The 57,671-nt window shown below is 45.7% G+C and carries 54 protein-coding genes (2 of these 54 running past the window's edge); all 54 read right to left on the bottom strand.

The genetic code is table 11. The features are described from left to right. Positions 1–1,171, bottom strand: the 5' portion of a protein-coding gene (gene rny, locus MKY75_RS09865) for a ribonuclease Y (RefSeq protein WP_013309958.1). Its footprint begins 374 nt before the window's first position; only the first 1,171 of its 1,545 coding nucleotides appear in the window; its start codon is at positions 1,169–1,171; its stop codon lies off the left edge, out of view. Positions 1,172–1,545: 374 nt separating this feature from the next. Next, positions 1,546–2,295 (bottom strand): regulatory protein RecX, encoded by a 750-nt coding sequence (locus MKY75_RS09860; protein WP_069011415.1) that lies wholly within the window; start codon positions 2,293–2,295, stop codon positions 1,546–1,548. 195 nt (positions 2,296–2,490) lie between these two features. Beyond that, positions 2,491–3,552, bottom strand: coding sequence for a recombinase RecA (gene recA / locus MKY75_RS09855; protein ID WP_023988239.1), 1,062 nt, complete (start codon positions 3,550–3,552; stop codon positions 2,491–2,493). A gap of 241 nt (positions 3,553–3,793) precedes the next feature. Next, positions 3,794–5,062: a competence/damage-inducible protein A gene (locus tag MKY75_RS09850; RefSeq protein WP_340885112.1), complete on the bottom strand. Its 1,269-nt coding sequence runs from the start codon at positions 5,060–5,062 to the stop codon at positions 3,794–3,796. Between the two features lie 95 nt (positions 5,063–5,157). Beyond that, positions 5,158–5,745 carry a CDP-diacylglycerol--glycerol-3-phosphate 3-phosphatidyltransferase gene (gene pgsA / locus MKY75_RS09845; protein ID WP_013309954.1) on the bottom strand — a complete coding sequence of 196 codons (588 nt, stop codon included), beginning with the start codon at positions 5,743–5,745 and terminating at the stop codon, positions 5,158–5,160. Between the two features lie 209 nt (positions 5,746–5,954). Then, positions 5,955–6,446 (bottom strand): YajQ family cyclic di-GMP-binding protein, encoded by a 492-nt coding sequence (locus tag MKY75_RS09840; protein ID WP_013309953.1) that lies wholly within the window; start codon positions 6,444–6,446, stop codon positions 5,955–5,957. A gap of 144 nt (positions 6,447–6,590) precedes the next feature. Further along, positions 6,591–6,755 (bottom strand): hypothetical protein, encoded by a 165-nt coding sequence (locus tag MKY75_RS09835; protein ID WP_023988236.1) that lies wholly within the window; start codon positions 6,753–6,755, stop codon positions 6,591–6,593. 84 nt (positions 6,756–6,839) lie between these two features. Further along, on the bottom strand, positions 6,840–7,928 hold the full coding sequence (locus MKY75_RS09830) for a RodZ domain-containing protein (protein ID WP_208332484.1): 1,089 nt from the start codon (positions 7,926–7,928) through the stop codon (positions 6,840–6,842). Positions 7,929–7,958: 30 nt separating this feature from the next. Next, positions 7,959–8,732, bottom strand: coding sequence for a DUF3388 domain-containing protein (locus MKY75_RS09825; RefSeq protein ID WP_013370747.1), 774 nt, complete (start codon positions 8,730–8,732; stop codon positions 7,959–7,961). Positions 8,733–8,959: 227 nt separating this feature from the next. Further along, positions 8,960–9,214 (bottom strand): DUF3243 domain-containing protein, encoded by a 255-nt coding sequence (locus tag MKY75_RS09820; RefSeq protein ID WP_013309950.1) that lies wholly within the window; start codon positions 9,212–9,214, stop codon positions 8,960–8,962. A gap of 102 nt (positions 9,215–9,316) precedes the next feature. Then, positions 9,317–10,084, bottom strand: a complete 768-nt coding sequence (gene ymfI, locus MKY75_RS09815) for an elongation factor P 5-aminopentanone reductase (protein ID WP_340887083.1) — start codon at positions 10,082–10,084, stop codon at positions 9,317–9,319. 20 nt (positions 10,085–10,104) lie between these two features. Further along, complete coding sequence (gene yfmH, locus MKY75_RS09810) at positions 10,105–11,385, bottom strand: EF-P 5-aminopentanol modification-associated protein YfmH (RefSeq protein ID WP_340885110.1); 1,281 nt, start codon at positions 11,383–11,385, stop codon at positions 10,105–10,107. A gap of 2 nt (positions 11,386–11,387) precedes the next feature. Continuing rightward, positions 11,388–12,668, bottom strand: a complete 1,281-nt coding sequence (gene yfmF, locus MKY75_RS09805) for an EF-P 5-aminopentanol modification-associated protein YfmF (protein WP_029517037.1) — start codon at positions 12,666–12,668, stop codon at positions 11,388–11,390. A 160-nt stretch (positions 12,669–12,828) separates the two neighbouring features. Further along, positions 12,829–13,680 carry a spore cortex-lytic enzyme gene (sleB, locus tag MKY75_RS09800; protein ID WP_209948046.1) on the bottom strand — a complete coding sequence of 284 codons (852 nt, stop codon included), beginning with the start codon at positions 13,678–13,680 and terminating at the stop codon, positions 12,829–12,831. Positions 13,681–13,906: 226 nt separating this feature from the next. Beyond that, a complete protein-coding gene (locus tag MKY75_RS09795; RefSeq protein WP_209948044.1) occupies positions 13,907–16,579 on the bottom strand; it encodes an FtsK/SpoIIIE family DNA translocase in 2,673 nt (890 codons plus the stop codon). A 103-nt stretch (positions 16,580–16,682) separates the two neighbouring features. After that, positions 16,683–16,895, bottom strand: coding sequence for a YlzJ-like family protein (locus MKY75_RS09790; protein ID WP_023988229.1), 213 nt, complete (start codon positions 16,893–16,895; stop codon positions 16,683–16,685). Continuing rightward, positions 16,892–17,740 (bottom strand): ClpP family protease, encoded by an 849-nt coding sequence (locus tag MKY75_RS09785; protein ID WP_029517034.1) that lies wholly within the window; start codon positions 17,738–17,740, stop codon positions 16,892–16,894. The genes MKY75_RS09790 and MKY75_RS09785 overlap by 4 nt, the downstream gene beginning before the upstream one ends. A 229-nt stretch (positions 17,741–17,969) precedes the next feature. Next, positions 17,970–19,649: a ribonuclease J gene (locus MKY75_RS09780; RefSeq protein ID WP_013309942.1), complete on the bottom strand. Its 1,680-nt coding sequence runs from the start codon at positions 19,647–19,649 to the stop codon at positions 17,970–17,972. A 349-nt stretch (positions 19,650–19,998) separates the two neighbouring features. Further along, a complete protein-coding gene (gene dapA / locus MKY75_RS09775; RefSeq protein ID WP_029517033.1) occupies positions 19,999–20,880 on the bottom strand; it encodes a 4-hydroxy-tetrahydrodipicolinate synthase in 882 nt (293 codons plus the stop codon). A gap of 39 nt (positions 20,881–20,919) precedes the next feature. Further along, complete coding sequence (dapG, locus tag MKY75_RS09770) at positions 20,920–22,137, bottom strand: aspartate kinase (RefSeq protein ID WP_069011410.1); 1,218 nt, start codon at positions 22,135–22,137, stop codon at positions 20,920–20,922. Between the two features lie 23 nt (positions 22,138–22,160). Then, positions 22,161–23,198: an aspartate-semialdehyde dehydrogenase gene (locus MKY75_RS09765; RefSeq protein ID WP_013309939.1), complete on the bottom strand. Its 1,038-nt coding sequence runs from the start codon at positions 23,196–23,198 to the stop codon at positions 22,161–22,163. A gap of 134 nt (positions 23,199–23,332) precedes the next feature. Beyond that, entirely contained in the window at positions 23,333–23,926 is a 594-nt protein-coding gene (locus MKY75_RS09760; protein ID WP_029517031.1) for a dipicolinate synthase subunit B, read from the bottom strand. After that, the gene (dpsA, locus tag MKY75_RS09755; RefSeq protein ID WP_029517030.1) at positions 23,923–24,822 is read right to left on the bottom strand and encodes a dipicolinate synthase subunit DpsA; all 900 of its coding nucleotides are present in this window, start codon (positions 24,820–24,822) and stop codon (positions 23,923–23,925) included. Before dpsA ends, MKY75_RS09760 begins: the two co-directional genes overlap by 4 nt. A gap of 185 nt (positions 24,823–25,007) precedes the next feature. Next, the gene (gene dut, locus MKY75_RS09750; RefSeq protein WP_013309936.1) at positions 25,008–25,454 is read right to left on the bottom strand and encodes a dUTP diphosphatase; all 447 of its coding nucleotides are present in this window, start codon (positions 25,452–25,454) and stop codon (positions 25,008–25,010) included. Beyond that, a complete protein-coding gene (locus MKY75_RS09745) occupies positions 25,432–26,697 on the bottom strand; it encodes a M16 family metallopeptidase (protein WP_209948042.1) in 1,266 nt (421 codons plus the stop codon). The genes dut and MKY75_RS09745 overlap by 23 nt, the downstream gene beginning before the upstream one ends. A gap of 66 nt (positions 26,698–26,763) precedes the next feature. Further along, on the bottom strand, positions 26,764–27,768 hold the full coding sequence (locus MKY75_RS09740) for a polysaccharide deacetylase family protein (RefSeq protein WP_340885108.1): 1,005 nt from the start codon (positions 27,766–27,768) through the stop codon (positions 26,764–26,766). 229 nt (positions 27,769–27,997) lie between these two features. Continuing rightward, positions 27,998–30,100, bottom strand: coding sequence for a polyribonucleotide nucleotidyltransferase (pnp, locus tag MKY75_RS09735; RefSeq protein WP_311082739.1), 2,103 nt, complete (start codon positions 30,098–30,100; stop codon positions 27,998–28,000). A gap of 214 nt (positions 30,101–30,314) precedes the next feature. Continuing rightward, entirely contained in the window at positions 30,315–30,584 is a 270-nt protein-coding gene (rpsO, locus tag MKY75_RS09730) for a 30S ribosomal protein S15 (RefSeq protein WP_007430074.1), read from the bottom strand. A 132-nt stretch (positions 30,585–30,716) separates the two neighbouring features. Continuing rightward, entirely contained in the window at positions 30,717–31,655 is a 939-nt protein-coding gene (locus MKY75_RS09725; RefSeq protein WP_340885105.1) for a bifunctional riboflavin kinase/FAD synthetase, read from the bottom strand. 169 nt (positions 31,656–31,824) lie between these two features. Beyond that, positions 31,825–32,763, bottom strand: a complete 939-nt coding sequence (truB, locus tag MKY75_RS09720) for a tRNA pseudouridine(55) synthase TruB (RefSeq protein ID WP_340885102.1) — start codon at positions 32,761–32,763, stop codon at positions 31,825–31,827. Beyond that, on the bottom strand, positions 32,760–33,737 hold the full coding sequence (locus MKY75_RS09715; protein ID WP_069011407.1) for a DHH family phosphoesterase: 978 nt from the start codon (positions 33,735–33,737) through the stop codon (positions 32,760–32,762). The genes truB and MKY75_RS09715 overlap by 4 nt, the downstream gene beginning before the upstream one ends. A 51-nt stretch (positions 33,738–33,788) precedes the next feature. Continuing rightward, positions 33,789–34,139, bottom strand: a complete 351-nt coding sequence (gene rbfA / locus MKY75_RS09710) for a 30S ribosome-binding factor RbfA (RefSeq protein WP_010346342.1) — start codon at positions 34,137–34,139, stop codon at positions 33,789–33,791. A gap of 20 nt (positions 34,140–34,159) precedes the next feature. After that, positions 34,160–36,715: a translation initiation factor IF-2 gene (gene infB / locus MKY75_RS09705; protein ID WP_029517022.1), complete on the bottom strand. Its 2,556-nt coding sequence runs from the start codon at positions 36,713–36,715 to the stop codon at positions 34,160–34,162. Further along, entirely contained in the window at positions 36,708–37,031 is a 324-nt protein-coding gene (locus MKY75_RS09700; protein WP_029517021.1) for a L7Ae/L30e/S12e/Gadd45 family ribosomal protein, read from the bottom strand. The genes infB and MKY75_RS09700 overlap by 8 nt, the downstream gene beginning before the upstream one ends. Next, entirely contained in the window at positions 37,024–37,332 is a 309-nt protein-coding gene (gene rnpM, locus MKY75_RS09695; RefSeq protein WP_007430067.1) for an RNase P modulator RnpM, read from the bottom strand. The genes MKY75_RS09700 and rnpM overlap by 8 nt, the downstream gene beginning before the upstream one ends. A 23-nt stretch (positions 37,333–37,355) precedes the next feature. Beyond that, complete coding sequence (gene nusA, locus MKY75_RS09690; RefSeq protein ID WP_013309927.1) at positions 37,356–38,453, bottom strand: transcription termination factor NusA; 1,098 nt, start codon at positions 38,451–38,453, stop codon at positions 37,356–37,358. Between the two features lie 101 nt (positions 38,454–38,554). Continuing rightward, on the bottom strand, positions 38,555–39,016 hold the full coding sequence (gene rimP / locus MKY75_RS09685) for a ribosome maturation factor RimP (RefSeq protein WP_029517020.1): 462 nt from the start codon (positions 39,014–39,016) through the stop codon (positions 38,555–38,557). A 311-nt stretch (positions 39,017–39,327) separates the two neighbouring features. Continuing rightward, entirely contained in the window at positions 39,328–43,644 is a 4,317-nt protein-coding gene (locus MKY75_RS09680; RefSeq protein ID WP_029517019.1) for a PolC-type DNA polymerase III, read from the bottom strand. 204 nt (positions 43,645–43,848) lie between these two features. Further along, on the bottom strand, positions 43,849–45,297 hold the full coding sequence (gene proS / locus MKY75_RS09675; protein ID WP_039274666.1) for a proline--tRNA ligase: 1,449 nt from the start codon (positions 45,295–45,297) through the stop codon (positions 43,849–43,851). 52 nt (positions 45,298–45,349) lie between these two features. Next, positions 45,350–46,621 carry an RIP metalloprotease RseP gene (gene rseP, locus MKY75_RS09670; protein ID WP_069011406.1) on the bottom strand — a complete coding sequence of 424 codons (1,272 nt, stop codon included), beginning with the start codon at positions 46,619–46,621 and terminating at the stop codon, positions 45,350–45,352. 106 nt (positions 46,622–46,727) lie between these two features. After that, positions 46,728–47,867 carry a 1-deoxy-D-xylulose-5-phosphate reductoisomerase gene (locus tag MKY75_RS09665; protein WP_340885099.1) on the bottom strand — a complete coding sequence of 380 codons (1,140 nt, stop codon included), beginning with the start codon at positions 47,865–47,867 and terminating at the stop codon, positions 46,728–46,730. 145 nt (positions 47,868–48,012) lie between these two features. Continuing rightward, positions 48,013–48,804 carry a phosphatidate cytidylyltransferase gene (locus tag MKY75_RS09660; RefSeq protein WP_029517015.1) on the bottom strand — a complete coding sequence of 264 codons (792 nt, stop codon included), beginning with the start codon at positions 48,802–48,804 and terminating at the stop codon, positions 48,013–48,015. A 17-nt stretch (positions 48,805–48,821) separates the two neighbouring features. Next, positions 48,822–49,589, bottom strand: coding sequence for an isoprenyl transferase (locus MKY75_RS09655; protein WP_039274672.1), 768 nt, complete (start codon positions 49,587–49,589; stop codon positions 48,822–48,824). Positions 49,590–49,673: 84 nt separating this feature from the next. After that, a complete protein-coding gene (gene frr, locus MKY75_RS09650) occupies positions 49,674–50,228 on the bottom strand; it encodes a ribosome recycling factor (RefSeq protein ID WP_029517013.1) in 555 nt (184 codons plus the stop codon). Next, positions 50,228–50,956 carry a UMP kinase gene (pyrH, locus tag MKY75_RS09645; protein WP_013309918.1) on the bottom strand — a complete coding sequence of 243 codons (729 nt, stop codon included), beginning with the start codon at positions 50,954–50,956 and terminating at the stop codon, positions 50,228–50,230. Before pyrH ends, frr begins: the two co-directional genes overlap by 1 nt. 120 nt (positions 50,957–51,076) lie before the next feature. Next, positions 51,077–51,727 carry a translation elongation factor Ts gene (gene tsf, locus MKY75_RS09640; RefSeq protein WP_013309917.1) on the bottom strand — a complete coding sequence of 217 codons (651 nt, stop codon included), beginning with the start codon at positions 51,725–51,727 and terminating at the stop codon, positions 51,077–51,079. Between the two features lie 130 nt (positions 51,728–51,857). Further along, a complete protein-coding gene (rpsB, locus tag MKY75_RS09635; RefSeq protein ID WP_013309916.1) occupies positions 51,858–52,556 on the bottom strand; it encodes a 30S ribosomal protein S2 in 699 nt (232 codons plus the stop codon). A 253-nt stretch (positions 52,557–52,809) separates the two neighbouring features. Then, positions 52,810–53,457, bottom strand: coding sequence for an endolytic transglycosylase MltG (locus MKY75_RS09630; protein ID WP_340885093.1), 648 nt, complete (start codon positions 53,455–53,457; stop codon positions 52,810–52,812). Continuing rightward, complete coding sequence (locus MKY75_RS09625) at positions 53,454–54,086, bottom strand: hypothetical protein (protein ID WP_039274678.1); 633 nt, start codon at positions 54,084–54,086, stop codon at positions 53,454–53,456. The genes MKY75_RS09630 and MKY75_RS09625 overlap by 4 nt, the downstream gene beginning before the upstream one ends. A gap of 41 nt (positions 54,087–54,127) precedes the next feature. Further along, complete coding sequence (locus MKY75_RS09620; protein ID WP_340885090.1) at positions 54,128–54,448, bottom strand: hypothetical protein; 321 nt, start codon at positions 54,446–54,448, stop codon at positions 54,128–54,130. 82 nt (positions 54,449–54,530) lie between these two features. Further along, positions 54,531–55,940 (bottom strand): DUF342 domain-containing protein, encoded by a 1,410-nt coding sequence (locus MKY75_RS09615; RefSeq protein WP_039274680.1) that lies wholly within the window; start codon positions 55,938–55,940, stop codon positions 54,531–54,533. A 44-nt stretch (positions 55,941–55,984) separates the two neighbouring features. Further along, positions 55,985–56,773: a FliA/WhiG family RNA polymerase sigma factor gene (locus MKY75_RS09610; RefSeq protein ID WP_016820968.1), complete on the bottom strand. Its 789-nt coding sequence runs from the start codon at positions 56,771–56,773 to the stop codon at positions 55,985–55,987. Positions 56,774–56,787: 14 nt separating this feature from the next. Next, complete coding sequence (locus MKY75_RS09605) at positions 56,788–57,201, bottom strand: hypothetical protein (protein WP_029517008.1); 414 nt, start codon at positions 57,199–57,201, stop codon at positions 56,788–56,790. Between the two features lie 2 nt (positions 57,202–57,203). After that, a protein-coding gene (locus MKY75_RS09600; protein ID WP_010346358.1) for a chemotaxis protein CheD crosses the window boundary here: on the bottom strand, positions 57,204–57,671 show its 3' portion. 30 nt of this gene lie beyond the right edge of the window; the window shows 468 of its 498 coding nt (coding positions 31–498); the start codon falls outside the window, past its right edge — the gene reads right to left on this strand; the stop codon is at positions 57,204–57,206.

Below are 57,671 nucleotides of genomic sequence, written 5' to 3'. Positions count from 1 at the left end.
GGTGTTCCTTGTACTTCTTCGCCAGTTCCACGCCAATTTCAACGTGCGATCCTTCCACTTCGTGATCCAGCGCCTTCCCGATGTCATGCAGCAATCCTGCCCGTCTTGCCAGTACAACGTCTTCGCCCAGTTCCCCGGCCATTAGACCTGTCAAGTATGCAACTTCCATCGAGTGCTTTAATACGTTCTGTCCGTAACTCGTACGGAACTTAAGACGTCCCAAGATCTTGATCAAATCCGGATGTAAGCTATGCACGCCCACCTCAAAGGTGGCCTGCTCACCATATTCACGGATTCGTTCGTCCACCTCTTTACGGGATTTTTCCACCATCTCTTCAATACGAGCCGGATGTATCCGTCCGTCCGCTACGAGCTTTTCAAGCGCAGTACGCGCAATCTCTCTACGAATCGGATCAAATCCGGACAAAATAACAGCTTCCGGCGTATCATCAATAATGAGGTCAATTCCTGTAAGGGTTTCAAGTGCACGGATATTACGGCCTTCGCGCCCGATAATCCGGCCTTTCATTTCTTCGTTCGGCAATGTGACGACAGAAACCGTCGTTTCTGCTACATGATCTGCCGCACAGCGTTGGATGGCCAGTGTGATGATTTCACGAGACTTTTTGTCCGCTTCTTCTTTGGCCTGCTGTTCAATTTCTTTAATCATCTGAGCTGTTTCATGACGAACTTCCTGCTCTACGTTGGTCAGAATAATACTTCTTGCATCCTCCATCGTCAGATTGGAAATACGCTCCAACTCAGTTACCTGACTCTTGTAAATCAAATCAATTTGCTGCTGGGTTTCATCGATTCGTTTCTCTTTGTTGGCCACCTGTTCTTCTTTGCGTTCCAGCGATTCCAATTTTTTATCCAGCGATTCTTCTTTTTGCAGCAATCTTCGTTCCTGTCGTTGAATTTCATTGCGACGTTCACGAGTTTCTTTTTCAGCTTCGGCACGGATGCGGTGAATTTCATCTTTCGCTTCCAATACCGTTTCCTTCTTCAGCGCTTCTGCCTCTTTTTTCGCGTTCTCCACGATTTGCGCGGCAGCTTCTTCCGCACTGGAGATCTTAGCTTCTGCAATAGATTTGCGAATAAAATAACCAATCCCGAACCCAAAGAATAACGCGGCTACAGCAACGAGAACGAACCAGATCGCAGTCATCATACTGTTCACCTCCCCGTTGGTTCCTCCAAGGCATTCCTTGGGACTTTTTGCAATTGTCACATTTACTTTGATCGTCAAACTAAGATAACGACACAAGGTCGTTTCATTTCATATGCACATGCTTTCACATGTACAATTCCGCCTGGCATAGCGGCATCACTTGTTATTTGGCGATGAGAACTCACCGGTGGATTCCGCTTTTTTGGAAGGAAAAAGGGCGTTCCACAAGTATCGTTTCATATATATTTTATTATTTGACAAATGGCATTGTCAAGGGAATGCAAACATTAGTAGAGTACCATGCAGCTTTCCATGTAATAACTAGCTCATCCTATCCGTTCATACTAGCCCAAGGTTCAGCAGCCGTTTGGCAATTATTCCTCCCACTGCAACAATTCCTCGTCATCTGAAGCAGCGTCATGCTCGGCCGCAGTGAGGTGATTGACCACTCGGCGTGTCATATCCCCCGAATATCCGCGTCTCATGAGAAAAGGGTAGGTTTTCCTTTTTTTCTCCATTATATCACCACGTACCTGATTCCATTTCTTACGTCCGATCGTCAAAGCACTCTCCCACTCCTCATTATCGGTGATTTCACCTAACGCTTCCCCAATAGAGGCTTTAGAGATGCCTTTCTGACGGAGTTCTTGCCTAACCCACATCTTCCCCTTACGTTGGCTAGTTATACGCTGCCTTGCCCATTGGCGGGCGTACAAATCATCATCCACGAGTTGCTCCCTTTCCAGTCGGACCATTACTTCGTCAATAACAGACTGATCCAGTTCTTTTTGCACCAAACGCTGGGCAATTTCCTGACGTGTGCGAGGCTTTCGCCCCAAATATCGAAGCGCGAGTACATAGGCCTGTTGCTTTTCATCTGCCAGAACAATATCTTCCAGTTCTTTTTTGACGAATGACGTTCCTTTGAACATATTGTACTTGATCATTACATCTTCTAATACAGACAATGAATACGGGCCAAAATGAATGATATAGCGTCCACGTTTGCGTCCCTGTCCCTGCTCTACCCTAGTAATCATCAATTCCTCATGATCCGGAAAAAGAGAAATCTCTTGTTGCTTATTTGCTTCCGCAGAATATTCATCTTCATCGTCCAACTGCAATATGTTTCCCTCACTTTGAAATTCACGAAAGCAGTCTTTGGACAACTGCTACGCAAAAGTTAGATTCCGCTGACAAAGCAGCTTTAATTGATGCAAAAATGCCCTGCACAACTGTGCAGGGCATCAGAATCATGCTATTCAACCGGATTGTGCCATAACCCTGGCTCCAGTTCACAAATCAGGATTCACCAAGCTTTATTCAAGCTCCAACAATTCCTGTTCTTCCTTGGCTTGCTGTGCCAACTCTTCTTCTGTAGGCGGAGCAACCGTCGTAATCAAATTGCTTGCCACCCGAATTTTTTGCTCGATCGTACTAGCAATGTTCGGATTTTCCTTCAAAAATTGCTTCGCATTCTCACGTCCCTGACCAAGGCGCTCACCTTCGTAGGAATACCAAGCTCCACTCTTGTCGACAATGTCATGCTCCGTACCGATATCGATCAAGCTACCTTCTTTGGAAATGCCCTCACCGTACATAATGTCCACTTCAGCCTGACGGAATGGAGGGGCAACTTTATTCTTCACGACTTTAATACGTGTGCGGTTACCCACAATGTCGTTACCCATTTTCAAACTTTCAATACGACGAACATCCAAACGTACCGTAGAGTAAAACTTCAAGGCACGTCCACCTGGTGTTGTTTCAGGGTTACCGAACATAACACCTACTTTTTCACGTAGCTGGTTAATAAAAATAGCAATAGTTTTCGATTTGTTAATGGCTCCAGACAGCTTACGCAATGCCTGCGACATCAGACGTGCTTGAAGACCGACGTGGGAATCTCCCATTTCGCCTTCAATCTCTGCCTTCGGCACAAGTGCCGCTACGGAGTCAACAACTACAATGTCTACTGCTCCACTACGTACAAGGGCTTCGGCAATCTCAAGCGCCTGCTCTCCTGTATCTGGTTGCGATAGTAACAACTCATCAATATTGACACCCAGCTTGCTTGCATACGACGGATCAAGCGCATGCTCGGCGTCGATAAAGGCGGCTTGTCCGCCTGTTTTTTGCACCTCTGCGATAGCGTGAAGAGCTACTGTCGTTTTACCGGATGATTCCGGTCCGTATATTTCAATAACCCGGCCTCTTGGAAAGCCGCCCGTTCCTAACGCAATATCCAAAGCAATCGAACCACTGGGGATCGTTTCCACTTGCATGTGGGTAGACTCACCCAACTTCATAATGGAACCTTTACCAAATTGCTTTTCTATTTGACGGAGCGCCATATCCAGCGCAGCACGACGATCTGACAATAAACTCACATCCTTCATTGTTTGTACTTTAATAATACCTTGTTTTGACACGCTTGCCAAGCATTTTTTCGAACATACATTCGTTTTTTTATTCACACAGCTCTCTTCTGTAATTACACCTGTCTCTTAAAACAAAAAAAGAACCGCTGGCAAAAGGCTTTGCAACGGTTCTTCCGATAAGGTAATTATATCATGAATATCTATCTAAAACAACTCTACGACCCACACTGTACATAGATGATTAAGAGAGTTTCTCGTTCTCTACCAGCCTGCGCCACAATCTGTACAGAATCGCTTTGACTGATCGCAGTCGGATTGTTTCGCGGTTACCACTCAGTCTCAGTTCATGTACTTCCGTTTCCTTGTCGCGTTCAGCAATGCCAATATACACTAGACCGACTGGCTTACGTTCGGAATACCCAGGTCCGGCTACACCAGTAACTGAAAGTCCAAAATCGCTGTCCATGATCATTCTCGCCTGCTCTGCAAGCACAAAGGCCACTTCCTTACTCACTGCACCTGGCGCTTGATCCCCTTCCAAATAATCACAAGGCACGTTGAGTAATTTCATCTTCATTTCATTGGAATAGCACACGATGCCACCTTGAAACATAGTAGCACTGCCAGGTATAGAAGTGAGGTGTTCCATCAGCATTCCACCTGTACAGCTTTCTGCCGCACTCACAGTGAGTCCGCGATTGGCCATTAGATCTACGATAACCTTCTCCAGCGTAACATCTTCGCTTGCATACATAAATTCCGAAAGACGCTGCTGAATTTCTACTTCCGTAGCCGTCAGCTTAATCAATGCTTCACTTTCGCTGGCCGCCTTGGTGGATATACGGATCGTGACTTCCCCTTCCTTGGCATAAGGAGCAATCGTGGGGTCTGTCTGGGATTGGATCAGATCTAACAAACGGGTTTCAAGAGCTGACTCACCAATCCCTGCAAATTTTAGCATTTTTGAATAAATTGGCATTTCCTCACCGCTCAATGCCTGCTGAAGCAACCAAGGTTTGGCCTGGTTTGCAAACATCGGTTTGAGTTCCTTAGGAGGTCCAGGCAAAACTACATAAAATTTACCATCCTGTGCAATTGCGTCGCCCACAGCTAGCCCTGTCTCATTTTCAAGCGGAGTAGCACCTTCAATAGAAAGCGCCTGCCGGCGGTTATTTTCGGTCATTTCTACCCCACGGTTACGAAAAAATTGATCTAGCTTGTCCATTGCAAGACGATCTATGTGCAATTTTCGCCCCAATACAGACGCTATCGCATCTTTCGTCAAATCATCCTGGGTCGGTCCCAGACCGCCAGAAAATAAAATAATATCCGCACGCTTCTGAGCAATTCTTATGGCTTCCTGAAGCCGATCTATGTTATCGCCAACCACAGTCTGAAAATATACATCGATTCCAATTGTAGCCAACTCTTGTGACAAATATTGAGCATTTGTATTCACTATTTGTCCGAGCAATAACTCTGTTCCTACCGCAATTATTTCAGCTTTCATCAATTCTTCCTCCTGTACTGCGAATATGATGGGAATTATATAAAGAAACAGCAATAAGTTTAGTCCCTATTGCTGTTTCCATAAAATTTATACTGTTAAACCTTGGAGGAGCTCAGCAAATGGATATTTTTCACGAAATAATCAATACCCGAATAAATGGTGATCAACACCGCTGCCCATATCGCTATTAAATCAAACGGTATACCAAGAAAAACAAACGGGAAATTATTAATGAGCAGCGCTACTATAGCAACAATCTGAATGATCGTCTTTAATTTGCCCCAATTGCTTGCAGCAACCACAGACCCATCCAGCAAGGCAATCTGACGCAGCCCCGTAACCGCAAACTCACGGCTAACAATCACAACAACAATCCACGAATCAATTTTCCCCATTTCTACCAAGGAAACCAAAATGGCGGTTACCAAAAGCTTATCAGCAAGGGGGTCCAACAGCTTGCCCAAATTGGTGACCATATTATTTTTACGTGCCAAATACCCGTCAAGACCGTCCGTGCTGGCTGCTACAAGGAAAATGATAGCCGCAATCAGCTGATTATACGGCAGCTTGAAAGCTCCGATCTCAATCGGTGGCGGATAAAAATCAAAGTCCACCAGCAAAGCCAGCATCATCACCGGGATAAGGCAAATCCGCGTTATTGTAATTCTGTTGGGTAAATTCACAACACACTCTCCCCTGATTATCGTACTTGATTACAAATGGCAGTTTTCGGATTAAATTCAACCCTATGTAAATCGCTTTCGGCGAGCGCTATACACCTGAATTGTCTGCATTTTCGTTACAAGTATAATATGGCGCAAAACGCATGTCAAAATAACCTGCCGCACATCAAGCAACGTTTTTCCTGCAAAATATATGAGGGAAAACGTCTTTATTTCATGTTTGTAAATTGAAGCTCCAATGGCAAATCAGCTTTACGTAGCAATTGAATGATCGCCTGTAAATCATCCCTGTTTTTCCCGGTCACCCGGATTTGATCACCTTGAATCTGACTTTTAACTTTTAGCTTGGAGTCCCGAATAAGAATGTTAATTTTCTTGGCATTATCCTGATCAATTCCCTGCTTCAGCGAAAGACGCTGACGCACTGAACCTAGAGAAGCGGGTTCCAATTTGCCATACTCCACATTTTTGAGGGACAGACCTCGTTTAGCCATTTTAGACTGCAAAATATCAATCACCGCATTCAGCTTGTATTCGTCTTCCGATGCAATCGTAAGAGCTTCTTTCTCAAGCTTGAGGCTACTTTTGCTATCCTTGAAATCAAATCGTGTTTCAATTTCACGCTCCGTCTGATGAACCGCATTTGTTAACTCCTGCATATCCATTTTGGAGACGATATCAAATGAATTTTCTGAAGCCATCGTTTCACTTTCCTTTCCACAACAAAGTTCAATATCTAATTATAGGCTAGTCATTTACAAAAATCCAATAATCGGTTGACTAAAAAGGCGTTCTTGCCAGTTTTCCTGACAAAAACGCCTTTATTTCATTTACGGTCAAAATATCTAATTATGGCTTCGTGTTGGAGTTCGGAACATATCCAAAAGTCCAAGCACAATGTGAGCAAGACCAAAGCCCAGTATGCCATAGCCCCATGCATTCGGTGTCAGATAATAGCCCAGTAAACTGACAATTATACCGAGCCCAGTCACAATCCAGCTGACGGTCATAACGTATACACCTCACTTTGCGGAAAATGAAATGACTGCCTTTCCAGGAATTACAGTCATTAGTATTTCCTCGCACCAAGGCGTTTATTCACCATTAGTAGTTGTAGAATCTGTACCACTTTGTGCTGAATCCGTACTGCTACCTGTCGTAGAATCTGCAGGTAAACCCGTCACCCCTGCACTCGTTCCGGTCGAAGAGGCTTCTCCTTGCTGTATCAGTACACGAGTAGTCGATTTATTATCTGTTATCGGTTGACCTGCTACGGAAATATCTGTGGCAGAAGACCGCCCTGATTTGATATATAAACCTTCTGGACCAATATCGAAAGACATGGCATCTCCACTTTTAGTCATACCATAACTCAGCTTTTCTCCACGGGAATTTTCTCCCTTGTATACTTCAAGCCAGCTTTCACCCGTAGCTTTAATATCAACCTTGGCTGTGGCTCCCGTTGCACTGGAAACTTTAAAAATCGTCGTCTTGCCTTGCTTGCCGTCCTGTGCCACAGTTACACCTTGTTGTGGAGTAGTCGTATCCGGCTGTTGTCCAGTATTTGGAGTAGTAGCATCCGTATTCCCCGTACCATTTGGCTGAGTTTGCCCGGTTTGCCCCGCACCAGGAGTCTGCCCACCAGCACCATTTGGAGCCGTCGTTTGACCATTGTTCGGCTGTGTCGTAGTGGTATCAGGAGTAGACGTGTTTGGTGTTGTACTCGGTGTTGTACTTGGTGTTGTACTTGGTGTAGTAATCGGTGTTGTGTTTTCTGCTGTTTTTGGAGTTGAATGGTTGTTGCTCACCCAATAAGCATAAATAACCCCAACAATGAGAACTAGAAAAAGCCACATTAACGCTGTAGGCAACCATTTAAGATTACCAATCGTGGCGGGACGGCTGGAGCGTTTCTGTGTAACAGGCTCCATGACTGCTTCCGGTTCAGGTTCAGGCACATTGCTTTGATGCCCTTCCAGAATCTCATCAGGATTCAACCCGACCGTTTCAGCGTATGTTTTAATAAAAGCTCTGACATAAAAGCTTCCCGGCAGCACTTTGTAATCGCCCGTCTCAATGGCTTCCAGATAACGTTTGCGTATCTTCGTCATTTCCTGAACATCGTCAAGGCTCAATCCTTTTTGCAGCCGGGCCTCCTTTAATTGCTGACCCAGTTCTGACATGTCATCATCTCCTTGTGTAATTACGCTTATTTAAAGATCTTCTGTATAACTGGCTGTAAAGGTATCATAAATAATTTCCTCAGCCGGATTATTGCGAAGTTCAATAATGATATTGAAATCGTCAAAGCTGTATCCCGACTCACGTACAAATACATCAGGATGCTCAATCACTTTAGTACTTGGCATGCTCATAATTTCCTGAAGCAGGTGATAATGTCTTTCATTTGACCGAATTGTACTCACAATACCATCAATAATAAACACATTGTTTGGGTTCATTTCTTCTTCAGAGAGCTGACTGCGTACCGTCTGTCGTAGTAGCGTCGAAGATACAAAAGTCCAACGCTTCATTGCGCATACACTACTGGCAATAATGGATTCCGTTTTGCCCACACGTGGCATCCCGCGAAGACCGATTACCTGATTGCCGTCCCTCTTTAATACTTCACCCAAAAAATCGACCAGCAACCCAAGCTCATCGCGTGTAAAGCGAAATGTTTTACGATCATCCGAATCCCGATCGATGTAACGGCCATGTCTTACTGCCAATATATCAACCAGTCTCGGAGCACGTAAGGCCGTGACTGTAATGTTGCTCGCTTTTTTTAACGTGTCTCCGAGAATACGTATCTTCTCATCATCGTCTGTTTCAAGCAACATTCCCCGTCTTTCACCTTCAACACCGTTGATCGTCAGTATATTAACCCCCAGAATACCAAGCATGGAAGCAATGTCTCCCAGCAGTCCGGGTCGATTTTTATGTATCTTGTACTCCATGTACCACTGTTTCGTTTCTTCCGTCACGTTAGCACCTCATTCACATTCAAACCGTCAACAACTCCAAATCAAAGCATTATTGTATCATAAAATAACATCTTTCGACAAAACCAATTATTGAAATTTGATAGGCTGCATTGTGTTGTAAGCCTCAATCACGTTTATGATATATAAATTACAATGGAATTACAAGAACAGCTCTGTAACCATTACAGAAAAGCCCCCAAAAGGGAGCTTTTCATGTTGGTTCTTACTTATGCGTTGCTCTTGGCCAATTTAACCATTAGCCGGGCGATGGTGTGACGCTCGTCCTCATCGGCAACTCCCCACAGTTCTTTCAATGCGCGGTTGGAGTGGTTGGCTGGATCGACCTTCTCATCCAGAAAATCACCGATTTCATAAGCAAGCTCTGAAATGGTATCTTGGCTGATTCCCAGCTTCTCCGCTTGCTCTACACGCTGACCGAGGAACTTTTTCCAAACATCAAAATTCTGAACAACTGTTGACATACTTAAATCCTCCTTAGATGATTCAGATTTAAAATCAACAGTTGTAATATGCTCTTCTCAGACGCTTACTATACTGGTGGATTCCTCCAAGCGCTATTTCCCTTAAGTCACCCATCCTCCGTTAGGACTTATGACCTGGCCATTAATATAACCTGACTCAGGAAGCGCAAGAAAATAAACCAGGGATGATATCTCATCAGGTCGAGCCAATCGTCCGGCAGGAATTTCTTCTTCCAAACTGGTAATTTCGCCTTCATCTAAATGATCCAGCATCGACGTATTCACTGCACCTGGAGCTACTGCATTCACTGTCACCCCGGAAGGTGCTACTTCTTGAGCCAGCGCTTTAGTGAAAGCGTTAATGCCTCCCTTCGTGGTGGAATACAACACCTCGCACGAAGCGCCACATATCCCCCACACGGAGGAAACATTCACAATGCGGCCATAGCGTTGGGAAATCATATGTGGCATAAAAACCTGCGTACACAGAAAGGTTCCCTTAACATTGACTGCCATCACTTCGTCCCATTCCTCTTCCGAAACATCTGTCAACAGCCCATAATGAGATAATCCGGCGTTGTTCACAAGAATATCCGGCTTCATCCCGTGATTATCCAGCTTTTCCCGCATGCGTTCGATCTGCTCCTTGCTCCGCAGATCCGCTGACACGGTCATTACCTTGCCTGAATAAACCATGCAACGACGGGCAACTTCATTTGCTTTTTCATGGGACTTCATGTAGTGAATGACCACATTCATCCCTACAGCTGCAAAACGCTCAGCAATAGCCGCACCAATTCCGCCACTCGCTCCTGTAATCAGCACAGTTGTATCGCCAATCGCTTTTAATTCTCCGCCCCCAGTGGTCATCGTTTCCCTCTCCCTGGACATTACGGACTCACCACTAGTGATATTGCGAGTTGATCCCACTGGATATGATCTTTCAGACGGCGATTTACATCCTCAAGCGTAATACTTTCATAAATCGGAAGCAGTTGAAAAAAATCACTGCCCCGGAAGCGATGTCTTGTAAATTCATGCGCAATATTTTCTGGTGAATTGAGTGTACGCAGATAACCACCGATTTTCTTTTTGCGTGCCCGTTCGAAATGTTCTGCTGCGAAGCCCTGCTTCTGGATGGACTCCACCTCTTCACGTATTCTCGCCAACAGCCGATCCGGGTCTTTGGTATCTCCACCGATTGCGGAAAATGCATATTGCTGCGTACTATTGTACTCATGGCCAAAACTGTCCGAAATCAGATCCTCATCGTAGAGCTTTTGATATAGTTGTGTACTGGAACCAAATAGGAGATCAAGCATCAGCTTGGTTTCCAGATCATGACGAAGCAATTCTTCACCCGTTAAGCCTACTTCAGCCTCCTTGAATCCAAACAGTAGCTTTGGCAGAGAAACGGCCAGCTTCACCTCACGACGTGGTTCTGCAACTGTAGTGGGTTCATCGTCGAAAATCCGCTCAATCTCTCCCTGTGGCTTATAGTCCTTTTTGGCCTGATTGTTACGTACCAGCTCTATTACTTCAGCTGGATCCACTCCTCCCACTACAAAAAGAATCATATTGCTTGGGTGGTAGAAAGCTTCATAGCAACTGTACAGTGTTTCCTTAGTAATCGTACTGATGGATTGAATCGTACCTGCGATATCAATATGCACCGGATGGACCTTGTACAACGCCTCGATCAGACCAAAGTAACTCCGCCAATCGGGGTTATCTTCATACATATTGATTTCCTGGCCAATAATGCCTTTTTCCTTCTCTACATTTTCATCTGTAAAGTAAGGATGTTGAACAAAATTGACCAGCGTGGTCAAATTTTCTTGAATACGCTCAGTTGCCGAAAACAGATATACGGTTTGATCAAAGCTCGTAAATGCGTTCGCCGATGCACCATTAGAGGAAAAGGTAGCAAAAATATCTCCTTCAGGCTCTTCAAACATTTTATGCTCCAAAAAATGGGCTATGCCATCCGGCACCTTTACGGGCTGTTGACCTTCTACGCCGAAATGATTATCAACCGAGCCGTATTTAGTCGCAAATGTGGCGTACGTCTTCTGAAAACCCGGTTTGGGCAACACATAAACGTGTAAGCCGTTATCCATTACTTCATAGTACAGCGTTTCCTGCAAATGCTCATAAGGTATATGCTCCACCGTTATTCCCCCTTCTGGTCTCTCAAGAAATAAATAGTGTCCAGTCGGAATGTCCGGGCGGCATCCTGAACATCCTGCACCTTGACTGCCTCCACCTGACTCAGCAGCTCATCTACCGTCCGCTCTTTACCGGAAAGCTGTCTGTTAAAATCATAGGCGATCATCTCAAAAGCGGAATCCTGCATCTCCTTCAGCAAGTTGCGAATCATCGCCTGCGTTTGGGTCATTTCCAGCTCAGTAATCGCTCCGTTTTGCGTATCTTCCAGTTGCTTGCGGATAATAGTAACCGCTTTTTCATAATTAGGAATTTCAATACCAGATTGAATCGTACCAATCCCTTTATGCCCGTCATACCGCGATGAAGCGTAATACGCCAAACTTTCCTTTTCCCTTACATTAACGAACAGCTTTGAATGCGGATACCCGCCCAGAATGCCATTGTACATCAGAGCGGATGCATAGCGATCGTCACCATACGTAATAGGGGTCCGCAATCCCATGTTGAGCTTGCCCTGGTTCACATCAAGACGCTCTACAACAGTTTGAACATCACGCTCTACCGACTTGGGCTGTTCCGGAACATACCCTGCTTCCGCTGAACGGTTCAATTGAAAATAGCGATCAACAAACTTCTCAACTTCTTCTAGCGTCGTATCTCCCACAACGTATAAATCCATGCTGGCATGATTCAGCCATTCTCCATAAGCCTCATACAAGCTCTGTGCATCTATACTGTCCAGATCAGATCGTTGACCAAGAGGGTGCAGACGATAAGGCTCATCTTTGCACATTTCCTCCATGCAGCGCTCACCAGCATAACGTATTTTATCGTTAACTATAGATTCCAGCTTCTTGCGCACATTTTCTCGTTCCTGCTGGACGTATCCAGTTTGAAATGCATCATTTTCCAATGCAGGCTTCGTCAGCACTTCTCCAAGGAAAGCAAACGAACGATCCAGCAAACTATCCGGACTGTTTACAAAGCTGTCATTAATCGTATCCATGCGAAATTGCACGATCTGATAATCTCCACGTTTATACACATCGAATCCGAAACCTGCGCCATACAGTTGCTCTAACTGTTCTCTGAATTGTGTAGTCTGCGGATACGATTCTGTACCCCGGCGCAGAACGAAAGGTACCAGCCCCACTCGAGTTACGGTTTCCTCCCGTAGCGGAGTGCCTACATACAATGATATAGCAAACGTCTTAAAGCGCTTGGTTGGCAGTACATGAATCCTCAGTTGTCTGCGTGTGCCACGCTCGAAACCTGTTTTGTTCAAGTCCAAAACTCCTTTGTGACGTCAATTGGCGTCTAGCCTTTGATTAGCATTAGCTGCTGTAAATCGTCCCCCTGTAAAGAGGTAAAGTGTACCAATCTTTATTCTAACCATGCAAAAGCCAAGAAGCAACCGGAGACAAGCTCCCGGCTGCTTCGGCGTTTTACATGCAAAAAATATGTTCCCCGATGGTTTTCACCTGCGGACGGGTCCAAATCCATTTGGAGGTGGCTGTTTTTGGGTTAAAATAATAGAGACATCCTCCGCTTGGGTCCCAGCCGTTCAGCGCCTGTCGTACTGCCTTCTGTGCAGTTTCATTCGGCGTAAGCCAGATTTGTCCGTCTGCTACAGCTGTAAAGGCCCCCGGCTGGAAAACCACCCCAGATGGTGTATTTGGAAAACTAGGTGATTTAACCCTGTTCAAAATAACCGCCGCCACGGCAACCTGCCCTTCAAAGGGCTCGCCACGGGATTCACCGTAGACCGCATTAGCCAAAATCTTAAGATCGTTTGCAGATAGTCCCATGGTGTTGGCCGATCCCATTGTTTCATCATTTTGATCCGCTTTATCATTATTGTCCGCTGTGTGTCCCTGAGCGGAACCTTGATTGTTACGATGCATAGGAGTTTCCGTTGGCTTCCAGTTAGGGGTAGCATTCACCAGCTTTAATTTCGTCTTTGCTCCGACCACTCCATCGGGACGGATACCAAATTCCTTTTGAAAACCTTTAACAGCTTTTAGTGTACTGCTGCCAAAATGGCTGTCCACTTTCCCGCCAAAAAAGCCCAGCAACTTCAAACGTGATTGCAACTCATATACATCCTGACCGTAAGATCCAAAATCAACCGCTCCCGAGCTGAATGTCGGCTCGGATGGTTGCGCCGCTTGTACTTTCTGCTGTGTGTTGAGCGACTCTGTTTGCTGCTGTGCAGAGTCATTTTTAAAAAGTCCTGTGTACGTAATAGCCGAGGCTGCGAGGATACCCGTGCAAATCCAGACCATTGTCTTTTTCATATGCTGCGCTCTACCTTTCTTTTGTGGGATTAACAGGATGGCTACGTTTATTATGACAAGCTCCGCTTAAAGCTATTCACCCTTTTAATCTTCTTTCAGCAGGTAGTCGCCACACCTCAAAAAAACATCACAAAAAAACGCTGTTTGTACACTTGGAGTTGTCATTTTAGAACAACTACCTTGCGAACGAACAGCGTTTTAATGTAGTGCTGGGTAGAGATAATGCTTAGGAACTAACTTTATTTTGCTGATATTGCTCCATTGAGATAAGAACCTCACGGGGCTTGCTGCCCTCGTAAGGGCCGATGACTCCGCGAGCTTCCATGGAGTCAATCAGTCGAGCAGCACGTGTATAACCGATCCGCATACGGCGCTGAAGGAGCGAAACGGAAGCTTGTTTAGCCTCTAAAATGATGTTGACAGCCTGATCGTACAGCTCATCCAGCATTTCATCTGCATCAGCCGATACCTCTTCCACCTCCGGCACTAGCGTCTCATCATACTGCGCTTCACCCTGTTCACGTACGTAGTTAACAATATTTTCGACTTCTTGATCGCTCATGAACGCTCCCTGAACGCGGACTGGTTTAGAAGCACCCATTGGCATGAAAAGCATATCACCACGTCCGAGCAGCTTCTCGGCTCCACCCATATCCAATATGGTACGGGAATCTACCTGCGAGGAAACGCCGAAGGCAATACGTGAAGGAATATTAGCTTTAATTACCCCGGTAATTACATCAACCGAAGGTCTTTGCGTTGCAATGATAAGGTGGATGCCTGCTGCGCGCGCCATTTGGGCAAGTCGTGCAATCGCATCCTCCACATCTCCCGCAGCTACCATCATTAAATCTGCCAACTCGTCCACAATAACGACGATGTAAGGCAGAAATGCATCCGGGTTATCTTTCATCAAATTATTGTATCCCTCAATATTACGGGTTCCTGATTTGGAAAATAACTCATACCTTTTTTCCATTTCGACTACAATTTTCTTCAATGCAAGTGAGGCACGCTTTGGATCAGTCACGACCGGAGCCAACAAATGCGGGATTCCGTTGTACACGTTCAACTCCACCATTTTAGGATCGACCATCAAAAATTTGACCTCATCCGGCTTTGCTTTGTACAAAATACTCGTGATGATCCCATTGATACACACTGATTTACCCGAACCTGTTGCCCCAGCTACAAGAAGATGGGGCATCTTGGCCAAATTACCGACAATCGTCTGTCCTGCAATATCACGTCCGAATGCAATAGACAAGCTGGAAGCTGACTCCTGGAAAACGGTTGTCTCCATTACCTCACGCATCGTTACAATGGAAACTTCATTATTCGGAACCTCAATTCCGATAGCAGATTTGCCAGGAATCGGAGCCTCCATACGGATATCTTTGGCAGCAAGTGCAAGCGCAATGTCATCCGTCAGACTCACAATACGGCTGACCTTCACTCCAATGTCCGGCTGAATTTCATAACGTGTTACGGCAGGGCCACGGACAACCTCCAGCACCTTCGCCCGCACACCGAAGCTTTCCAGCGTTGCTTCCAGTTTGCGTGCCGTTTGCATATAATCCTTTTGTCCCATACCTTTGCCTGCATTTTGTGGTTTAGCAAGCAAACGAAACGATGGTAGCTTGTACGGTTTAGGCGGCGGCGGAGCCGGGATAGCTGTATGGGTACCTTCAACCTCTTCGCCTGCCACCCCAGTTGCAATCGTCTGAGCTTGTCCCTGAGCACCTTCTAATGTCCCCTGAATCGTAGTCGAATCATCCATATCCTTATTCGCATTGGCACCCACAAAGTCATCATCCAGGGGTTCGTCAATAATGGAAGTCGTCTGCTCTGCCCCTGTCAGGGACTCTCCAAATTCAGCTTCCGTTCTTCTTTCCTCATGCTTTACTTGTTCGAAGAAATCCCTAATAATCGGCGACCTTTTTACCGGAATTGCAGCTTCCTGCTCAGCGTGTTCGACTACGTCAGACAGCTCTTCACTCTGGTTGCCATTTCTCCACTGGGCCTGCGCGTCCTCAGCTTCATATGGAAAATCATGCTCATCCTCATCGACGGAATGCTCTTCCTTGTCCGCTTTATCTGAATTCTTAAGACCAAACAACTGAAAGAAAATCGGTTGTTTGCGTGCAGGAGGCTGCATTTCGTCAAAGTCATCATCCATGTCTTCCTCATAGGCAGGAATCGGCTCAGACTTGATCTTTCTATTTCCATTACCTTTGCTAGATGCCGAAAGCGGAGTAGCTTTACCAGTCCACTTTTTGCGCACACTTCCCCCAGCTGCTAGCAGCTTGGTCTTTACAATCCGCACCAAATCCACATAGGACAGTTGAGTCATCAGCATGAAACAAATGACGAACATAACAATCATGATCAGTTTAGCTCCCGTGAGACCAAACAGCCACAACAGAACAGTAAGCTGCAACGCGCCTACGTAACCCCCGCTGATATCCTTGTTCAGCATTGAGGAATGGCCCTGCTGATCAGGCGACAGCAACTGCTCGCGCATATCTATATGTATCTGGGTCATCACTCCGCCCGGCTGAAGCGCGTTGATCGGCCCCAAACGCTGCTCCATAGATGAAATAGAACTCATAAGTGTAAAGGCAAATACCAACAGGAGCAAACCCGTTTTACGCGAGTTCCACTGGTTCGGCCACTTGCGGTGAATCATCACCATCAGACCATAATAAATGCCAATCAGAGGGATAACAAAATAGAATTTCCCCAATACGAGCCCAAACATCTTGGATAGCGACCGACCAACTGCCGCTTCACCCGATAACGCAATGACCGCTAATGTAATCAGCACAATGCCGTAAATTTCAAATTTTAGAACTCCGCCAAATGCGGCTTTCTTTTTTCTTTTTCTTCTTCTGGACATACAAGGTCACCCCCCAGAAGAATATTATACCACGTCACCCGGTATCCGCACATATGTTCTTTTTCAGCAGTAAATGACCGATTTCTATACTATTCGACACTTTTTACGACCATTCGATGACTTGACCGGGTCCATAACGCGGATTCAGGTAGGCTTCCAGCGGGCAGTCCAACAACCGTACAATGATCCCCCGACGACTTTCAAGCGGCTGTACCTGCATAAGTAGACCGTCTACTCGAACCTCTGCAAGCTCCTCAGCCTCTTTCCACATCCCTTGCCACACCATTTCCATTGGCATTACAGTATATAATGTCATTGAGATAGCTCCCCGCTATGCTCCCCTGACAGTGTCTCTGTAGGAGTTCCTGTGGCACTGGGAATAAAAGGAGCATACGGAGCCTGCTGTTGGATCCCAGCGTTCCCGTTTTGCTGACGCCGCGTTTCAATAATGGTGTTCAGCTGTTTTAAAGCCTCTCCGATCCCTCCAACCGCGTCCATCAATCCATACTTCACTGCATCGGCTCCCCCAACCGCTGTACCAATATCGCGGTTTAACTCACCGGTTTTAAACATCAATTCCTTAAACTGCTCTTCTGTAATACGAGAATGAGAAACGACAAAGCGTACGACACGTTCCTGCATTTTTTCCATATATTCAAAAGTCTGTGGGACTCCAATGACCAGGCCGCTCATACGAATAGGATGAATGGTCATCGTCGCACTCTCCGCAATGTAGGAATAAGTGGAAGACACAGCAATCGGCACACCGATGCTATGCCCCCCGCCTATCACAATGGTCACCGTTGGTTTACTCATCGATGCGATCATTTCAGCAATAGCCAGTCCTGCCTCTACATCACCACCAACTGTATTCAGCAAAATCATTAATCCTTCGATACGAGGATTTTGTTCTGCCGCTACCAGTTGGGGAATAATGTGCTCATATTTTGTCGTTTTGTTTTGAGGCGGTAAAATGAGATGCCCTTCAATCTGACCGATAATCGTCATGCAAAAAATATTGGACTCGCCTCCAGGCATGGAGGTTTGACCCAGTTGCTGCAAAGCCTCCATAGCAGGTAACGCGGGTCTTTGCCCAATTTCTGGTTGATCTGGCGTTTCCGTTTCCTCGTTGCCAGATGATAGATTGCTGTATTGTTCCATATGGGTGATCTTCCTTTCGCTTTACGCATCTATATGACCCGTAGTCACCCTATAGTATGGGATGTAAATGGAATATTTTATACCTACCCCCATGCTTTTCCTTACCCCGAAAAATCAAAAAAGCCTCTCCTTCCGCGGAAACCGTCCAATATTTCCTGCGGGAAGAGAGGCGACTGTGTGCCTGTGACTTAAGTTTTTAATTCAGGTTTTTGAACAAATTTCAATTGAATCACACTTCCATTATAATTGGCAGGATCATCGGTCTGCGACGAGTTTGCTCATACAAGAAGCGACCCAGTGCATCCTTGACATTTGTCTTGAGGGAAGCCCATTCATTTACATTTTCACTCATGAGCTTATGCAGTGTACTTGAGACAATACGATTCGCTTCATCAAGCAAACCTTCCGATTCACGGACATAAACGAAACCGCGGGAAATGATATCTGGACCCGATTTAATCGTTCCGTCTTGCTTGCTCAGCGTGACAACCACCACCAAAATACCGTCCTGTGACAGCAATTTACGGTCGCGCAATACGATATTTCCTACATCCCCTACGCCTAGTCCATCGATCAGTACGTTACCTGCTGTAACTTTACCAGCTCTGCGTGCTCCGCCATTCTGAATTTCAATGACTTCACCGATATCCGTGATGAAAATATTTTCAGGCTCAATACCTACGCCTTCAGCAAGAAGGGCGTGACGACGTTGCATTCTGAACTCACCATGAATTGGCAAGAAGAACTTTGGTTTCATCAGATTCAGCATCAGCTTAAGTTCTTCCTGGCTTCCGTGTCCAGAAACGTGAATACCTGGATTAGCTGCGCTGTAATATACATTGGCACCCAGACGGAACAGTTCATCAATTGTGCGTCCAACGTATTTTTCATTACCCGGTACCGGAGTAGCTGCAATGATGACTGAATCCCCTGGAAGAATGTCAACCTTTCGATGTGTGGAACGAGCCATTCTTGTCAAAGCGGACATCGGTTCGCCCTGACTGCCTGTGCAGAGAATAACTACACGGTCCGCTGACATTTTGCCAACTTCTTCAGGCTCAATCAGCATTCCATCCGGAATTTCCAAATAGCCCAAGTCCGAAGCAATGCCTACGACATTAACCATGCTTCGACCAATAACTGTTACTTTACGTCCCGTTGCTTCAGCAGCATTAATTACCTGCTGAATACGATGTACGTTAGAAGCAAAAGTGGCTACGACCACACGCTGTCTCGACTTGCGGAAAATGTCTTCCAGCACAATACCAACGCTCTTTTCCGAAGGTGTAAAGCCCGGTTTCTCGGCATTCGTACTGTCTGACAAAAGAGCCAGTACGCCACGTGTGCCAATTTCAGCCATACGCTGCAAATCTGCATATTGTCCGTTCACCGGAGTATGGTCAAATTTGAAGTCACCTGTATGAACAACAGCGCCTTCAGGAGTATCAATACATACACCTACAGAATCCGGAATACTATGGTTGGTTCTGAAGAAGGTTGCTTTTAGTGTGGAACCCAGCTTGATTTCGGAATCAGCATTGATCAAAATACGTTTGGTTTCACCAAGCAGATTCGCTTCCTTCAGCTTGTTTTCCACCAATCCCAGCGTCAATTTGGTACCATATACTGGTACATTCAAATGTTTCAACACGTAAGGCAAACCGCCGATATGGTCCTCGTGACCATGAGTCAGCACAATGCCTCTTACTTTGTCGCGGTTCTCTGTAAGGTAGGAAATATCAGGAATAACGATATCAATGCCCAGCATGTCCTCTTCCGGGAATTTCAGACCGGAATCCACCACGACAATGTCATTGCCGTATTGAACGACATACATATTTTTCCCGATTTCACCGACGCCGCCCAAAGCGAAAATCATCAATTTATCGTTGTTTGTTTTTTTAGACAAATGAATCTAAACCTCCTATGGTAGTTGGACGTCGTACCTTGATTTGTTATTTAATTTTCAAAAAAATACCGCACCCAGTCACTTGACCCCATTATACATGATTAAAATACGAAAAAACAAGTCATCCTGTTCGTTACGCTAGGTTTCCCATTGCCGTCTCAAACCATTAGTATCTGTCATTTTATCTATATGCATGGTTAAAAGCACAGCAAAAAGGACGTCCTATAAGAACGTCCTTCATGCTGGAGGACCTTGTCAGACAATAAACTCTATCGGTTTTGTACCTACCGACTGCCCTTAACAAGGTTACTCCTTAGTATTAATTAATATCCTACATTCCTATTTGTCTTTAGCGGGTAAATAATTTCTTAATAAATTCCGCTTCATCCTCAGTTGGAGGAATGAGCGGCAACCGAACCGAACCAACCCTAATCCCCCGTAATTCCAATGCATATTTTACTGCCACTGGATTAGGCAGAGGATGAGGACAGCCAAACAAACCCTTGAAAATCGGGAACAACTGCTGATGCAACTTTGCTGCCTCCTGAGAGTGTCCTCCTACAAGTGAATCGATCATCTGCTTCATTTCAGCACCTACCACATGGCTCGCTACGCTGATAATACCATAAGCACCTACAGCCATAGCAGGCAACCCAGAAGCATCATCCCCGGAATAAACCAGAAAACCCTCTGGCGCTGCCGCTGCAATCTGTGTAACCTGCGCAAGTGATGCACATTCTTTGGTTCCCACAATATTTGGAATTTGTGCAAGACGCAGCGTTGTTTCAGCTGTTAGACTCGCTCCAGTACGGCTTGGAACATTATACAGTATAGCTGGAAGGGATGTGGAGTTTGCAATACTTTCGAAATGCTGATACATCCCTTCCTGATTCGGTTTATTATAATATGGCACTACCAGTAGAACACCATCTGCTCCTGCCTGCTCCGCGGCACGGGTAAGATGAATGGAGTGACGCGTATTGTTGCTGCCAGTCCCGGCAATAATTTTACATCGTCCAGCTGCTTTTTCTACAACAAAAGCAAACAACTTGATTTTCTCATCATCGCTCAGGGTAGGAGACTCTCCTGTTGTTCCAGATACAACAAGTGACTCTGAATGCTGTTCTTCTATTAAATAATCAATCAACGAGGACAATGCAGTCCAGTCAATCTCTCCTTGCTGATCAAAAGGTGTCACCATCGCGGTAATCAATCTGCCGAAGTTCACCATGCTGCCTCCTTTTTGCAAATCCGAGCACGGACCATGCACCTATTGATGGAGTTCAAATTTATTATGCAATGCGCGTACAGCCTGCACCATATCTTCTTTTTTAACAAGTACCCAGATCGTCGTGTTGGAATCTGCGGATTGAAGGATCTGTACGTCTGATTCTGCCAATGCCTCCACAATCGTCGCCATAATGCCCGGTACCCCGTTGATACCACCGCCTATGACAGAAACTTTAGCACATCCGGCCAGTATCTTAGGTTCTAGACCCAACCCGTTCAATACTTCAACCGCTTTGCTTCCATCATAATCGAACACAGTATAAACTGCCCCCGATGGCGTTACATTAATAAAATCAACGCTGATTCCATGTTCAGCCATAGATTTGAACACTTGTAATTGCAAGTGCTCCATACCCGGCTTTAATTCAACATTAATCTGAGTGACATTGCCAACATACGCAATACCGGTCACGAAACGGTCTACGATGTCTGCCTGCACGTCTTTAAAGCCTTCCGGATGGGTAACTAACGTACCTTCTCCTTCGGAGAAGGTAGAGCGAACACGGACCGGGATATTAGCCTGCATGGCGATTTCAACAGCACGAGGATGGATAACCTTTGCTCCCTGATGAGCCATATTACAAATCTCCGTATAGCTAACATGTGTAAGCGGCTTTGCGTTTTCCACAATGCGCGGATCGGCGGTCAATATACCATTCACATCCGTATAAATATCAACCATATCCGCATGTAGAGCAGCACCTAGAGCAGTAGCTGACGTATCGCTGCCTCCCCGACCCAAGGTAGTCATATCACCGTCTGCTGTTTGTCCCTGAAAACCTGTCACAATGACAACTCTGCCTTGGTTCAACTCTTCAACAACACGGTCTGGCTTTATATCCAAAATACGAGCATTGCCGTATTGATCATCCGTAATAAAGCCCGCCTGTGCCCCAGTTAGCACTGTAGCAGGAATACCTTCCTTCTCCATCAGGCTGCATAATGTAGCAGCAGAAATAATTTCACCACAGCACAGCAATAAATCCCGTTCGCGCTTTGGCAGACTGTCGCCGTTAGACACCGCCCAATCCAGCAGCGTGTCGGTGGCATAAGGCTCTCCTTTTCTCCCCATGGCCGACACAACAACAACCAATTGAAGATTTTGTTCCAGCTCCCTCTTCACATGTGCCAACACAAGTTTACGTGCTTCAGGTGTGGAAAGCGAGGTTCCTCCAAATTTTTGCACCAAAATACCCATTATTTTTCCCCCATATTGGAACGTTACTCCGCGTTTGCAGCAATAATTTCCGCGATTTGCACCGCGTTCCATGCCGCTCCTTTGAGCAGATTGTCGGATACGACCCACAAATTCAATCCACGGCTATTGCCCAAATCACGGCGTACACGCCCCACAAATACGTCAGGTTTTCCTGCAGCTTCAGATGCCAGTGGATAAAGCTGAGCAGCAGGATCGTCCACTAGCGTTACTCCCGGTGCTGAAGCCAGCAAATTACGGATTTCTTCTAAATCATAATCTTTTTTAAGTTCTACATATACAGATTCCGAGTGACCATATACAACAGGAATACGTACACACGTTGCTGTTACGTCCACCGATTCGTCACCCAGTATTTTTTTCGTTTCACGTACCATTTTCATTTCTTCCAGTGTATAACCATTGTCCTGGAATTTATCAATTTGCGGAATAGCATTGAAAGCAATCTGATGTTTTACTGGCAACGAGCCTACTGGCAACAGATCAGGCTGAACTTCATCACCGTTAAGAATCGCTGCGCTTTGACGATTCAATTCATCAATAGCTCGGCTTCCAGCCCCGGAAACGGCCTGGTATGTGGATACTATGATACGAGAAATGCCATACTGATCATATAATGGTTTCAAAGCAGCTACCATCTGAATGGTGGAGCAGTTCGGGTTCGCAATAATGCCTTGATGCTCGGCAATTTTGTCGCTGTTCACCTCAGGCACTACAAGAGGAGCTGTCGGATCCATTCGGAATGCATTGGTGTTGTCAATACAAACTGCCCCATGACGAACAGCATGCGGCGCCAATTCCTTACTTACGTCTCCACCTGCACTAAACAAAGCAATGTCGATTCCCTCAAAGCTGTCGGGGGTAGCAATCTCTACTGGAATTTGCTGACCTTTAAAGCTAATTAACGTGCCGGCAGAACGAGGCGAAGAAAGAAATTTGATTTTGTCCACAGGAAAATCCCGTTTTTCCAGCAGATTTACGATCTGTTCTCCTACAGCGCCTGTCGCTCCAACGACAGCTACATTAAACTTTCTATTGCTCATCTGGTATATCTCCCCTTCTCGACTAAAAAACCATTTTTTATTCTGAAAGCATCCACCGCCAACAAGAAATTAGACCCGATACAATATCGAATCATCTTCTAGGCGAGGGATGCTCAGCAGTTAACTATAATACTTCATGGGGTCTTGCGTTCCACAATCATCGGCTGAAGCTGTTTGCCCTGCAATGCTTCATAAGCAGCCTCCGGAATCAACTCCATGTTAGCTACAAGCGAGTTCGGCTTTTTAACTGGATTGTCCTGTCCGAACGGTACAAAAAAGATATTTTTGGCTACGAGTAATTTGGCGATATTGGCAGCATTTAGGCCCAGTCCATCATTAGTAGATATGGCTAAAAGAAGTGGACGGCCGTTGCGCAATTGCGCCTTGGCAGCCATCAAAACCGGACTGTCTGTCATCGCATTCGCTAACTTACTCATCGAATTCCCCGTCAAAGGTGCAATCACCAGCACATCGAGTATTTGGGAGGGACCCAGTGGCTCAGCCTCCACAATTGTAGAAATGATATCATTCCCTGTTATATCTTTCAACTGTTTTTGCCAACTTTGCGAAGTACCAAAGCGAGTATCCGTTGTTAGCACTGTATTGGATATAATAGGGACGACCTTTGCACCCTCATCAACAAAGCGCTGTATAACAGGCATTACCTCTTCAAATGTGCAATGTGAGCCTGTAATTGCATAACCTACTGTTTTCCCTTGCCAACTCATTGTGCATCCCCCCGATCAGGATTATCTTCCATTAACAACTGCACCAGCGTATTCGCTATAATGGCACCAGCAGTTTTGGGAGCAACAATACCGGGAAGACCAGGGGCAAGCATAGCCTTGATTCCACGCTTTTCCGCATAACGGAAATCACATCCGCCCGGGGCGGAAGCAAGATCTATAATCACGGTGCTCAGTGGCAATTTAGACAGGATTTGCGCTGTGATAATCATAGAGGGTATCGTATTAAAAATCAAGTCAACTCCCTTTGTCTCATGTGCTAAATCCCTTGTCATAAAAGGCTTCCAACCCATTTCCACGGCTCTCGCTGCATCCTCTGCCCGCCGTACTCCAACCTTCACTCTAGCTCCCAATCCCTGTAGTGCCCTTGCCATGGTAAATCCAGTCCGTCCCATGCCTAGAACCATACAATCTGCACCGTGAATCGTAAAATCAGTATGCTGAATGGCCATCATCAGTGCGCCTTCGGCCGTAGGTATAGAGTTGTATATGGCCACATCATCTCGCTCCAGCAGCTCTACCAGCTTTAACTCATGTCTGGTACAAATTTCTTTTAAGTACGTCCGCGCCATTCCTGTATATACAATACAATGAGGTGGAAGAGCAGCAGCATGCTCATTCAGGAACTGAAGCTTCTGTGCTCCGAAAAGTGCATTTACGTTGCCTTCCTCATCGCATCCCACCACCGGCAAAATCAATGCATCTGACGATTCCAGCAGCTTGACAGACAGTGGTTCTAGTGTCACTCCTTTGAGTGGTACTTCAAGCTTGTCAAAACCGACCACACTGACGGTAGCATCCATGTCCACACATTTACGGATTACCTCAAGCTGCCTCGCATCGCCACCCAAAACAACGACGCGTATTCCTGTTAGCATCCGGATCACTCCTTTCCGAGACACGATATGCTTTTAGTCTATGCGAGTGCCCGGAAAGGGGTGAAAAAACACAAAAAAAAGCCGCCTCTTTATGAGGCGACCTTTATATGCATACATGCTCTTAAGCAAGTAAATTCGAAGCTTTTACAAAATAGATATTCGTACATTTTAAACCAACCATCGCCTCAGCGTCCTGTATGACCAAAGCCTCCAGCACCACGCACTGTTTCAGATAATTGGTCTACTTGTTTCAGCTCTACCTCAGGTACAACTTGAAATACCATTTGTGCAATTCGCTCATTGCGCGTAATCGTGAATGATTCCTCGCCCAAATTAATAAGAAGTACCTTAATCTCCCCACGATAATCCGCATCAATTGTTCCCGGTGTATTGAGACAAGTAATACCATGCTTAAGAGCCAGTCCACTTCGCGGACGGATCTGTGCCTCCAATCCCGCCGGCATAGCTATTGCAAATCCGGTTGGAACGAGGCAACGCTTGCCGGGTTCCAGTACCAGATTTTCCTGTACTGCTGCATACAAGTCAAACCCTGATGCAAGCTCTGACATTTTGCGGGGCAGCTCAATATCTTCATTGCCCGCGAGTCTGTTAATTTCCACGTAAGTTAACAAAATAGTCCCTCCTCATATCCTTTACCGCTGAATCACTCGCTCCCACCATCGACAGGGCAAACGGCTCCGAGAACATCCGATCCAGCACTTTGTTCACATCATTCGCCGTCACTTGCTCGATATGTTCGATCATTTGATCCAGCGTATAATGCTGACCAAGCATTAATTCATTTTTTCCAAGCCGATTCATCCGGCTACCTGTACTTTCAAGGCTTAAAATCAAACTTCCTTTTAATTGCTCCTTACCTTTACGAAGCTCATTAGCGTCTAAACCGTTGACAGCCACATCTCGTAAAAGCTCCAGAGTCAAATCCAGCACGTCCTTTGTTTGTTTAGGAGCCGTACCTGCATAGATCGTGAACATGCCACTGTCCGCATGGGAGCTATGATAGGAATAGACCGAATAAGCAAGCCCACGCTTTTCCCGAATTTCTTGAAACAAACGTGAACTCATGCCGCCGCCGATCGCGTTATTCAGCAAAACCATAGCATACTGGAGGTCGTCACCCGTCGCAAATCCAGGTAGGGATAAACAAATATGATTTTGCTCCGTTGCTTTCTCATGATACAACAGTTCACCGTTAAACGCAGGTACTGTCAGCGGCGAAACGGTTCCATGATTGTCAAAATGTCCAAAATGTCGCTCCAACAATTCTACCAAGCGATCGTCAACATTACCAGCCACACTGATAACCGTATTGTCGATTGTATAATGTTCCCTCATATAATGGCTGAGATGTGAGCTATCCATAGCAAGCAGGTGATCTTCGGTTCCGAGAATCGGATAAGCCAGTGGATGTTCACCATAGGCGGCGCGAGATACAAGATCATGCACCATATCATCCGGTGTATCCTCATACATGGAGATTTCCTCCAAAATCACATTCTTCTCTTTTGCCAATTCTTCCTGATCTAGTTTGGAATTAAAAAACATATCAGACAGCACATCAACTGCGATCGGTAGATGCTCATCCAACACTTTGGCATAATAGCATGTATATTCCTTCGAAGTAAAAGCATTAACATTTCCTCCGATGGCATCGAATTGCTCAGCGATTTCCTTAGCGTTAAAACGCTCTGTTCCTTTGAAAAGCATGTGTTCGATAAAATGAGAAATACCGCTATTGTCCGGCGTTTCATTCCGGGAGCCAGTTTTAACCCAGATGCCGAAAGAAACTGAACGCACGGTTGGAATTTTTTCAATGACCACTCTTAGGCCGTTTTTGAGTTGAATTCTTTCCACGATTGGCCCTCCTAAACTGAATTGCATACTTAGCCATAATGTTCAATCCTAACAGAAAAAAGACGTTCACTCAACCGGAACAGGTAGCTGCCGATCAGGAGAAAGCGTCTGACTGACAGTTCCGAGCATAAGTCCCTTACTACGAATGGCATGGATCATGCCTTTGAGAGCAGCCGCTGAGGAATCTGTTGGGTGCATTAATATCAGGGAGCCTGATTCAACCTTACTACTGATTTTGTTAATCACCGATTCCGGTGACGGATGTTTCCAATCTACTGTGTCCAATGTCCACAACACTGTTTTGAGCCCACTTTCTGCTGCTATATCCACCGTTTGCTGATTAAAATCACCCGAAGGAGGGGCAAACCAGTAATTTTTGATACCCAAAGTTTCTTGGAGAAGTACTTGAGTCTTTTCAATTTCTTGTGTGGCTCTGGCCCGACTCAGACGGCTCATATTCGGATGAGAGTAAGCATGATTTGAAAGCTCATGCCCTCTTTTTTGAATTTCCTTGGCGAGATCAGGATTTTTTTTCAACCAACTTCCATCAAGAAAAAATGTAGCCTTGATCTTTTCCTGATCCAACGTGTTCAGTATCGGCAGGATAAATTCATTCCCCCATGCTACATTGATCATGAAGGATACCATCGGCTTTTCGGGATTTCCCCTGTATATTGGAACATTACCGAGCTGATTTAAATGTATTTTAGGTGCCAATTGCCGATATACATATTGAATGGGTCGATCCGGAGATGCAATCGCTTTGCGATAGGTAGCATCCAAATCCACCTCCAGCCCGTTATAGCCTGGAATAGCCCTCCATACCCTGTCGATCTTGGCATCAACTGGCTCCCGCCGCTGACGGGCTGCTTCTGTTCTTAGTCGCTGCATAAGCGCATTATCGGGTAAAGCCGCCATCGCCATCGTTGTTTCAACTTTAGGCTCCCCAACTCCTGTAACGTCTCCATTGCGTAATTGATCAGCGAAGTCACGAACCCCGCTAAACTGTCCGATTACCAGTGTGATGGCTAAACTGGCTACCACCCACACTGCTCTTTTTGTCCTACTCATGATTCCTTCAGCCTCCCGCCCGTTTGTCCACATTGTATGCGGAGAGGAAAAGAACTATGACGCAGTAGCCTCTAGAAGCCCACTTTGGCGCAGCTTGTGCATATGTATGAAAAAAGAGCCAGAAACGTAGCTCTGCCTCTTTCCAAAAGCTTAAACAATGCTATTCAAATCCCTTGTACTGTTAATACGAAAAGCTACTCCTGTCTTTCTAGTCTGCAACATGCAGGTCCTAGGATTTTGCAGGTGCTTCTGCTGTCAGAACAGCCTTACGGGACAGATTGACACGTCCTTGTTGATCAATTTCGGTTACTTTCACCGTAATTGTATCCCCAATAGCAATTACATCTTCAACTTTGGCTACACGCTCAGTAGACAGTTGAGAAATATGAACCAGACCATCTTTACCTGGTAAAATCTCAACAAATGCACCGAATTTCTCAATCCGTTTTACTGTACCGATGTAAATCTCACCGACCACGACTTCCTTTACGATACCCTCAATAATGGAACGTGCTTTTTCATTCATCTCTTGATTTGTGGAAGCGATGAACACACGACCATCTTGTTCAATATCGATTTTCACGCCGGTTTCTTCGATGATTTTGTTGATGATTTTACCACCAGCACCAATAACGTCACGGATTTTGTCCGGGTTAATGTGCATCGTCATAATTTTTGGAGCATACGGAGACAACTGCTCACGTGGCTTCTGGATCGCTTCCATCATTTTGCTAAGAATGAACAAGCGTCCTTCTTTAGCTTGCTTGAGTGCATCCTGCAAAATCTGGCGGTCAATACCGTTAATTTTAATATCCATTTGAATGGCAGTTACGCCTTCCGCAGTACCAGCAACTTTAAAGTCCATATCGCCCAGGTGATCTTCCATACCTTGGATATCAGTCAATACGGAGACATGATCTCCATCCTTGATCAATCCCATCGCTACACCTGCAACCGGAGCTTTAATTGGTACACCTGCATCCATCATAGCCAGTGTACTTGCACAAATACTAGCTTGTGAAGTCGAACCATTCGATTCCAGTACCTCGGAAACCAGACGGATGGTGTATGGAAATTCAGTTTCGGAAGGAATTACTTTGGAAAGCGCACGTTCACCAAGAGCACCATGTCCGATTTCACGACGACCTGGCGCACGCAAAGGACGAGCCTCCCCTACGCTGAACGGCGGGAAATTGTAATGATGCATAAAGCGTTTTGTTTCTTCCAGATCAATACCGTCCAAAATTTGCACATCACCCAATGCACCGAGTGTACAAATGCTAAGTGCTTGCGTTTGACCGCGTGTAAATAAGCCCGAACCATGAGTACGCGGCAAGATGCTAGTGTCGCTTTCAATCGGACGAATTTCGTCAAGCTTACGACCATCAGGACGCACTTTATCATGCGTGATCAGACGACGTACTTCTTCCTTGACGATATCATAGAGAACTTCGCTCACGTCGCTCAAAAGCTCTGGTGTCTCTATGTATTGTGTTTCAAAATGGGCAACTGTCTCTTCGTTGACTGCATCAATCGCCTCTTGACGGGCATGTTTTTCTGCAATTTTAACAGCTTCCATTAAACGTTCAGCTGCATAAGCACGTACTTCACTGTTCACTTTTTCATCAACAGCATGCAGTTTAACCTGCATTTTCTCTTTACCTGCTACTTGCACCAATTGTTCAATGACTGCCACAATGTTCTTAATCTCATCATGACCGAACATAATGGCTTCCAGCATAACTTCCTCTGGAATCTCATTGCCTTCGGCTTCTACCATCATGATGGCATCTTTCGTTCCGGCTACAACCAGGTACATGTCGCTTGCATTCTGCTGTGCAATATCCGGGTTAATCACAAATTGTCCGTCTACACGTCCTACAGCGACTCCACCGATTGGCCCATTAAAAGGTACATCCGAAATGCTAAGTGCTGCTGAGGTTCCGATCATTGCTGCAATTTCAGGTTCGCAATCCTGATCGACACTCATAACCAGGTTCAACACCTGTACATCATTCCGGAAACCTTCCGGGAACAATGGGCGAATTGGACGGTCTGTCAAACGGCTGGACAAAATTGCTTTTTGACTCGGACGTCCTTCACGTTTAATAAATCCGCCAGGAATTTTCCCCACAGCATACAATCTTTCCTCATAGTTTACGGTCAGTGGAAAAAAATCCAAATCTTTCGGCTCACGGGAAGCGGTCACGGTACAAAGCACAACTGTTTCTCCGTAACTCACTTTAACTGCCGCATTGGCTTGTTTCGCAAGACGTCCTGTTTCCAGCACCAGCTTTCTTCCGCCGAGCTGCATTTCTACGCGTTGCTCCATGGTATCCCTCCATTTCATTTCATTGTAAAAGTTCTATACATATTCAGTATTTCCTGCGCAGGTCTTATTCATAAGAAGCTCGCAGGCAAATCAGGATATGTAATTCAAAAAAAGATTCCTCATTTCAAAAAAGAACCCGGCTGCTGTCCGCCGTCGCCTTAGCAGGGACAAGCGGTGAACAACCAGGCTTCTTTTCTCATTACATGTCTGAAAATTAACGACGCAGTCCGAGACGCTCGATCAACGCACTGTAACGTTTAACATCAGTCTTCTTCAGGTAAGCCAAAAGTTTACGACGCTGACCGACCATTTTCAACAACCCGCGGCGGGAGTGATGGTCTTTCTTGTGCGAACGAAAGTGACTTTGCAAGTTGACGATGTTTTCAGTAAGGATAGCGATTTGTACCTCTGGTGATCCTGTATCGGATTCATGAGTTTTGTACTCCTCGATCAATTGCTGTTTACGCTCTTGAGTCAATGCCATCCTGTTCACCTCCTTCATTATAATCGCCATTAGCCTCGTAGCCGCCGGTGAAAGCGGACAACCAAGCTAAGGTTCATCGTTGTTTACACAACATAAGTCAGTATAACACAGCGCCTGTCTTATGTAAATAAATTAGCCTAACAGCTTTTTAGCCGTTTGTGCGTCATTGCCAATTTGGTTGATCAGCTCATCCACCGAAGAGAATTTGCGTTCAGGACGGATGTAGTGGTGAAGCTCCACAAGTACAGACTCTCCATAAATTTGCTGATTAAAATCAAATAGATGTACCTCAAACGACGGATTCAGCACACCTTCATGGAAAGTAGGCTTAACCCCTACATTCATTACACCGTTTATCCAACGATCACCTACTAGTGCTCGTACAGCGTATACACCCTTGATCGGAATCACGTAAGTATCATTCAGTTTGAGATTAGCGGTCGGAAAACCGATCGTACGTCCACGCTTCTCCCCATCCATTACAGTACCCTGGATACGATAAGGACGTCCCAACCAGCGAGAGGCATGCGCTAGATCCCCAGTCTGTAAAGCACGGCGAATTCCAGAGCTGCTCACCTTGTCCCCATCCAGTTCGAACGGTGGTACGGTGTGCACAGACATCAGCTTTCCCCCCAGCGTCCGAAGTGTATTCTCATGCCCTGCTCCCCGGTGGCCAAACCGAAAATCAAAGCCTACTACCGCTGTTTGAATTTGCAATGGAAGCAGCACGTCGCTCATAAACGCCTCAGGGCTGACCTTAGAAAATTCTTCGTTAAAACTCAAAATATAAAGTACATCCACACCCATATCAGCCAGAATAGTCTGCTTGTCCGCAAGCGGTGTTAAATAACCTTCATAATCGCCTTTTTTCATGACTTCCTTCGGATGAGGGTGAAATGTCATGACAGATATCGGCATTTGCTGTTCACGAGCCAGCGCAACGGCCTCGCGTATCACGCTTGCGTGTCCAAGATGAAGACCATCAAACTGACCGATCGCCGTGACCTGTGGACGTCCCCATTGCTGCAAAAGCTCATCACTCAATGGATAAGATAACGATACGGTAATCATTATTAATTCACCTGCATTTCACATCATTTGACTAACTTCGTCAAAATTATAGCACAATTCAAGGTAAGAAAAACGTCTATCGACGTAATTCACGGAAGCCAGACCACGCCTAGCGGAAGTTTTTCTTGCGATTATAGAATTGTTCAGCTCCCCTGAAAATCTATAAATTTTATAATCTTAAAAAAACTTTAATGGGAGCAATCGCGTCTGATTCATCCCGACCAAATATGCCTAAAAACGTTTTATCCTCTTTATACAAACGGAAGGGCTGGTTGTCCGTCACAGGTGGTGAAATCATATTCAGCGACAGGCGTTGGCCTTGCAGAGCCGCAGTTACCTTGGCTTCAGCCACTATATGCTCAGGCATATAGTCAATCGCCTGATCCGTTGTAATAAGCCGCTCTCCAAGACTGCCATCCGCTACGAAACGCTCTATCTCTTCGAAAGTCAGACAACGTTCCGCAGGAATTCCCGCAGACATGGTTCGCTCCAGCTTAACCATCGTTGAAGGATATCCTAATTCACGGCCAATATCAACACACAGTGTACGGATATAAGTACCTTTGGAGCATAAGGCACGAAAAGAAATATCCACATACGCCCCCGTCTCCGCGAATCCCGTCATCTCCAACTCATAAATGCTTACTTCACGGCTTTGGCGCTCAACAGTTTTGCCTTCTCGAGCCAGCTCATATAGACGCTTGCCGTCCACTTTTAGCGCGGAGTACATTGGAGGCACTTGGGAGATCGTACCAACAAAACGCTTCAGAACCGCTTTGACTTCCACTTCCGTCACCTCTACTGGACGTTCACTTTCTTCCGTAATTTCCCCAGTCAGGTCCTCGGTATCCGTGGCAATGCCTAATCGCAGTGTAGCCAGATATTCCTTGGGCCGCTCTTGCATGTATTCCACCACGCGGGTGGCACGTCCCAGACACAAGGGCAAAACACCGGTTACTTGCGGATCAAGCGTTCCAGTGTGTCCGATTCGCTTCATACCTAATAAACGGCGAGCCTTGGCCACCACATCATGAGAGGTAAATCCAGCAGGTTTATAGACTGGTAGGACGCCTTCCCAAGCTGCTTGTTCCTTCTTTATCGGGTTCATAGCTCAGACTTCACCCGCCCTACAACTGTCTTAATGATATCTTCCAGTTTACCCTCTAGCCGACAGCCAGCCGCACGTACATGTCCACCGCCTCCAAATGATTGAGCCAGCGCGGCTACATCTACATTCCCTGCCGATCTCAAGCTGGCCTTGACCGCTTGATCATTAATAACCTTAAAGAAAATGCCTACCTCAACACCACGAATATTTCTTGGGTAATTCACGATGCCTTCCAAGTCCTCATTTACAGCGCCACATTCTGTCATATCGTCAGGTGATACAACGACCCAAGCGACTTTTCCATCCTCGGACATCGTGAGCGTTTGCAATGCTTTTGTCAGCACCTTCATTTGTGGAAAGGTCATTTCCTCGAGCAATTTCTCAGATAAAGAGGGACCATCTACACCGTAAGCAAGTAACTGTGACACAGCAGACATCACTTTCGGTGAAGTGTTGGAATAACGGAAACCTCCTGTATCCGTTAGCAACCCTGTATATAAAGCCGTTGCTACTTCGACGTCCCAGGTTACTGCAAACTCTTCCAGTAGATCAAAAAGAATTTCCGCTGTTGCCGCAGCATCCGACTTAATCACATTAACTGTACCATAAGCATCATTTGTTGGATGATGATCAATATTCAGGATAATGGCATCTTCCGTAAAAAACTGCTCTGTCAAACCAACACGACGGTAATCCGCACAATCTACACAAATGATCCGATTGTATTTCCGTTCTGGCGGTTGCTGGCTCATATCCATAATCTCATCGGCATGCCATAAAAAATCCATGCGCTTGGGAATAGGTCCCTCATTCAGCATGGTAAATTTCTTCCCCAGACATGAGAGAAGCCAGCCCACCGTTACGGTGGAGCTGACTGCGTCTCCGTCCGGCTGTACATGCGATACGATCAGGTAATCATCATGCTCCAGAATAAATTCCTTCGCTTGTTGAAGCGCCTGTTCATAGGTATGCATTGCCTTCTCCTTTACATTCAGTTCATGGTTCCTTCAGACAAACTAAAAGTTTTATTTTTCATCCTTGTCGATATCACTCAGCAGTTTTTCAATTCGACTGCCGTAAGCAATAGATTCGTCAATTTTGAAAATCAACTCAGGAATATGGCGCAGCCGTATCCGTTTGCCGAGTTCAGAACGAAGATAACCGTTCGCTTTGTCCAATGCTTTCAGGGAAGAATTTTTTTGTTCTTCATCCCCGAGCACGCTCAAGTATATTTTCGCTTGGGACAAATCATTTGTAAGATCGACACCCGTTACCGTGATAAAACCGATGCGGGGGTCTTTTAATTCAGTTTGGATAAGTTGGCTTAGCTCCTTCTTGATCTGCTCGCCAACCCGACCTGTACGTATTTTAGCCATGGATGCTCACCTCTCTGCCGTTAGCGCTCCACTGTTTCCATGACGAACGCTTCAATAATGTCGAGTTCCTTAACATCATTATAGCCATCAAGGGTAATACCGCATTCGTAACCTTGGGCAACTTCTTTTGCGTCGTCCTTAAAGCGTTTCAGTGAGTCGATTTTACCTTCAAAAATGACGATGCCATCACGAATCAGGCGTGCTTCTGCTGAACGGGTAATTTTACCGGATGTCACCATACAACCAGCGATCGTACCGACTTTAGTAACTTTGAACACGTTACGTACTTCAGCATGCCCAATCACATTTTCTTTATATTCAGGATCCAGCATGCCCTTCATGGCTTGCTCTATTTCTTCAATGACATTGTAAATGACACGGTGTAGACGAATGTCCACTTTTTCAGCTTCCGCTGTAGATTTCGCCTGGTTATCCGGACGAACATTAAAACCAATGACAATAGCATTGGAAGCTGCTGCCAAAATAATATCGGATTCGGTGATTGCTCCTGCACCACTGTGAAGAATTTTAACGCGCACACCTTCGACTTCAATCTTGTTCAAGGAACCTTTCAACGCTTCGACAGAACCTTGCACGTCACCTTTAATAATGACGTTCAGATCCTTCATTTCGCCATCCTTGATGTGTTGGAACAGGTCATCCAGTGTTACGCGTGTATTACTGCCCAGATCAGATTGGCGTTGTGTGATCGCACGTCTGTCAGCAATAGCGCGAGCTTTCCGCTCATCCTCAAACACCATGAATGGATCGCCAGCAAGTGGAACTTCTGTCAAACCAGTAATTTCAACTGGAGTGGAAGGACCTGCTTCCTTAAGACGACGACCTTTATCGTTGACCATGGCACGCACACGTCCGAAGCAGTTACCCGCTACGAAAGCATCGCCAACTTTCAGTGTACCATTCTGAACGAGGATACGAGCCACAGAACCGCGGCCTTTATCCAGTTCTGCCTCGATGATGGTACCACGTGCCCGTTTGTTCGGATTCGCTTTGTACTCATTCACTTCAGCTACGAGCAGAATCATTTCGAGCAGGTCTTCCAGACCCATTCTTTGTTTCGCGGAAACGTTGACGAAAATCGTATCGCCGCCCCACTCTTCAGGTACCAATTCATATTCAGTGAGTTCTTGCTTCACTTTATCCGGGTTGGCATCTGGTTTGTCGATCTTGTTCACAGCTACGATAATTGGCAGACCTGCCGCCTTCGCATGGTTAATAGCTTCGACTGTCTGTGGCATAACACCGTCGTCAGCTGCAACCACGATAATCGTCATATCTGTCACTTGAGCACCACGTGCACGCATAGCGGTAAAAGCTTCGTGACCCGGTGTATCCAGGAAAGTGATTTTTTTGCTATTAATTTCAACTTGGTATGCACCAATATGCTGTGTAATACCGCCAGCTTCGCCACCGGTTACATTAGTCGAGCGAATGGCATCCAGCAAAGTTGTTTTACCATGATCGACGTGACCCATAATCGTTACAACGGGTGGACGTGTTTTCAGATCCGCAGGATCATCATTTTCTTCCACCGTTTCAAAACGATCTTCTTCGACCGGAATTTTCACTTCTACCTCGACACCAAAGTCTCCGGCAAGCAAGAGGATAGTATCCATATCCAGTTCCTGGTTAATGGTCGCCATCGTTCCGAGCATAATCAGCTTTTTGATGACTTCTGACGCATCCTTGTGAAGAAGCTTGGCTGTTTCGCCTACGGTCATCTCACCGCGAACAATAATTTTCTTTGGCGTGTTGTCGATTTTCTCGCGACGTTCCTGTTGTTGACCTTTACCACGATTGTTAAATTTCCCGCCACGATTGCTACCACCGCGATTATTGCCTCCACGACCACCGTTACCACCGCGTCCGCCGCCTTGACGGTTATCATCAAAACGTCCTTGACCGGAACGGTTACCACCGTTGTTGGAGTTACTGCCTGTACGGTTGCCACCACTACGGTTCGCATTGTTGCTACCTGTGGAGGATGATGTTCTTACAGCCGTACCACCCTGACTACTTCCCTGAGGGCGTGAGTTAGTGCTTTGGCTACCTTGAGGACGCGAACCTGTGTTACCGCCGGGACGCTGTTGTCCTCCCTGTTGTTGACCATTACTGCGGTTTTGTGTACTTTGCTGACCAGTGGGTCTGCTAGTACTTTGTTGACTGCGGTTTTGACCGCCCTGCTGACTGCTTTGCGCTTTTGGAGCGCTGCTTCGGTTACTGTTTTGGTTGTTGTTTGTCCTATTCATACTTACCTGCTTTTCCTGTTGATTTTTGGTTTGCTCAGTTGAATGATTACTATTCTGGCTTGAACCGGCCTGATTCGAGCTTACTTGCACCGTACCTGCTTCGCCTTGCTTGGCCGCAGCATTGGATTTAATATTCTTAAAAAAACTTTCCACTTTACCTACGGCATCATGTTCCATGACGCTCATATGGTTGTTCACGGGAATATCCAGCCGTTTAAGAATGGTGATAATTTCTTTGCTGCTCATGTTCAACGATTTGGCGTATTCGTATACCCGCACTTTGTCTTTGTTTTCTTGTTTACTCAATATACTCCACCTCCGACATTATCCCCGTATGTTTCTTGATCAATTTCGCGAATCCTTGATCCGTCACAGCCAGCACAACCCGTTCAGGCTTGCCGATACTGCTTCCCAAGCTTTCCCGGTCAAATCCTATCATTAAGGGGATTTTGTACGTCCCGCATTTGTCGCGGAATTTCTTTTGAGTATTCATTGAAGCATCTTTCGCAAGAATGACCAGCTTGGCTTCTGAAGACCTGATCGCTTTATAAACGATCTCATCACCTGTTAGCAGCTTGCCAGCTCTCATGGCAAGACCCAATCCAGACAGCGCCTTATTCATCCTGCACGCTGCCTTGTGCCGCCAGGAATTCTTCCTCGACGGCAGCAAAATCACGACTTAGCTGCTCATAAATATCAGGATGAACCGAGTGCTTCAATGCTCGATCCAGTGCCTTGCTCTTTTGAGCCAGCTTGAAGCAGGCGGCTTTGCCGCACAAGTAAGCGCCGCGTCCCGACTTTTTGCCAGTCAAGTCAATCAACACTTCGTCTTCAGGGGTTTTGACGACACGGATCAACTGCTTCTTTGGCATCATTTCATGACAGGCCACACATTTGCGCAAAGGTATCTTTCTCTGTTTCATGCATTAACCCCCCTACACTCCGCTTAATCTACAGAAACGGAATCCTGATGCATTTCATCGGTGGATGTTCTCGGTCTGCCGAGTTCTTCCTCCGCCTGTGTTTCACTCTTAATATCAATTTTCCAACCCGTAAGCTTAGCAGCAAGGCGAGCATTTTGTCCTTTGATACCAATAGCAAGAGAAAGCTGATAATCAGGCACAATAACACGCGCCATTTTCTCTTCTTCAAACACCTGCACTTCGAGCACCTTGGATGGACTCAGCGCATTAGCCACGTATTCATCAACATTATCGGAATAACGTACAATGTCGATTTTTTCGCCACGCAGCTCGTTCACAATAGTCTGTACACGTGTTCCTCTAGGACCCACACAAGAGCCGACCGGATCCACCTCGGCGTTACGGGAATGAACCGCGATTTTAGAACGGAAGCCTGCTTCACGCGCTACGGAACGAATCTCTACAACACCATCAAAAATTTCAGGCACTTCGAGTTCGAACAAACGCTTAAGCAGACCCGGATGTGATCGGGACAGCATAATTTGCGGTCCTTTGGTTGTGTTTTCTACTTTGGTAATATAAGCCTTAATTCGATCCAGATGGCTAAATTTCTCATTAGGCATCAATTCGCCTAACGGGAGAACCGCTTCCACCTTACCAAGATCAATATAAATGTTACGTGGGTCTTGGCGCTGTACAGTTCCTGTTACAATATCTTCTTCCTTGTCCACAAACTTGTTGTAGATCAGTCCCCGTTCCGCTTCGCGGATACGCTGGGTCACGACCTGCTTCGCAGTTTGTGCAGCAATCCGTCCAAAATCACGTGGTGTAACTTCAATTTCAGCGATATCTTCCAACTGAAAATGCGGGTTAATCTCACGAGCCGCAGGCAACGAAATCTCGGTGCGAGGATCCAATACCTCCTCAACGATCAGCTTGCGGGCATATACCTTAATGACTCCCGAGTTGCGGTTCATATCAACACGCACGTTTTGTGCGGTGTTGAAATTCCGTTTGTAACTAGAAATCAAGGCTGCTTCAATGGCCTCAAACAGCACATCCTTGCTGATCCCCTTTTCTCTTTCCAACTCGTTCATTGCTTCAATAAAATCCATACTCATGGATTACTGCTCCCCCTTTCAAATGATGCACCTGCGTACTGGTCGGCACACGAGGCAAAAAAACATGTAGTACATGTCAAACAGCAACAGTCAAATCTGAATTAAAATATGATCGCGAGCCTTGCACCAGCTACCTTGTCATAAGGTATAGCATGCTTCTTTTGTCCGCTTTGAACGGTGAGTTCCCCATCTTCAAAAGAAAGCAAACGACCTTCAAATTCCTTCAGGCCGTTGATCGGCTCGTATGTAGTAACGAATACGTTTTTGCCTACCGCTTTAGTAACGTCCTCCGCTTTTTTTAGCGGTCTTTCGGCGCCTGGTGAAGACACTTCCAGAAAATATGCTGTAGAAACAGGGTCATTTTCATCCAACTTTTGACCCAAATATTCACTGATCATACTGCAGTCGTCCAGATCAATTCCTCCGTCTTTGTCTACAAAAACGCGAAGAAACCAATTACTGCCCTCTTTGACATACTCGACATCGACCAGTTCAAAACCATGCTCTTCGAGGTAAGGTTGGGCCATTTCTTCTACTACTGATTTGATCTTTGGTGTGCTCAAAGATTATAACCTCCAAAAGTGAACTTTCCTGTGTTGAAAAAAAGATGCCCTATTGCATGGACAATGCTTCTCCATCACCGGCATTTTCATTTTCATTTGATGTAATGTTCATTTCGGGCTCACTGCAAATAAACCGGCGTACCGGTTTCGTGCCCAAAAACAACCTTTTCACGTTGTAACTGTATATCAAACAGTAAAGAGTGGGTTTCCCCACTCTTTTAGCAACGGTTTTATCTCCATGATTACCAAAAAAATTATAACATAACCGTAGTTATGTGACAAGTGCCAGAGCTTGACTACTGTGGTTTGGATTAAAACAGAGACAGCTGATTACTCTCTGGAAGACCTCGAAAGCAACCCATCTGAGACAGCATTTCGACAATGGTTTTACTAGCCTTCGATTTTTGTTGAAAATCCTCGACAGACAAAAATTCACCATGTTCACGGGAGGCTGCGATGTTACGTGCCGCGTTGTCTCCAATTCCCTGAAGAGCTCCGAATGGCGGAATGAGTGAATCTCCATCCACCTTGAAGCGTGTAGCTTCGGAACGGTACAAATCAATGGATTTAAAACTAAACCCGCGAGCCGTCATTTCCAGAGCCATTTCCAGGATCGGAAGCATCCCTTTTTCTTTGGGAGGTGCCTGAAAACCGAGTTGCTCGATTTCGACAATCTTCCGCGCGATTGCATCATATCCCTGACAGCACAGCTCAATATCAAAATCGGCTGCACGTACTGAAAAGTAAGTCGCATAATATTCAATCGGATGATACAGCTTAAAGTACGCTGTGCGCACTGCTGAAATAACATACGCTGCAGCATGCGCCTTCGGAAACATGTACTGGATTTTCAGACAGGAATCAATGTACCACTGTGGCACCTTGCATTTTTTCATTTCCTCAATCCATTCAGCACTAAGCCCCTTACCTTTACGTACGCTCTCCGTAATTTTAAAGGCCAGACCTGCGTCCATGCCTGCCTTGTAAATCAAAAACAGCATGATGTCATCACGACAACCAATTACAGTCTTGATGTTACAAGTATTATTCTTAATCAGTTCCTGTGCGTTCCCTAGCCATACGCCCGTGCCGTGAGACAGTCCGGATATTTGCAGTAAATCGGCAAAAGAACTTGGCTGCGACTCTACTAACATTTGGCGCACAAACTTCGTCCCCATCTCTGGTACACCATAGGTTGCTACAGGCGTGCGGATTTGCTGGGGTGTAACACCGAGCGCCTCCGTGGAGTTGAACATGCTCATAACCTTAGGATCATTCATTGGAATGGTCGTAGGATCGACACCAGTCAAATCCTGAAGCATCCTCATCATGGTCGGATCATCATGACCCAGAATATCGAGTTTGAGTAAATTCGCATCAAAAGCGTGATAATCAAAATGCGTTGTTTTCCATTCCGAGCTTGTATCATCGGCGGGGTACTGTACCGGCGTAATATCCTCGACCTCAATATAATCGGGAACAACGACAATTCCGCCTGGATGTTGCCCGGTACTGCGTTTGACCCCTGTACAGCCCGAAGCCAGCCTATTCAGTTCAGCCCCACGCCATTTTTTATGATGCGCCTCTTCATATTTCTTGGCAAAGCCAAAGGCTGTCTTCTCGGCAACGGTACCGATGGTTCCAGCACGGAATACACTTTTCTCACCAAACAGTACTTTCGTATAGTTATGTGCGACAGGCTGATATTCGCCAGAGAAGTTCAAGTCAATATCGGGAACTTTATCTCCCTTAAACCCAAGAAACGTTTCAAACGGAATATCCTGTCCCTCACCCTTCAGTTTGCCGCCGCAATTCGGACAATTTTTGTCCGGCAAATCAAATCCACTCGGCACACTACCGTCCAAAATCCATTCGCTATGTCTGCATTCAGGATTACCGCAAATATAATGTGCAGGCAGTGGATTAACCTCGGAAATACCGAGGAAGGTAGCGACCACAGAAGATCCAACAGACCCCCGTGAACCTACCAGATATCCATCCTTATTAGACTTTTTAACCAAGCGCTCGGAAATAAGATAGTTGGCAGAGAAACCGTATTTAATAATCGGCTCCAGTTCTTTTTCAAGGCGAGCTACAACCACCTCGGGCAATTCCTCACCATAGATAGATTTAGCCGTCTCATAGCAAGTGTTACGGATTTCCTCGTCCGCCCCATCCAGCAAAGGTGTAAACAGCTTGTCAGGGAACAACTCCAGCTCCTCAAATCGATCCGCCAACTCACTGGTATTCTTCACAACGACTTCATAGGCTTTCTCCTCGCCCAAAAACTCGAATTCTGCCAGCATTTCGTCTGTGGTGCGTAAATGCGCATCAGGCTTACGAATATCTTTTAGCGGACTAAATCCCGTAATGCCATGTATCGTAATATCACGGTACAACTTATCGCGCGTTTCCAAATAGTGAACATTGCCTGTGGCAATTACGGGCTTATCAAGTCGCCGCCCAATTTCGCATACTTTGCGTATTGCCGTTTTCAGAGCATCAGGCCCGCTTACCAGTTGTTTTTCTACTAAATGCATATACATCGTCAAAGGTTGAATCTCCAACACATCATAAAACTGTGCTATTTCCTCGGCTTCTTCCTCGGACTTGTTCAACACAGCCTCGAAGAACTCTCCTTTTTCGCAGCCAGAAATAATAAGCAGTCCGTCTCTCATTTCTGACAATTTTGATTTAGGAATGCAAGGCACACGCTTGAAATATTCGGTATGAGACATCGAAACCAGCTTGTACAGATTTTTTTTACCAATCGGATTGAGGGCATAAATACAACAGTGAAACGGACGAACGGTCGATAAGTCCTTACCCACATAATCATTCAGACGATCGAGCATTTTTAAACCCTTAATTTGTTCCGCATCATTCAGCAAGCCATTCAGCACTTCAGTCAGTGCGACTGTATCGTCAATGGCTCGGTGATGGCTTTCGAGCGCCACTTTATATTTGGTCGTCAGCGTATTCAGACGATGGTTTTTCATTGTTGGAAACAGTAAACGAGCCAGTTCGAGCGTATCCAGTACCGGATTGGTCATTTCAGGCAAACCCATATTTCGAAGGGTGGCCTGGATAAAACCGACATCAAAACGCGCATTATGGGCAACCAATACAGCATCGCCAGCAAAAGCTACAAACTCCTTCATAACAGGTTCTACATCCGGCGCGTCCTTGACCATTTCATCGTTAATGTTGGTCAGTTGCTGTATATTATATGGAATGCGCTCATGCGGATTGACAAAGGTAGCATAACGATCAATTTCTTTGCCATCATGCATTTTCACAGCTGCAATCTCAATGATTTTATTCTGTGTAACCGATAAACCGGTGGTTTCAATATCAAAAACGACATAAGTCGCTGTTTTCAAATTTAATGGCTGTGCCTGCATTACAACCTCAACGGCATCATTAACCACATTGGCCTCAACACCGTAGATCATTTTAATGCCGTTTTTCTTTGCAGCCTTAGCAGCATCAGGGTAGCACTGCACTCCGCCATGGTCGGTGACTGCAATCGCCTTGTGCCCCCATTTGGCGGCTGTTTTAACGTATTGATCAATCGAGGCAACAGCATCCATTGCGCTCATCTTTGTATGGAGATGGAACTCGACTCGTTTTTCCTCTGCTTTATCCTTACGTGTGGGTGGAGCCTGTACTTCAACTAGATCAGAGGGAATCATAACCAGCTCGGGAATTTGCATAAAACGATCATATTCAACTCGACCCCGTACTTTGACCCATTTCCCGTTAGCCAACAAGCTGAGGATCTTCAGATCTTCTTTAGTTTTAGCAAACATTTTCATTTGCAGGGAATCACTAAAGTCGGTCAAATAATACGTAAACAACGTGCTGCCATTGCGCAATTCTTTACTATCCAAACCGAAGATTGTTCCTTGTAAAGTGACTTTCTTCTCTTCGTCCTGAATATCTTGCATCGGAACAGCCGGTTCTTTGATGTCATAACCGAATTGAAGCCGTACGTCTCCTTCTTCTTCATCCAAAGGCGGCATTTCGGATTCCATACTTTCCATCATCTGCTGAATGACTTCGCGTTCTTCCTGCATTTTTTTCTCTTGGAATTGCTGTAACGCCTCCTGGTTACTTTCACCCACCTGGACTTTAATGCGCATAGAAAGCCCGAAATATTTATCGTAAAATTTGATGATAGCTTGATCTATCTGCTTTTTACGCGCCAGTTCCAACGACATACCGTCGCTCATCGTTAGCAATAATAGACCGTCGTCCCACTCATGCACAGCCCGATTCATCCAACCGTTAACCGATGGAATCTCACGATGTACCCACTCTAGAAAAAGTTTCCAGTATTCACTGATGATATCACCAGGCTGAATCTGCTCACTGTACTGAAAACGGAACGTAATTTTTGCGATGTGACTCATTTTTTCCTGTACTTGAATACAGAACGTACGATACACCTGAGCGGGGACCAATGTCTCCTTGGCAATGGTGATGTTCCAATCCTTATTGGTTCGGCTAATCTCCACTTGGTCAATCCAACCGTCCAAAAAATAAGGTTCAACCACTCCCGCCGGCATCCCAACTTGCTTCATTAGCAGTTCCAGCCGCTTTCTCTTTTCTTCAGCTCCGCCCATGGCTCTCCCCCCAATTTCAAATCTAGCATTCTGAAAACATGAAAAGCTTCTGCGTCAAAAACATCTCCGACCGCAAAAGCTTTTCGTAGCCCTCTTCAATCCTCTTCACAACGACACATAGATCCTTCGGGACATTGTCCCGTAACAGTTACCATGTCAGCGAAGAGAATGAAGTGAGTATAGTGGTATTGCCCTACTTCTATATTAGTACGCCCGTGCGAACACTACTGTATGCTTGGCAGGTTTGCCACAGCACAAACATGTGGACTTTTGCTCGTTTGTTTTAAACGGTATATTACGACTTGTAGCACCTGTCACTTCTTTAACTTTATCTTCACATTCTTCAGATCCGCACCAGCCTGCCAAAGTAAAGCCGCGTTTTTCTTCCATGAGAGTCTTCATTTCATCCAGCGTATCAACGGAATAGAAGTTTTCTTCCATGAAATTTTTCGCACGATCAAACATCTCCTGCTGTACCTGTGCGAGCATCGCGTGTACTTCCTCAACCAGATTATCCTGCTGCACGATTTTTTTCTCACCGCTGATACGGGATACGAGCACACAGACACCGTTTTCCATATCACGCGGCCCGATTTCCAGACGAACCGGCACACCGCGCATTTCATATTCATTAAATTTCCAGCCTGGGCTTACATCGCTGCGGTCGTCCATTTTAACACGCACTCCAGCTTGTTTCAACTGAGCGAATAGTTCATCTGCACGAGCGATAACGGCATCACGCTTCTTAGGTGGCCCAATTGGAACCATAATAACCTGCGTAGGCGCAACTTTAGGAGGCAATGCCAGACCACGGTCATCTCCATGGACCATAATCAGTGCGCCGATCAAACGTGTACTTGTTCCCCATGAAGTCGTATGCGCGAATTCCAGGTTGTTTTCACGACTCAAATATTTGATATCAAATGCAACCGCAAAATTAGTTCCCATATAGTGGGAGGTACCAGCTTGTACCGCCCGTCCATCCTTCATCATCGCTTCCAGTGAAAATGTATCCTTCGCACCTGCAAACTTTTCAGAAGGTGTTTTCTGTCCAGTAATAACCGGAATAGCCAGAACTTCCTCAATAACCTCACGGTATACTTCCAGCATTTTCATCGTTTCTTCACGTGCTTCTTCTTCTGTTTCATGGGCCGTGTGACCTTCTTGCCACAAAAATTCACTTGTGCGCAAGAAAGGCAGCGTGCGTTTTTCCCAACGCACTACATTAGCCCATTGGTTAATAAGCACAGGCAGATCACGATAGGATTGAATCCATTTGGAGTACATATGACCAATCATGGTTTCCGAAGTCGGACGAATTGCAAGACGCTCTTCCAGCTTTTCCCCGCCAGCCTCGGTTACCCAAGGCAGTTCAGGATTAAACCCTTCGACATGCTCTTTTTCCTTTTGAAAAAAGCTTTCTGGAATGAACATTGGAAAATAGGCATTACGGTGACCTGTTTCTCTGAAGCGCACATCCATGGCTTCCTTGATATGCTCCCAAATTTCAAAACCATCGGGGCGGAATACAATACATCCGCGAACAGGGGAATAATCCATCAGTTCTGCTTTTTTAATAACATCAATATACCATCGGGAAAAATCTTCACTCTGCGGTGTAATTTCCTCGACAAACTGTTTATCGTTCGACATAGAAATGCATGTCCTCCCATACAGACCGTTTTTTATATAAGTCCGTCTCTAATTAACCATTAATTAAGCGTAAAATATCGTTATACGTGACCGCAATCATAAGCAGGAATAGCATAGCAAAACCAACGAAATGGACCATACCTTCCCTACTCGGATCAACGGGACGTCCTCTTACCGCCTCCACACCAAGGAAAACAAGTCTGCTTCCATCCAGCGCCGGAATAGGCAATAAATTAAATATCCCCAAGTAAAGACTCATTATAGCAGTCCAATACGTCAACTGCTCAATCCCCTGCTTGGCAATTTGCCCTGTCACTTCAAAAGTACGTACCGGGCCTCCCAGGTCATTGATAGAAAAACGTTGGATGAGCTGGCTAAATCCTTGGAAAATAATATCGGTCGTTCTGACCATAGATTGGCCGGCAAATTTGAACGTTTCTCCCACACCTGCTTGGCGTTTTGGAAGTTCGGGTACAATACCCACCTTGCCACCCTTTTGTCCTTCCATAGCACGAGGTGTAATCGTAAGATCAAAGGTCTTACTATCACGGCGAACCGTCCACTTCATCGGCTTGTCTTGAGAATCCGCAATCAGTTTGATCATGTTTTCAACATTTGCACCAATGGCTATTCCATTCACCGATTCGATGATATCTCCCTTATGCAAATCAGCTTCAGCGGCAGGCATACCTGCTGTAATTTCACTAATTTGGACATAAGTCGGGTTGTCCACTTGTATGCCGACCATCTGAATATGCAGACCAAACAAAATAAAAGCAAGAATAAAATTCATCAGGGGTCCAGCAAAAATAGCCATCGCACGCTGTCCTACTGTTTTACTCCCGTACTGCCGATCCTTGGGTGCAATCTGAATGGATTGACCTTTGGTTACCATCATCGCTTGCGGATGTACAGTGTATTGCTGATCTTCGCCATCCACATCCAATTTTAAAGTTAATGACTGTTCCAGATCAATATCCAACACTTCGCCGCGCACCACATTTTTACGATTATCCAGTTGATCTAGATAGATGGTTTTAACGACGTCATCCGTTACGCGTACAGCAATCGTTTGTCCGGCCTCAATTTCATTGACCTCCGGATCCTCTCCCGCCATGCGGGCAAAGCCACCGAACGGCAACAAACGCAACGTAAATCGCGTCTCGTTTCTTTTATAAGAAAACAGTTTCGGACCGAAACCGATCGCAAACTCCCGTACCAGAATCCCGGCGCGTTTGGCAAAATAATAATGCCCCCATTCATGCACCGTCACTATGACGAAAAACATGAGCACCGTCATCAACACTATTTGAATCGTTTCCAATCGTTTCTGTTCCCCTTTCAATGAGATCGAGTTTGTCTTCCTAGATTATCATTATTCTCCGATCCCGCACAAGAGAATCACATTTCGTTTCTAACCCAACATTAGCCTACAACCCCGCAGATATGCTACGAGTCTCTTCGTCACAGGCTTCAATTGCAGAAAGATCAGGATTAGCCACATTGACATGCCGCTCCAGCACACGTTCAATAATAGCTTCAATATGCAGAAAAGAAATTTCTCCACGCAGGAAACGGGCAACTGCAATTTCATTAGCCGCATTAAATGCGGTCGGTGCTGTACCACCCATTTTACCACATTCGAAGGCAAGCCTTAAACAAGGAAAACGATTATAATCCATTTCCTTAAAATGGAGTTTACCCACTTCAGCTAGTGACAACGGCTTCGCCGGGGACTTCATACGCTCAGGGTAAGTCAATGCATATTGAATGGGTACTCTCATGTCCGGATTCCCAAGTTGAGCAACAATGCTTGTATCCTGAAACTCAACATAGGAATGAATAATGCTTTCCGGATGAAGCAACACATGAATGTGCTCATAATCAAGTCCGAATAGCCAATGCGCCTCAATGACTTCCAGCCCCTTGTTTACCATCGTTGCTGAATCAATCGTAATTTTGGCCCCCATTGACCAATTGGGATGCTTGAGTGCATCTTTCACTGTAACTTCACGCAACTGTTCTCTTGTCAAATCTCGAAAAGAACCCCCTGATGCTGTGAGGGTAATATGTGCCACATCTTTCATACGCTCACCATTCAAGCATTGGAAAATAGCTGAATGCTCACTGTCAATCGGCAGCAACGGCACTCCTTTCGCCCGAGCCCGCGCTGTGACCAGATGACCAGCAGTAACCAGTGTCTCCTTATTGGCCAAACCGATCTGTTTTCCAGCCTCAATCGCGGCCAGCGTGGAGTGCAATCCGACACTGCCCATTACAGCCGTCACAACCATATCCGCCTCCGTGTTCGCAGCAAGCTCAACGAGTCCTTCATTTCCCCAATACAGTTCCATTCCAGAAGGCAGTAAAGGACGAATTTCATCCGCCAACTGCCGAGTACCCACAGACACTTTTTTGGGTTTATAAAGATGCGCCTGCTCAGCAAGTAACTTTATATTAGAACCACCTGCTAAAGCCTCAACAGTAAACTGATCCGGGTGCATGGACACTACATCCAGCGTTTGAGTTCCAATAGAACCGGTTGAACCAAGTACCGTAATTCTTTTCATGATGCACCTTCCTATCCTGAAAATCACTTTTATCCAGGAGCTCATTGATTATTATTCAGGCAGCTATGCTACTGGTTCCAACCTTCTAGTAGCGCAGAGTGAGCAGCATAGAGATTAGCCTGAGCATAAACTGTAATCAATAGACTCATGGAAGCAGCATCAGCATATGTACAAATGGAAAAACGACAATCCAGCTGTCGCAACGGTCTAGTATACCACCGTGCCCTGGCAGCAGATTACCGGAATCTTTAATGCCGTACACTCGTTTGTATGCAGATTGTACCAAATCGCCCAGTTGTCCCACAACTGCACATGACAAACCGATGCCGATGGCTTTGCCCCATGGCAGCAGTCCACCCGATAATCCAGCGAATACAAGAGCTATAACCAACGCTAAAACGATGCCGCCAATGGATCCTTCGACCGTTTTATTCGGACTAATCGCAGGCCATAATTTCGTCTTTCCTGCCATTTTGCCTACAAAATATGCCCCTGCATCACTTGCCCAAATACAAGCCAATAATAAAAATGTCCATAACAGTCCATGTTCCATATGACGTGATTCCGCAATATACGAAAATCCAAACCCTATATAAACGGTACCAAGAAATAATATAGCTACCGTTTGAATCGGGATTTTATTTTTTGTTCCTACCGTGATGATCATAAAAGCTATCATTACCAGCCAAAGCATACTGGCAAAGGGTAAGGGTGAGTGCAAGCCAAAAGGTTCATACGGGAATACAAAAGCTAATATGCTTACGTATCCAAGTATTGCTGTACCTCCAAAAGGAGATACCTGCGTCATTCGTGCGAACTCATAAAATCCGATTAGGGCCATCGCCAATATAAGCAAATGGTAGGCCAAGCCGCCCCACAGGACCATCGCCAAAAAGAATATGCCTGCCAGAATACCGGTAATTAATCTCTGTCTCAACGGCTTTCATCCTCCATTTACTTCAGTCCGCCATACCGTCGTGTTCTTTGCTGATATTCGATCACTGCTTCGTATAAGTGTTCTTTCTTAAACTCAGGCCAATAAATATCAGTAAACCACAACTCACTGTAGGCAAGCTGCCAGAGCATAAAATTACTAAGTCTAAGCTCACCGCTTGTTCGAATCAGTAAATCAGGGTCTGGCATACCGCTAGAAAGCAACGTACTACCGATCAGCTCAGATGTTATATCTTCCGATTTAAGCTTCCCATCCGCAATTTGACGGCCCAATGTTTGCATGCATTCGGTGATTTCCAACCGACTTCCATAATTTAATGCAAAATTAAGAACAAGTCCGGTATTATTTTCAGTTCGTCGAGTCGCTTCAGTCAGCGCTTCAACGGTATGGGAAGGTAAATGTTCTTTATTGCCCATCATACGTACTTGCACATTTTTTTCAATCAACTCATCTAGCTCAATAGCCAGAAATTCCTGCGGTAAGCGCATTAGAAAATCAACTTCGTCCTTTGGACGCGTCCAATTTTCAGTTGAAAATGCAAACAAAGTCAAATACTTAATACCCAGTTCATCCGCTGCAATTGCTGTGCGTTTCACTGCCTTCATTCCATTTTGGTGCCCTACAATCCGCGGCATTCCAATCCGTTTGGCCCATCTGCCGTTCCCATCCATGATGACAGCAACATGCTGCGGAATATTGTCTTTTGAAATGGCCGGTATTTGCTGTTTTTGTTCCCCGTTCCACCAAGACCGAACCCGTTTGATCATTCCAGTTCCTCCAGCATTCTCTGAAAATGTGCCTCAGGCTTGAAAAGAGACAAACCCCACCGTAAGGGAGGGGCTGCCAATCTTTTAGACTTCCATAATTTCTTTTTCTTTTGCAGCTAAAACTTTATCCACTTCAGCGATAAACTTATCAGTTGTTTTCTGGATATCTTCCTGATGTTTACGAGATTCGTCCTCGGAAATATCACTTTTCTCCAATTTTTTGATGTCATCATTGGCATCACGACGAATGTTACGAATAGCGATCTTCGCTTCTTCACCGTTCTTCTTTGTCAACTTCACCAAGTCAGTTCTGCGCTCCTCCGTCAAAGCAGGAATGCTAAGACGAATGGTGTTACCGTCATTCGAAGGTGTCAAACCTAAATCGGATTTTTGTATAGCGCGCTCGATATCGGCCAAGGAAGATTTGTCCCAAGGCTGAATCATCAAGGTCCGGCTGTCAGGTGTATTGATATTCGCCAGTTGGTTGACTGGAGTCATTGCACCATAATACTCTACCTGTACACGGTCCAGTAAAGCTGGTGTCGCCCGTCCTGCACGCAAAGATGCAAGATCACGTTGCAATGCCTGGATTGCTTTTTGCATGCGTTCCTCAGCACTCTTTTTCACAGATTGTGGCATTAATTTACACTCCCTTTGACGATCGTACCAATTTTCTCACCCAGCACGACACGTTTAATGTTACCTTGCTCTGTAATAGCAAAGACAATCAACGGAATATTGTTATCCATGCACAACGAGGAAGCAGTAGAATCCATGACACCGAGATTTTTGTTGAGCACATCCAAATACGTAAGCTGCTCATATTTCTCAGCTGTGCTATCTTTAAACGGATCAGCAGAATATACGCCATCCACTTTATTTTTAGCCATCAGAATCACTTCCGCTTCGATCTCAGCGGCACGCAGTGCAGCTGTAGTATCAGTCGAGAAGAACGGATTACCTGTACCTGCTGCAAAAATAACAACCCTACCCTTTTCTAAATGACGGATAGCTCTACGACGAATGTAAGGTTCTGCAATCTGTTGCATCGCAATGGATGTTTGTACACGGGTAGGTACCTCAATCTGTTCCAAAGCATCCTGTAAGGCCAGTGAGTTCATCACCGTTGCCAGCATACCCATGTAATCTGCCGTGGCCCGGTCAATTCCGTTGGCACTTCCAGCAATACCGCGCCAGATGTTACCGCCACCACACACGATAGCAACTTCTACTCCCAGTTCCACTACGTCTTTGACTTGTTCGGCAATGGATGCAATCGTATCCGCGTCAATACCGTAACCGTTAGGACCTGACAGCGATTCACCACTAACTTTCAGGACAACACGCTTAAACACAGGTTTTTCCAAATGATCACCCTCCAATATCATTTATACTTTATGTAACAGGATAGGTGTCCTGTTGCAAGAAATGGAACACTGATGTGTCCCATTTCCATTTTTCCATATGCGATTACCGTTCGTTGGTAATTATTGTTTCACTTGAGACATAACTTCTTCGTAGAAGTTGTCTTCTTTTTTCTCCAGACCTTCACCCAGTTCAAAACGAACAAAGCGACGCAGGGAGATGTTTTCGCCAATCGTACTGATTTTTTCGTTGATAAGCGTGGAGATTGTTTTGTCTGGATCTTTGATGAAAGATTGCTCCAACAAACAGAACTCTTCATAGAACTTACCAATACGGCCTTCAACCATTTTTTCAACAATTTTTTCTGGTTTACCTTCGTTCAGCGCTTGTGCTTTCAGGATTTCTTTTTCTTTTTCGATCTCTTCCTGTGGCACTTCTTCACGACGAACATAACGAGGGTTCGATGCAGCGATATGCATTGCAATGTCGCGTACAAAATCTCTGAACTGGTCTGTTTTAGCTACGAAGTCTGTTTCGCAGTTTACTTCTACCAGTACGCCGATACGGCCGCCAGCATGAATGTAGGATTCAACAACACCTTCAGTAGCAATACGACCTGCTTTGTTGGCTGCAGCTGCAAGTCCTTTTTCGCGCAGAACTTCAACCGCTTTTGTCAAATCACCGTTTGCTTCTTCAAGCGCTTTTTTACAATCCAGCATTCCTGCGCCTGTTTTTTCACGAAGCTCTTTTACTGCGCTAGCATTAACTGCCATATTATTTCCCTCCAAATTTGATTTTCAGTGGTATACCGTGCTTATTCCTTAAAAAAAGGGTAGTGAGAGGTTATACACCTGCCAACCACCCTTTTCATTTAATTCATATAGTTATTTCCTAATGGAAATGTTATGCTGTAGTTTCTTCGCCTTGGTTTGCTTCCATAACTGCATCAGCCATTTTACCTGTCAGCAATTTAACAGCGCGGATTGCGTCGTCATTACCTGGGATAACATAGTCGATTTCGTCTGGATCGCAGTTTGTATCAACGATACCTACGATTGGGATACCCAATTTGCGAGCTTCAGCAACCGCGATACGTTCTTTGCGTGGATCAATGATGAACAGAGCACTTGGAAGGCCCTTCATGTTTTTGATACCGCCCAAGAATTTTTCAAGACGATCTTTTTCTTTGCGAAGAATGATAACTTCTTTTTTAGGAAGAACTGCGAATGTACCGTCTTCTTCCCAAGCTTCCAGTTGTTTTAAACGGTCAATACGTTTTTGAATCGTTTGGAAGTTAGTCAGCGTACCACCCAACCAACGTTGGTTAATGTAGAATTGACCAGCGCGTGCTGCTTCTTCTTTAACGGAATCTTGTGCTTGTTTCTTCGTGCCTACGAACAGAATTGTACCATTCTCAGCTGCAATGCTTTTTACAAAGTTGTAAGCTTCCTCAACCTTTTTCACTGTCTTTTGCAAGTCAATGATGTAAATACCGTTTCTTTCAGTGAAGATATAACGATCCATTTTCGGGTTCCAGCGACGTGTTTGGTGACCAAAGTGAACCCCAGCTTCCAAAAGCTGTTTCATGGAGATTACTGCCATCTTCACGCACCTCCTAAGTTTGGTTTTTTGTGTGTCCTCCGCCGACATCATTTTCCATAAAGACTTTCCATTGGAAAGCACCCTTTATAAAATTAACCGACGTGCGTTTTTAACACCGTTAATTAATATACCATAACACTTGCATCGTTGCAACCAACTTTTCGACAATAGTTAGAACAACGCAAGATGTGACGTTTTACGCCTCTCATTGAACTTTTCAGCAAGAATAAAAGCCGTCCACTTCCCAGTCTGGTCAGTTGGACGGCTTTTTCGTAATTTTAGTAATGATAGAACTGAAATCCTCACCTTTAGCAAACTGATAGGTACCGGTACGAATTTTGGTATTGATTTTTTTAGCCTTAGCTGCTGCCTCAAATGCACTAGCATCCGATACGACCCCTGCCCGTTGCAATCCTGATGCCACACTTCTCAAATTGCTTCCGGATGCAATGCTATACTGCACTTGTGGGGTGGCAGGCTGCTTGGGGATATTGGGAGTCGCTGTAGTGCCAGAACTTTGAGTTTGCGGCTTATTCGGACTTTGTGGAACCGATGTGCTGGTCGAAGGTTTAGAACCAGCCGAGGATATGCTGTTTGCAGGTGCCTTTGGTGTTGCTGGCGTTTGAGCTGGTTTAGCTTTTTGGGGTGCAACGGGAGTTTTATTACCTTCCTTGATCACCTTATTACGCCATTCCTCTTCTGTCATTTTCGGGTTAGAGCTGTCACTGACCTGGAGATTTAATCCGGCTGCTGCCTTTTCTAATTGCTCTCGCGTCATGTTTTTCGGGTCTGTGGAAGTTTGCTGCGATTGCCCCTGACCGATCAATGCCAGTTGCAATAGCAATGCCCCCGTTATAAGACCAGTACCCATGCCTAACATAAATGAACGGTTTTTGATCACGTTACATCCTCCCGCTCCGCGAGTTGCAAAATAAGCTGTACTTCACCCCGTTGAATGCCTGATTGCTTAGCTATATAGTCCACCGACTTACCTTGCTCATGCAGCGCAAACAACTCTTGATAACGATCACGGATGGACTCTGCTTCCTGCTCAGTTTCAGGATCTTGTAATGCCGTCTGTTCCTCCATAGTTATGAGGGGAGCTTCTGAACCAGAGTAGCCTTCCTGCACAGACATCTCAGGTTGCGGACTTTGAAATTGACCGTATGCAACCGCTGCCTGATGAGAAGCAGCTGTATGTTGTATTTCCTTAGGTACAGGCTCGGTTTGCATAGACACAGTTGCAAACATAGCCTGGCGCTCAAGCTCCACGATACGGCTCCGAAGCTCAGCTACTTGCTCCTGTAATGCCGCCTGTTTCACTGTATGCTCCTGCTTCATACCAGAAACGAGTTCAATCAACTCGTCATTATCGTTTTCAATATCGGCCATATATTGCTCTAATGTGGCCTCGACCTTTTGGACGACGGCCTCTTCTGTTCCCCGGCCTGGCTGACGCTTAGGCTGTAGCCAGGCGTAGACAACAGCTGCGGCGCCCAGCAGAACAATATAAATCCATGGTTGATCCACTGCCCATCGTCTCCTTTAATAACGCTTCTCCACCTGTCGGATCAGAGCGAAAAATCAATATGGTGTCCCTTGAACGGATGCTCTGCCGGATGCTCCTTAGGCAGTTCAGCCTCATCTGGCCGGGAGCGGCTCTGCTGGGAAGAATCTCTGCTCTGCCCCCCTGTTTGCCGCTCACCGACGAATGTTTCCGCAGACTGATCTACAGCACTGCTTCGCTGACGCAAGTTCTCCGTCTCCAGCGCGGCCTTTTGTCCAAGCAATGCTTGATCATTCATCGGCCGCTGCTGGGACTCACTTTGGTATTTTCCAGCTTCGCTGGTGCGAGGTACGGCAATTTGCAATTCAACAGCCTTCAAGCTCATTGGACCACACCCTTTCCGATTGGGCATCCGTATCTTTCTTCCAAGGAATACAATGTTAAATGTTGTTTATCAGTGTGCCGAATTACACGTAGGAGGACATGCTGATGTCTCCCTCATGATAATAAAACGCCATTCTTTCCACTGAATCTTTAATAAATTTTGTATATCTGCCGATAACTATTTTAGAGCCACCATAAATCACATTTTTCACTTCTACCCGTGCGCGGCTTGTATCCTCTAATGTTCGTTCAATTTCAAGCATTCTGGACTTGGTTTCCAAAAGCTCCTGTTCATTAGATTTTTTAGTAGATGTCAGCTTGATTCGCATAGCCATTCTTTCAGGTGCAAGCTGTCCGGCGGCGGCAAGCTGATCCAATATGGTAAGAGCCTTATTCGTTTTATCCTGGCTGTCTGTCTGCTGCTTCAAACGTGCGCGGAGTTCTGTCAGTTCATCGCGCAGTTCGGGAAGTACACCCACTTCGATATTGGTAGCTGTGGACATCGTATTACCGACGGTACGAGCCACTACCTTTTTACCAGCTTGTACACTGCCACCTACGATAAGCCCTTTTGTCCCTTCGCAGATTACATTATTACTCGCTTTGATCTGGGAATGCATGATACTCTGGGATACAAGTACATCGCCTCCCGCAATCACGTTACCATCTTGTATAAACGAGCATTTCACATTTTGTGCAGCTTTCACGAACCCCTTATGGTATCCGATAATACCGCCAGTGATTTCCACTGAACCTTCCGCCACAATTTCGGCCCCTTCCACACCACCGATGACACGAATGTCGCCAGCCGCCCGAACCCGGAAACCTGTCAAAACATTCCCACGAATGACGACGGTTCCAACAAAATCAATGTTGCCGACACTATAATCGACGTCCCCGTTAACTTCATATACGGGGAACACATTAAGTTTGCCCTTTTCAGTCGTAGTTACCAGTCCGTCAATAGCCGCATACATCGCAACACCTTCTGGATGGATCACTACATTTTTTCCAACTTTAAAACGCGCCTCTTTACCTGGAAGAAAAGGAATTTCCTCTCCGGTTACAGCAATCCCCGGTACACCTGGCAGAGGATCAACCCGTTCGGCAATCAGTTGACCACGTTTTACATTTCTTAAACGAGTTAGTTCTTTATAATCCACCCGTCCATCCACGGTTTCAAGCGGCTTATGTGCATCTTCGCCAGTCACAATATCAGCCAGATTGATTTTTCCGTCTGTGCCATGGATCGGCTGCTTTCCCTGAGCAATCAGTAATTTTCCGAAGAAATGATCTTCTGGACTTGCCGCAAATACGCGAATTGCATCGGTTATTAAACCGTAGGATATTTTTTGGTTGCTTAGAAAACGCTCTAATTCTTCCACAGAACAGGCAAAGCCTTCTTCACGTTTGGCAAACTCCAAGTAGGCGGTTTGTTTGTCAGGTGAGACAACCACTTTTAAAAACTGGTCCAAAGCATATTGCTTCTCCACAAGGGTGCTCCTTCCGTCTAACTGTTACTGTAACCTCCCGTACGTTAATCTTTACGCATTAGCAAATCCCGTTGTTTGTCCAATGTCGCTCTCAGACGTAATATTGCTTTGGAGTGCAACTGTGAAATTCGCGATGGAGATAGCGACATGACCTCAGCGATTTCGCTGAGTGACAAATCCTCGTAATACAATAAAGAAACAACGATACGTTCTTTTTCAGTCAATTTATCAATGCCTTGTGCAAGGGCATCACGAAGTGTAAATTCATTGACCTTATGATCCGGATTTTTCGCCTTCTCGTCCACCAAAAGGGAAAGCCGTGTTTCCGATTCCTCTTCGCGGATCGGGTCCTCCAGGGAGACAATCGACATAACGGCGACCTCCTGGATCATGCTTTGAAACTCTTTCTCAGAAACGTCCAAATAATGACTCATCTCTTCGTCGCTTACCGTGCGTAGATATCTTTGTTCCAAGTGCTGGTAGGCATCCTCGATTTTTTTCGCTTTTTCCCTAACTGAACGAGGAACCCAATCCCCTTGACGAAGACCATCCAAAATCGCTCCACGAACACGCCAAGAAGCATAGGTCTCAAACTGCAAGCCACGCTCATAGTCAAATTTCTCTAAAGCGTCAATCAAACCCATAACGCCGTTGCTCGCCAGATCATCCTTGGATACATTTTTAGGCAAGCCTACTGCAAGACGGCCTGACACATATTCCACAATATGGAGATACTTTTCAATTAACTGTTTTTTTGCTTCCTTGTCACCGTGTTCTTTCCATTGTTCCCATAGTTCGGAATGGTTCAAATGAGCGGCTTTACGCTCGTTCATCGGCTTCACCCTCCTTATTTGTCTGTCAGGTGACGAACGGCCTTGGCCAATTCTTCAGGGTCCTTGTTGGAAACCAGCTTAGGTGGGTTTAAAGGTGCAAAACCATTATCCCCCTCGTCCGTCTGCTCTGGTTTCGGTTTCAGCAATTCATTCAGGTCTTCATTTTCGTCTGGTGTCGTCAGGTCCAGATTCCCCCCTACGCCATCTACCTGAGAGCTTGCCCGGCTTTGGGCATTCCCCAGATCTGGCCGCGCTACAACACCTAGTGTCCAGCGCAGCACAAATGCAAGTAGGAACCAAAAAACGAAGGCGATCAAGCCACGAATTAAGCTCGTGGTCAGCAGATTGCTGCCAACGGACAACACAAAAGTCAGAATAAATCCGACTACTCCAGACCAAAGATTAATGCGTAAGCTGCCAAATAACATGTTTATAATTCCTTTACACCTTTTTGTACGCTTCGAATATTCAAAACGCCAGTTTCAGAGTCCAACTCAATCGTTCGTCCATAATTGCCGCCTGTGTCCTCCGCAATCAAAGGAATGCCGAGATCTACGAGCATTTCCTTGCATGATTCTACATTACGTGGACCAATCCGCATGGTGTCTCCACTACCAGCAAAGGCGAACATCTGCGCTCCCCCTGCCATTTTGGCAATCAGCCTGCGTCGTTCTGCACCCAATTTCAGCATCCTCTCAAATAACTCGGGCAGCGCCGTATCCGCATATTTGGCTATATTCAGCTGCCCTTCACGCGCAATATCTGAGGACGGTAGCATCACATGTGCCATGCCTGCCAGTTTCAAATGAGGATCATAGAGGGTCAATCCGACGCAGGAGCCAAGTCCTGTCGTACGAATCGAGTTCGGATTGCTGGTAACATTTAAATCTGCCATGCC

It is taken from the genome of Paenibacillus sp. FSL L8-0663 (genome assembly GCF_038008125.1).
Taxonomy (GTDB): domain Bacteria; phylum Bacillota; class Bacilli; order Paenibacillales; family Paenibacillaceae; genus Paenibacillus; species Paenibacillus polymyxa_D.
This window is presented reverse-complemented; position numbering and strand designations above follow the sequence as displayed.

Bases quoted from the DNA above. Each gene is read 5' to 3' on its own strand.
- MKY75_RS09765 (WP_013309939.1), bottom strand. From the start codon at position 23,198: ATGAGCAATAGAAAGTTTAATGTAGCTGTCGTTGGAGCGACAGGCGCT.
- MKY75_RS09820 (WP_013309950.1), bottom strand. From the start codon at position 9,214: ATGTCAACAGTTGTTCAGAATTTTGATGTTTGGAAAAAGTTCCTCGGT.
- proS (WP_039274666.1), bottom strand. From the start codon at position 45,297: ATGTCGAACGATAAACAGTTTGTCGAGGAAATTACACCGCAGAGTGAA.
- truB (WP_340885102.1), bottom strand. From the start codon at position 32,763: ATGAACCCGATAAAGAAGGAACAAGCAGCTTGGGAAGGCGTCCTACCA.
- pnp (WP_311082739.1), bottom strand. From the start codon at position 30,100: ATGGAGCAACGCGTAGAAATGCAGCTCGGCGGAAGAAAGCTGGTGCTG.
- dpsA (WP_029517030.1), bottom strand. From the start codon at position 24,822: ATGCTAACAGGAATACGCGTCGTTGTTTTGGGTGGCGATGCGAGGCAG.
- rpsB (WP_013309916.1), bottom strand. From the start codon at position 52,556: ATGGCAGTAATCTCCATGAAACAGCTTTTGGAAGCTGGGGTTCACTTT.
- MKY75_RS09840 (WP_013309953.1), bottom strand. From the start codon at position 6,446: ATGGCTTCAGAAAATTCATTTGATATCGTCTCCAAAATGGATATGCAG.
- MKY75_RS09760 (WP_029517031.1), bottom strand. From the start codon at position 23,926: ATGAGTTGGCAAGGGAAAACAGTAGGTTATGCAATTACAGGCTCACAT.
- MKY75_RS09655 (WP_039274672.1), bottom strand. From the start codon at position 49,589: ATGATCAAACGGGTTCGGTCTTGGTGGAACGGGGAACAAAAACAGCAA.
- MKY75_RS09835 (WP_023988236.1), bottom strand. From the start codon at position 6,755: ATGACCGTCAGCTGGATTGTGACTGGGCTCGGTATAATTGTCAGTTTA.
- MKY75_RS09830 (WP_208332484.1), bottom strand. From the start codon at position 7,928: ATGTCAGAACTGGGTCAGCAATTAAAGGAGGCCCGGCTGCAAAAAGGA.
- rpsO (WP_007430074.1), bottom strand. From the start codon at position 30,584: ATGGCATTGACTCAAGAGCGTAAACAGCAATTGATCGAGGAGTACAAA.
- tsf (WP_013309917.1), bottom strand. From the start codon at position 51,727: ATGGCAGTTAATGCTAGCGCAGTAAAAGAGCTTCGTGAAAAAACAGGC.
- MKY75_RS09795 (WP_209948044.1), bottom strand. From the start codon at position 16,579: ATGTCCAGAAGAAGAAAAAGAAAAAAGAAAGCCGCATTTGGCGGAGTT.
- rbfA (WP_010346342.1), bottom strand. From the start codon at position 34,139: ATGGCTAAAATACGTACAGGTCGGGTTGGCGAGCAGATCAAGAAGGAG.
- MKY75_RS09740 (WP_340885108.1), bottom strand. From the start codon at position 27,768: ATGAGTAGGACAAAAAGAGCAGTGTGGGTGGTAGCCAGTTTAGCCATC.
- MKY75_RS09665 (WP_340885099.1), bottom strand. From the start codon at position 47,867: ATGAAAAGAATTACGGTACTTGGTTCAACCGGTTCTATTGGAACTCAA.
- nusA (WP_013309927.1), bottom strand. From the start codon at position 38,453: ATGAGTATGGATTTTATTGAAGCAATGAACGAGTTGGAAAGAGAAAAG.
- rnpM (WP_007430067.1), bottom strand. From the start codon at position 37,332: ATGAAACAGAGAAAGATACCTTTGCGCAAATGTGTGGCCTGTCATGAA.
- MKY75_RS09715 (WP_069011407.1), bottom strand. From the start codon at position 33,737: ATGCATACCTATGAACAGGCGCTTCAACAAGCGAAGGAATTTATTCTG.
- frr (WP_029517013.1), bottom strand. From the start codon at position 50,228: ATGCCACAATCTGTGAAAAAGAGTGCTGAGGAACGCATGCAAAAAGCA.
- dapG (WP_069011410.1), bottom strand. From the start codon at position 22,137: ATGGGTATTTTGGTGCAAAAATTTGGAGGAACCTCGCTTTCCACACCT.
- MKY75_RS09850 (WP_340885112.1), bottom strand. From the start codon at position 5,062: ATGAAAGCTGAAATAATTGCGGTAGGAACAGAGTTATTGCTCGGACAA.
- MKY75_RS09790 (WP_023988229.1), bottom strand. From the start codon at position 16,895: ATGACATTATATACTGTAATGCCAATGGAAATGGTGTGGCAAGGGATG.
- MKY75_RS09610 (WP_016820968.1), bottom strand. From the start codon at position 56,773: ATGAACGAGCGTAAAGCCGCTCATTTGAACCATTCCGAACTATGGGAA.
- sleB (WP_209948046.1), bottom strand. From the start codon at position 13,680: ATGAAAAAGACAATGGTCTGGATTTGCACGGGTATCCTCGCAGCCTCG.
- dapA (WP_029517033.1), bottom strand. From the start codon at position 20,880: ATGGTGAACTTCGGCAGATTGATTACCGCGATGGTGACACCTTTTGAT.
- MKY75_RS09725 (WP_340885105.1), bottom strand. From the start codon at position 31,655: ATGATTACCGTATCGTTATCTTATCCATTGAGTGATGAGCTTTTGCAG.
- MKY75_RS09620 (WP_340885090.1), bottom strand. From the start codon at position 54,448: ATGAGCTTGAAGGCTGTTGAATTGCAAATTGCCGTACCTCGCACCAGC.
- MKY75_RS09700 (WP_029517021.1), bottom strand. From the start codon at position 37,031: ATGAATAAGGCGCTGTCTGGATTGGGTCTTGCCATGAGAGCTGGCAAG.
- MKY75_RS09785 (WP_029517034.1), bottom strand. From the start codon at position 17,740: ATGGAACAATACAGCAATCTATCATCTGGCAACGAGGAAACGGAAACG.
- MKY75_RS09605 (WP_029517008.1), bottom strand. From the start codon at position 57,201: ATGTTATTTGGCAGCTTACGCATTAATCTTTGGTCTGGAGTAGTCGGA.
- MKY75_RS09680 (WP_029517019.1), bottom strand. From the start codon at position 43,644: ATGGGCGGAGCTGAAGAAAAGAGAAAGCGGCTGGAACTGCTAATGAAG.
- ymfI (WP_340887083.1), bottom strand. From the start codon at position 10,084: ATGACCACTGGGGGCGGAGAATTAAAAGCGATTGGCGATACAACTGTG.